Source organism: Streptomyces sp. NPDC025793, from assembly GCF_055558375.1.
Map to the genome: position 1 here is coordinate 1 of NZ_JBVHMR010000020.1, position 57,671 is coordinate 57,671.

General features: G+C 72.5%; 43 protein-coding genes and 1 pseudogene (1 of these 44 running past the window's edge). 23 read left to right on the forward strand and 21 right to left on the reverse strand.

The features are described 5' to 3' along the window. A partial coding sequence (locus ACZ4MF_RS31060; RefSeq protein WP_467495324.1) for a type I polyketide synthase occupies window positions 1-3,629 on the reverse strand: 3,629 nt, incomplete at its 3' end. A gap of 309 nt (window positions 3,630-3,938) precedes the next feature. Between ACZ4MF_RS31060 and ACZ4MF_RS31065 the strand changes: the two genes are divergently transcribed. Next, on the forward strand, window positions 3,939-7,040 hold the full coding sequence (locus ACZ4MF_RS31065) for a non-ribosomal peptide synthetase (RefSeq protein ID WP_467495326.1): 3,102 nt from the start codon (window positions 3,939-3,941) through the stop codon (window positions 7,038-7,040). Window positions 7,041-7,069: 29 nt separating this feature from the next. Here ACZ4MF_RS31065 and ACZ4MF_RS31070 read toward each other — a convergent pair whose 3' ends face one another. Further along, on the reverse strand, window positions 7,070-9,031 hold the full coding sequence (locus tag ACZ4MF_RS31070) for an ABC transporter ATP-binding protein (protein ID WP_467495328.1): 1,962 nt from the start codon (window positions 9,029-9,031) through the stop codon (window positions 7,070-7,072). A gap of 228 nt (window positions 9,032-9,259) precedes the next feature. Here ACZ4MF_RS31070 and ACZ4MF_RS31075 point away from each other — a divergent pair, with 228 nt between their 5' ends. From ACZ4MF_RS31075 to ACZ4MF_RS31085, 3 genes are all read left to right on the forward strand, one after another. Continuing rightward, window positions 9,260-10,297 carry a C40 family peptidase gene (locus ACZ4MF_RS31075; RefSeq protein ID WP_467495330.1) on the forward strand — a complete coding sequence of 346 codons (1,038 nt, stop codon included), beginning with the start codon at window positions 9,260-9,262 and terminating at the stop codon, window positions 10,295-10,297. A gap of 114 nt (window positions 10,298-10,411) precedes the next feature. Continuing rightward, window positions 10,412-11,629 carry a glycosyltransferase gene (locus ACZ4MF_RS31080; RefSeq protein WP_467495332.1) on the forward strand — a complete coding sequence of 406 codons (1,218 nt, stop codon included), beginning with the start codon at window positions 10,412-10,414 and terminating at the stop codon, window positions 11,627-11,629. Between the two features lie 118 nt (window positions 11,630-11,747). Continuing rightward, window positions 11,748-13,124 (forward strand): glycoside hydrolase family 43 protein, encoded by a 1,377-nt coding sequence (locus ACZ4MF_RS31085; RefSeq protein ID WP_467495334.1) that lies wholly within the window; start codon window positions 11,748-11,750, stop codon window positions 13,122-13,124. Window positions 13,125-13,151: 27 nt separating this feature from the next. Here the strand turns inward: ACZ4MF_RS31085 and ACZ4MF_RS31090 are convergent, their stop codons facing one another. Continuing rightward, window positions 13,152-14,057, reverse strand: a complete 906-nt coding sequence (locus ACZ4MF_RS31090) for a GNAT family N-acetyltransferase (RefSeq protein WP_467495336.1) — start codon at window positions 14,055-14,057, stop codon at window positions 13,152-13,154. A gap of 625 nt (window positions 14,058-14,682) precedes the next feature. Here ACZ4MF_RS31090 and ACZ4MF_RS31095 point away from each other — a divergent pair. Further along, a complete protein-coding gene (locus ACZ4MF_RS31095; RefSeq protein WP_467495338.1) occupies window positions 14,683-15,339 on the forward strand; it encodes a transglycosylase family protein in 657 nt (218 codons plus the stop codon). Window positions 15,340-15,433: 94 nt separating this feature from the next. On the opposite strand, the gene ACZ4MF_RS31100 is transcribed toward ACZ4MF_RS31095, so the two are convergent. The 4 genes from ACZ4MF_RS31100 to ACZ4MF_RS31115 all read right to left on the reverse strand — a co-directional run bounded on the left by ACZ4MF_RS31100 (window position 15,434) and on the right by ACZ4MF_RS31115 (window position 18,866). Beyond that, the gene (locus ACZ4MF_RS31100) at window positions 15,434-16,180 is read right to left on the reverse strand and encodes a sulfite exporter TauE/SafE family protein (protein WP_467495340.1); all 747 of its coding nucleotides are present in this window, start codon (window positions 16,178-16,180) and stop codon (window positions 15,434-15,436) included. Next, a complete protein-coding gene (locus ACZ4MF_RS31105; RefSeq protein ID WP_467495342.1) occupies window positions 16,177-16,566 on the reverse strand; it encodes a rhodanese-like domain-containing protein in 390 nt (129 codons plus the stop codon). Before ACZ4MF_RS31105 ends, ACZ4MF_RS31100 begins: the two co-directional genes overlap by 4 nt. A gap of 45 nt (window positions 16,567-16,611) precedes the next feature. Next, window positions 16,612-17,973: a rhodanese-like domain-containing protein gene (locus ACZ4MF_RS31110; protein ID WP_467495344.1), complete on the reverse strand. Its 1,362-nt coding sequence runs from the start codon at window positions 17,971-17,973 to the stop codon at window positions 16,612-16,614. Window positions 17,974-18,050: 77 nt separating this feature from the next. Beyond that, window positions 18,051-18,866, reverse strand: coding sequence for a GntR family transcriptional regulator (locus tag ACZ4MF_RS31115; protein ID WP_467495346.1), 816 nt, complete (start codon window positions 18,864-18,866; stop codon window positions 18,051-18,053). Between the two features lie 109 nt (window positions 18,867-18,975). On the opposite strand from ACZ4MF_RS31115, the gene ACZ4MF_RS31120 reads away from it, so the two are divergent. Beyond that, window positions 18,976-20,181 carry an NAD(P)/FAD-dependent oxidoreductase gene (locus ACZ4MF_RS31120; protein WP_467495348.1) on the forward strand — a complete coding sequence of 402 codons (1,206 nt, stop codon included), beginning with the start codon at window positions 18,976-18,978 and terminating at the stop codon, window positions 20,179-20,181. Between the two features lie 22 nt (window positions 20,182-20,203). Here ACZ4MF_RS31120 and ACZ4MF_RS31125 read toward each other — a convergent pair. Together ACZ4MF_RS31125 and ACZ4MF_RS31130 are read right to left on the reverse strand one after the other, a co-directional pair. After that, a pseudogene (locus ACZ4MF_RS31125) lies at window positions 20,204-21,086 on the reverse strand (LLM class flavin-dependent oxidoreductase). Between the two features lie 27 nt (window positions 21,087-21,113). Then, window positions 21,114-22,136, reverse strand: coding sequence for an aldo/keto reductase (locus ACZ4MF_RS31130; protein ID WP_467495350.1), 1,023 nt, complete (start codon window positions 22,134-22,136; stop codon window positions 21,114-21,116). 170 nt (window positions 22,137-22,306) lie between these two features. Between ACZ4MF_RS31130 and ACZ4MF_RS31135 the strand changes: the two genes are divergently transcribed. Further along, window positions 22,307-22,945 carry a TetR/AcrR family transcriptional regulator gene (locus ACZ4MF_RS31135; RefSeq protein ID WP_467495352.1) on the forward strand — a complete coding sequence of 213 codons (639 nt, stop codon included), beginning with the start codon at window positions 22,307-22,309 and terminating at the stop codon, window positions 22,943-22,945. On the opposite strand, the gene ACZ4MF_RS31140 is transcribed toward ACZ4MF_RS31135, so the two are convergent. From ACZ4MF_RS31140 to ACZ4MF_RS31155, 4 genes are read right to left on the reverse strand one after another with little or no spacing between them, the layout of a single operon-like run. After that, window positions 22,936-23,394, reverse strand: a complete 459-nt coding sequence (locus tag ACZ4MF_RS31140; RefSeq protein WP_467495354.1) for a MaoC family dehydratase — start codon at window positions 23,392-23,394, stop codon at window positions 22,936-22,938. The two genes, ACZ4MF_RS31135 and ACZ4MF_RS31140, sit on opposite strands and share 10 nt — an antisense overlap. A gap of 32 nt (window positions 23,395-23,426) precedes the next feature. Then, window positions 23,427-24,950 carry an acyl-CoA synthetase gene (locus tag ACZ4MF_RS31145; RefSeq protein ID WP_467495356.1) on the reverse strand — a complete coding sequence of 508 codons (1,524 nt, stop codon included), beginning with the start codon at window positions 24,948-24,950 and terminating at the stop codon, window positions 23,427-23,429. A gap of 10 nt (window positions 24,951-24,960) precedes the next feature. Next, complete coding sequence (locus ACZ4MF_RS31150) at window positions 24,961-25,857, reverse strand: amidohydrolase family protein (protein WP_467495358.1); 897 nt, start codon at window positions 25,855-25,857, stop codon at window positions 24,961-24,963. Between the two features lies 1 nt (window position 25,858). Further along, window positions 25,859-26,770: an SDR family oxidoreductase gene (locus ACZ4MF_RS31155; protein WP_467495360.1), complete on the reverse strand. Its 912-nt coding sequence runs from the start codon at window positions 26,768-26,770 to the stop codon at window positions 25,859-25,861. Between the two features lie 170 nt (window positions 26,771-26,940). On the opposite strand from ACZ4MF_RS31155, the gene ACZ4MF_RS31160 reads away from it, so the two are divergent. The 3 genes from ACZ4MF_RS31160 (at window position 26,941) to ACZ4MF_RS31170 (ending at window position 30,357) form a co-directional block, all read left to right on the forward strand. Then, window positions 26,941-27,429, forward strand: coding sequence for a MarR family winged helix-turn-helix transcriptional regulator (locus ACZ4MF_RS31160; RefSeq protein WP_467495362.1), 489 nt, complete (start codon window positions 26,941-26,943; stop codon window positions 27,427-27,429). A 192-nt stretch (window positions 27,430-27,621) separates the two neighbouring features. Further along, window positions 27,622-28,611 (forward strand): trypsin-like serine peptidase, encoded by a 990-nt coding sequence (locus tag ACZ4MF_RS31165; RefSeq protein ID WP_467495364.1) that lies wholly within the window; start codon window positions 27,622-27,624, stop codon window positions 28,609-28,611. Window positions 28,612-28,710: 99 nt separating this feature from the next. After that, window positions 28,711-30,357 carry an APC family permease gene (locus ACZ4MF_RS31170; RefSeq protein ID WP_467495366.1) on the forward strand — a complete coding sequence of 549 codons (1,647 nt, stop codon included), beginning with the start codon at window positions 28,711-28,713 and terminating at the stop codon, window positions 30,355-30,357. Window positions 30,358-30,370: 13 nt separating this feature from the next. On the opposite strand, the gene ACZ4MF_RS31175 is transcribed toward ACZ4MF_RS31170, so the two are convergent. Beyond that, window positions 30,371-32,218, reverse strand: coding sequence for an arabinofuranosidase catalytic domain-containing protein (locus tag ACZ4MF_RS31175; protein WP_467495368.1), 1,848 nt, complete (start codon window positions 32,216-32,218; stop codon window positions 30,371-30,373). Window positions 32,219-32,431: 213 nt separating this feature from the next. Between ACZ4MF_RS31175 and ACZ4MF_RS31180 the strand changes: the two genes are divergently transcribed. Beyond that, the gene (locus ACZ4MF_RS31180) at window positions 32,432-35,371 is read left to right on the forward strand and encodes a lectin (protein WP_467495370.1); all 2,940 of its coding nucleotides are present in this window, start codon (window positions 32,432-32,434) and stop codon (window positions 35,369-35,371) included. A 201-nt stretch (window positions 35,372-35,572) separates the two neighbouring features. Further along, window positions 35,573-36,751 (forward strand): PP2C family protein-serine/threonine phosphatase, encoded by a 1,179-nt coding sequence (locus ACZ4MF_RS31185; RefSeq protein ID WP_467495372.1) that lies wholly within the window; start codon window positions 35,573-35,575, stop codon window positions 36,749-36,751. 3 nt (window positions 36,752-36,754) lie between these two features. Here ACZ4MF_RS31185 and ACZ4MF_RS31190 read toward each other — a convergent pair whose 3' ends face one another. The 4 genes from ACZ4MF_RS31190 to pip form a co-directional block, all read right to left on the reverse strand. Next, complete coding sequence (locus ACZ4MF_RS31190; RefSeq protein WP_467495374.1) at window positions 36,755-37,552, reverse strand: maleylpyruvate isomerase N-terminal domain-containing protein; 798 nt, start codon at window positions 37,550-37,552, stop codon at window positions 36,755-36,757. A 108-nt stretch (window positions 37,553-37,660) separates the two neighbouring features. Beyond that, a complete protein-coding gene (locus tag ACZ4MF_RS31195; protein WP_467495376.1) occupies window positions 37,661-40,153 on the reverse strand; it encodes a SpoIIE family protein phosphatase in 2,493 nt (830 codons plus the stop codon). Window positions 40,154-40,596: 443 nt separating this feature from the next. Then, a complete protein-coding gene (locus ACZ4MF_RS31200) occupies window positions 40,597-41,226 on the reverse strand; it encodes a DinB family protein (RefSeq protein WP_467495378.1) in 630 nt (209 codons plus the stop codon). Continuing rightward, window positions 41,223-42,227 (reverse strand): prolyl aminopeptidase, encoded by a 1,005-nt coding sequence (gene pip, locus ACZ4MF_RS31205; RefSeq protein WP_467495380.1) that lies wholly within the window; start codon window positions 42,225-42,227, stop codon window positions 41,223-41,225. Before pip ends, ACZ4MF_RS31200 begins: the two co-directional genes overlap by 4 nt. Before the next feature lie 182 nt (window positions 42,228-42,409). On the opposite strand from pip, the gene ACZ4MF_RS31210 reads away from it, so the two are divergent. The 7 genes from ACZ4MF_RS31210 to ACZ4MF_RS31240 all read left to right on the forward strand — a co-directional run bounded on the left by ACZ4MF_RS31210 (window position 42,410) and on the right by ACZ4MF_RS31240 (window position 51,818). Continuing rightward, window positions 42,410-43,189 (forward strand): polysaccharide deacetylase family protein, encoded by a 780-nt coding sequence (locus tag ACZ4MF_RS31210; protein ID WP_467495382.1) that lies wholly within the window; start codon window positions 42,410-42,412, stop codon window positions 43,187-43,189. A gap of 193 nt (window positions 43,190-43,382) precedes the next feature. Next, the gene (locus ACZ4MF_RS31215; protein WP_467495384.1) at window positions 43,383-44,594 is read left to right on the forward strand and encodes an EfeM/EfeO family lipoprotein; all 1,212 of its coding nucleotides are present in this window, start codon (window positions 43,383-43,385) and stop codon (window positions 44,592-44,594) included. Beyond that, window positions 44,591-45,817 carry an iron uptake transporter deferrochelatase/peroxidase subunit gene (gene efeB / locus ACZ4MF_RS31220; protein ID WP_467495386.1) on the forward strand — a complete coding sequence of 409 codons (1,227 nt, stop codon included), beginning with the start codon at window positions 44,591-44,593 and terminating at the stop codon, window positions 45,815-45,817. Before ACZ4MF_RS31215 ends, efeB begins: the two co-directional genes overlap by 4 nt. Window positions 45,818-46,044: 227 nt before the next feature. Beyond that, the gene (locus ACZ4MF_RS31225; RefSeq protein WP_467495388.1) at window positions 46,045-47,844 is read left to right on the forward strand and encodes a phospholipase C; all 1,800 of its coding nucleotides are present in this window, start codon (window positions 46,045-46,047) and stop codon (window positions 47,842-47,844) included. A 117-nt stretch (window positions 47,845-47,961) separates the two neighbouring features. Then, on the forward strand, window positions 47,962-48,972 hold the full coding sequence (locus ACZ4MF_RS31230; protein ID WP_467495390.1) for an aminoglycoside phosphotransferase family protein: 1,011 nt from the start codon (window positions 47,962-47,964) through the stop codon (window positions 48,970-48,972). A 103-nt stretch (window positions 48,973-49,075) separates the two neighbouring features. Then, complete coding sequence (locus ACZ4MF_RS31235; RefSeq protein WP_467495392.1) at window positions 49,076-50,107, forward strand: hypothetical protein; 1,032 nt, start codon at window positions 49,076-49,078, stop codon at window positions 50,105-50,107. A 106-nt stretch (window positions 50,108-50,213) separates the two neighbouring features. After that, the gene (locus tag ACZ4MF_RS31240; RefSeq protein ID WP_467495394.1) at window positions 50,214-51,818 is read left to right on the forward strand and encodes a N,N-dimethylformamidase beta subunit family domain-containing protein; all 1,605 of its coding nucleotides are present in this window, start codon (window positions 50,214-50,216) and stop codon (window positions 51,816-51,818) included. Window positions 51,819-51,839: 21 nt separating this feature from the next. On the opposite strand, the gene ACZ4MF_RS31245 is transcribed toward ACZ4MF_RS31240, so the two are convergent. Together ACZ4MF_RS31245 and ACZ4MF_RS31250 are read right to left on the reverse strand one after the other, a co-directional pair. Next, window positions 51,840-52,022 carry a hypothetical protein gene (locus tag ACZ4MF_RS31245; protein WP_467495396.1) on the reverse strand — a complete coding sequence of 61 codons (183 nt, stop codon included), beginning with the start codon at window positions 52,020-52,022 and terminating at the stop codon, window positions 51,840-51,842. A 129-nt stretch (window positions 52,023-52,151) separates the two neighbouring features. Beyond that, entirely contained in the window at window positions 52,152-52,760 is a 609-nt protein-coding gene (locus ACZ4MF_RS31250; RefSeq protein WP_467495398.1) for a TetR/AcrR family transcriptional regulator, read from the reverse strand. A 232-nt stretch (window positions 52,761-52,992) separates the two neighbouring features. Between ACZ4MF_RS31250 and ACZ4MF_RS31255 the strand changes: the two genes are divergently transcribed. The 3 genes from ACZ4MF_RS31255 to ACZ4MF_RS31265 all read left to right on the forward strand — a co-directional run bounded on the left by ACZ4MF_RS31255 (window position 52,993) and on the right by ACZ4MF_RS31265 (window position 56,611). After that, complete coding sequence (locus tag ACZ4MF_RS31255; protein WP_467495400.1) at window positions 52,993-54,465, forward strand: APC family permease; 1,473 nt, start codon at window positions 52,993-52,995, stop codon at window positions 54,463-54,465. A gap of 45 nt (window positions 54,466-54,510) precedes the next feature. Continuing rightward, entirely contained in the window at window positions 54,511-56,082 is a 1,572-nt protein-coding gene (locus ACZ4MF_RS31260; protein ID WP_467495402.1) for an amidohydrolase, read from the forward strand. Between the two features lie 136 nt (window positions 56,083-56,218). Continuing rightward, window positions 56,219-56,611: a VOC family protein gene (locus ACZ4MF_RS31265; RefSeq protein ID WP_467495528.1), complete on the forward strand. Its 393-nt coding sequence runs from the start codon at window positions 56,219-56,221 to the stop codon at window positions 56,609-56,611. Between the two features lie 12 nt (window positions 56,612-56,623). On the opposite strand, the gene ACZ4MF_RS31270 is transcribed toward ACZ4MF_RS31265, so the two are convergent. Then, window positions 56,624-57,316: an NAD(P)-dependent oxidoreductase gene (locus ACZ4MF_RS31270; protein WP_467495404.1), complete on the reverse strand. Its 693-nt coding sequence runs from the start codon at window positions 57,314-57,316 to the stop codon at window positions 56,624-56,626. 195 nt (window positions 57,317-57,511) lie between these two features. Here ACZ4MF_RS31270 and sigJ point away from each other — a divergent pair, with 195 nt between their 5' ends. Further along, on the forward strand, window positions 57,512-57,671 hold the start of the coding sequence (gene sigJ / locus ACZ4MF_RS31275; RefSeq protein ID WP_467495406.1) for an RNA polymerase sigma factor SigJ. It continues 818 nt past the right edge of the window; the window shows 160 of its 978 coding nt (coding positions 1-160); it begins with the start codon at window positions 57,512-57,514; its stop codon lies off the right edge, out of view.

Consider the following 57,671-nt stretch of genomic DNA (forward strand, 5'->3'; position numbering starts at 1 on the left):
TCCGCGAACCGAGCCGCGAACACCGGCGAGGAGTCAAGGAGTTCCACCGCCATCCCCACCCACTGCGCACCCTGACCCGGAAACACGAACACCGGATCCCCCAACACCGGCCCCCCACCGGACAACACCCCCGACCCACCCGCCCGCAGCCCCGCCACCAGCTCATCCCGCGAACCACCCACCACCACCGCACGACGCTCGAACACCGAACGCCCCGCCAGAGCACTCGCCACGTCCCGCACCGGCACTTCGGGATACCGCTCCAAGAACTCCACCAACCGCTCCGACAGCAACCGCACACCCCCCTCACCCCGCGCGGACACCATCAACGGCACCACACCAGCCCCACCCACACCACCCACAGCACCCGACCCCGAACCCCCCGGCGCCTCCTCCACGATCACATGCGCATTCGTCCCGCTGGCGCCGAAGGAGGACACGCCCGCCCGACGGGGACGTCCGGTGTCCGGCCAGGAGCGCGTCTCCGTCAGCAGTCGTATCTCTCCCGTGGTCCAGTCGACGTGCGGGGACGGCGCGTCGACGTGGAGGGTGCGCGGCAGCACGCCGTGGCGCATCGCCTGCACCATCTTGATCACACCCGCCACACCCGCGGCGGCCTGCGTATGACCGATGTTCGACTTCACCGACCCCAGCCACAACGGCCGGTCGGCCGAACGTCCTTGCCCGTACGTGGCCAGCAGCGCCCGTGCTTCGATGGGGTCGCCGAGCGTGGTGCCGGTGCCGTGGCCCTCGACGGCGTCGACGTCGTCGGGGCTCAGGCCCGCGTTGCCGAGGGCCGTGCGAATGACGCGCTGCTGCGCCAGGCCGTTCGGCGCCGTCAGACCGTTGGACGCACCGTCCTGGTTGATCGCCGAACCGCGGATCACCGCCAGCACCGGATGGCCGTTGCGTCGCGCGTCCGACAGCCGCTCCAGCAGCAGAAGTCCCACGCCCTCCGAGAACCCGGTGCCGTTGGCGGCGGCCGCGTACGCCTTGCAGCGGCCGTCGGCGGACAGGGCGCCCTGCCTGCTGAACTCGACGAGTGCGGCGGGCGTCGACATGACCGTCGCCCCGCCGGCCAGGGCCAGCGTGCACTCGCCCAGGCGCAGCGACTGCGCGGCCAGGTGCAGGGCGACCAGGGAGGACGAGCACGCCGTGTCCAGCGTGATGGCCGGTCCTTCGAGGCCCAGCGCGTACGCGATGCGCCCGGAGGCGATGCTGGCGGCGGCTCCGTTGCCGAGGTATCCCTCCAGGTTCTCGGGCGCGCGCTCGTAGAGTCCGGGCCCGTAGCCGCCGTGCATGACTCCGGCGAAGACGCCGGTCCGGCTGCCCTTGAGGGAGGGCGGCGCGATGCCCGCGCGTTCGATGGTCTCCCAGGCGGTCTCCAGCAGCAGCCGCTGCTGCGGATCCATCGCCAGCGCCTCACGCGGCGAGATCCCGAAGAACGCGGCGTCGAACCGGCTCACGTCCTCCAGGAACGCCCCCTGACGCGCGGACGACGTGCCGGCGCCGCCGGATTCCTGGTCCAGGAGCCGGTCGAGGTCCCAGCCGCGCTCCGTCGGCAGCGGGCCGACGGCGTCCGTCTCGGCCATGAGCAGGTCCCACAGCTGCCCGGGTGAGTGCGCGCCCGCGGGGTATCGGCAGCCCATCGCGACGATGGCCACCGGCTCGTCCGGGTCGTGGGGCAGCGGCGCCGCGTCGTCCACCGGGGGTGCGGTGTCGAGCAGTTCGTCCGCCAGATGGGCGGCCAGCGCGCTCACCGTCGGGTGGTCGTAGGCGAGGGCGGCCGACAGGGTGCGGCCGGTCGCGGCGGACAGGCGGTCGCGCAGGGCCACCGCGGCCAGCGAGGTGAAGCCGAGTTCGTGCAGGGCCCGGTCGGGGTCCACCTCCTGGGCGGAGCCGAATCCGAGGACCTCGGCCACGGCGGACCGCACCAGGTCGAGCAGCGCCCTGCTCCCGGTGGGCAGCGCGATGTCCACGAGCGGCGCGGCCGTACCGGATGTCGTCGTGTCGGCGTCGGCGGGCGCCTGGGCGTCCGGCCTCAGGCCGACCGAGGGGTTCACGGTGAGCAGCGTGGCGGGCAGCTCGGCCAGTCGTGCGCGGGCGGTCTTCCCCGCCGCGTTGCGGGGGATCTCCGCGACCGTGTGGAACGTGTCGGGCACCTTGAAGTAGGAGAGCTCCCGGCGGCAGGTCTCCAGGAGGGTGCGCGGGTCGATGCCTTCGGGGCCCTCGGGGCCCGGTACGAGATAGGCGACCGGGACCTCGCCGAGCACGTCGTGCGCCTGACCGGCCACGGCGGCGTCGGCCACGCCGGGCACCCGGACCAGGACCTCCTCGACCTCCCGGGGGTGGATGTTCTCCCCGCCTCGGATGATGAGTTCCTTGACCCGCCCGGTGATGGTGAGGTAGCCGGCCGGGTCCCGGCGGCCGAGATCACCGGTGCGGTACCAGCCGTCCTGGAGCACCTCCGCGGTCTCCTCGGGCTGGTTGTGGTAGCCGAGCATGACGGCCGGGCTGTTGACCCACACCTCGCCCTCCTCGGCGCCGACGGCCTCTTCGCCCGTGCGGGGGTGCGTCAGGCGCAGGCCGAGTCCGGGCAGCGGCAGTCCGCAGGAGCCCGGGACATGAGGTCCGCCGGGCGCGTGCGTGGTGATCGCTCCGCCGGTCTCGGTGCTGCCGTAGCTGTCCAGGAGCCGGATGCCGAAGGTGGTCTCGAAGGCCTCGTGGAGCGACGCCGGGCAGGCGGAGCCGGCCACCATGCACACGCGGAGGTCCGGCAGACGGCCCGTGCCGCTCTCCCCGGCCACGTCCACCATGCGGTGGAACAGCGTCGGTACGGCGACCAGGAAGGTGGAGCGGTCCTCGCGTGCGGCGTTCAGGATCTCGTCGGGTGCCGCGCCCTGCATGATGTGTGCCGTGGCGCCGACGGCCAGTACGCCCAGCACGCCGATGTTGTGCGACACCGCGTGGAACAGCGGCATGGGCCACAGCACCCGGCTGTCGGCGGTCATGCCGAGAATGGGCGCGTTGCACACCGCGGTCGCCCACAGCGAGGCCCGCTGGGTCGACACCACTCCCTTGGGACGGCCCGTGGTGCCCGAGGTGTAGAGCATCCAGGCCGGTTCGTCGAGACCGAGGTCGTCGCGCGCCGCGCCGTCCGGCTCGGTGGTGGCGAGGGTGTCGAAGTCCGGGAGCCCGCCGGGCGTCCGGCCGGTTCCGGCCACGACGACGCCGACCGCCTCGCCGCGCCGGGCGATCCTGAGAACCTGCTCCGCTCCGGCGGCCGCGGTGACGACCAGGACGGCGCCGCTGTCGTCGATGTGGTGGGCGAGTTCGGCGTCCGTGGACTGCGGGTTGACGGGGACGCCGACGGCACCGGCGCGGGCGACGGCGACGTAACCCTCCACCATCTCGACGTTGTTGTGCATGCGCAGCAGTACCCGGTCGCCGCGCCGGACGCCCAGGTCCGCCAGGTGTCCGGCGAGTCGGCGCGTGCGTCGTTCCAGTTCCCCGTACGTCACGGAGCGCCGTGCGTCCCGGAACGCGGTCTTCTCCGGGGAGCGACGGGCATGGTCGGTGAGCAGCTCATGCAGCGGCCGGATCAGGTCAGTACGCAACGTGACGCTCACGCCTCTCGGTTTCCAATCGCGTGGGGAACGGAAGTGTGGTGCCGCCGACAAGCCGAACGGTCGTGCCGCGCACGGGCCTTCAACACGCCGCAGCATGGAATCGCAGCGTCAGTATCGCCACGACCTCGTTAGGGGTTTGCCTAGTACTGCGGCGCCGCGTACGGGCGTTTTCGGCCCGGCCCCGTTCCCGGACGAAGCGACGGTGAAACCGGTGTGTCGGTTCCCGTCAACTCCTAGGAGGACCCCCAGTGCCCGGCGGCCGAAAATACGCGGGCCCGGCTCCACGGTGGACCCGGTCCGGAGGCCAAAATGAGTCCTATCTCTCGACAACAGCACGGCTACCGCAGGGCGATGTCCGCCGGCGAGTGGCTCTACGCGGGCATGGCGCCCCGTCACTCCAACATGGTCCAGTTCGTGGTGGAGGGCGCGGGGACGATGGACGAGCGGCGGCTGGCCGACGCCGTGGCCCGTGCCTCGGAGGCCAGTCCCGGTACCAGACTGGTGCGCGACGGCCGCCACCTCGTCGACAGCGGTGTTCCGCCGCGTGTCCGGGTCACGGAGGCGGGCTCGTTCGACGCACGGCTGCTGGACGCGCCCGCGCTGCGGGACGTACTGCGCAGTCCGGGGTCCACGTTCGAGGTGCTCGTCTTCCCGGGCGGCACGCAGGGTCCGGACTGCGCGGAGGCGTCCGTCACCGTCGTCTTCCGGGCGTCGCACGGCGTCACGGACGCCCGTGGGCTGATGCTGTGGATCGAGGACGTGTTCCGGGTCCTGCGGGGCTCGGAGCCGTTGGGTGCGCCGTCCACGCTGAGCAGGGACGAGTTCCTCGAAGACCTGGAGCTGCCCGGCGGGCCGCCGCCGGTCCCCCGGAACGTCGGTGAACTGCTCTGGTCCTCGCCGCTGGGCCCGTTGCCGCGCAGGCCGTCCGGAATCATCTGGCGTCGGCGGTCGGTCGACGGAAGCCACCCGGCGGCGACGGCGAAGGTGGCCGCGGCGGTGGCCGCGGCGTACGGCCCCGACGGCAACGGCCGCTTCATGGTCCCCGTCGACCTGCGCCGGCACGCACCCGGGATCCGCTCGACGGCCTGGCTGTCGCAGGCGTTCGTGCTGGGCGTCGATGCCGGGGACAGCTGGCAGGAGGTGCACGGACGCGCCCTCAAGGCGCTCGCCGACGGCGCGGAGCTGGCGGTGCGCACGGACCCGAAGATGCTGAAGACCCCGCTGCCGCTGATCCGGATGTTCACCTCGGCGGTCGACCGGACCGCCGTGCGGAAGAACCGGTACTCCGCGCTGTCCCACGTCACGCATCTGGGCACCTACGACCTCGCCTCCTTCGACGCGGACGACTTCACGGCGACGGCCCTGTACGCGCTGGGCGGTACGGGCCCCGGGGCACCGCCCTCGATCGACATGGTCGAGAGCGGTGGCCGGACCGAGGTGACCGTGACATGGCAGGACGGACCCGGTATCGCGGAGCGCGCGCAGGCGCTGCTGGACGTGGTCGAGGAGGCCCTGTCGCCCCGGGCGAACCGGGTGTGGACGGGTAACGACACCGCGCGCGAGCTGGTGTCGAGCGCTTCGGTGGTGCGGCGCTTCCGCGAGCAGGTGCGGCGCACGCCGGACCGTGTCGCGCTGAGCGGTCCCGAAGGGCCGGTGACCTACCGCGAGTTGAGCCGACGGGCCGACGCGGTGGCCAGGGCGCTGCGGGACCGGGGCGTGGGTCCCGGGACGGTGGTGGGACTGCTCGCGGATCGTTCGGCGGCACTGGTGGCGGGCGTGTGGGGAGTCCTGCGGGCGGGTGCCTGCTATCTGCCGTTGGACGCGCAGCATCCGGACGCCCGGTTGGCCGGCCTGTTGTCGGATGCGGGGGCGGCGTACTGCCTGGTACAGGAGGCCCACGGGCAACGGGCGGTCGTACCGGAGGGCTGTGAGCGGCTGGCGCTCGGCGAGCTGGCGGCGCCTGCCGGTCCGGAGGACGGCGACGAACCGCCGTTCGTGGACGTCGAGGTGTCCCCGGACGACCTGGCCTACGTGATCTACACCTCCGGCTCCACCGGCCGGCCCAAGGGTGTGCAGATCGAGCACCGCAGCCTGACGCACTATGTCGAGTGGGCCACACGGGAGTTCGGGGTGGCCGCGGACACCCGGTTGCCGCTGGTCACCTCTCCGTCGTTCGACGTCACGGGCACCTCGGTCTTCCTGCCGCTGCTGGCGGGCGGAGAGGTCGTCCTGATGCCGCAGGAGCCGAGCCATCTGTCGCTGCGGCAGTTGCTGCAGAACTCCGGCGCCACCATGCTCAATCTGACACCGTCCCATCTGGACCTCATCGGGCAGCTCGGCATCGCGCCGACCGGGTACCGCAGCGTGGTCGTGGTCGGTGAGCAACTGCGGGTGGAAGTCGCCGCGCGGGCCCAGGAGATGTTCGGGCCGCAGTGCCGGATCATCAATCTCTACGGTCCCACCGAGGCGACGATCGGCTGCACCACCCACACCTTCAGGGCCGGCGACGACACCGGCATCGCCGTACCGATCGGGCTGCCGGGCGACAACACCCGTGTGCATCTGCTGGACGCGGGGCGCCGTTTCGTGGCACCGGGGGAGGTCGGGGAGATGTACCTGGGCGGCGTGCAACTGGCCCGTGGATACCTGGGCCGTCCCGATCTGGACCGTGAACGCTTCGTCCGTCTCGCCGACGGCAGCCGGGTCTACCGGACCGGTGACCTCGCCCGCGTGACGCCCTCGGGCAGCCTGGAGTTCGTCGGGCGCATCGACGACCAGGTGAAGGTGCGAGGCCACCGGGTCGAGCCGGCCGAGGTGGCGCGGACACTGGAGGACCATCCAGAGGTGACACGGGCGGTGGTGATCGCCAAGGCCCGGCCGGGGAGTACGTCGAAGGCGTTGTACGCGTACGTGGTCACCGGCCTCGCAGCGGAGGAGCGGGACTCTCTCACGAAGGAGTTGACGGCGTACGTCACGGAGCGTCTGCCCCGGTACATGGTTCCCGCGGCGATCACGGCGTTGTCCGAACTCCCCTACACGGTGAGCGGCAAGGTCGACACGAAGGCCCTTCCGGACGCCTTCGGGGAGGCTCCAGGGGCCGATGCGGACGCGGTCGCGGCTCCGCAGGGGCCCCTCGACCCGATGGAGGAGGCGGTGGCCGAGGTGTGGGCACGCACCCTCGGGGTGGAGCGCTCCCGGCTGGAGGGCCGCTCGGACTTCCACCGGCTGGGCGGGGACTCGCTGTCCCTGCTCACCATGATCGCCGGGGTGTGCCGGTCCGTGCTGGACGCCGAGGGAGAGGAAGCCTTCATGGCGGAGCTGGCGCAGATCGTGGGAGAGCCCACGCTGGATCAGGTGGTCGCCCTGTGCCGGAAGGTGACGTCATCGCCGAACGCGGCTGAGCGCCCCTGATCCGCAACGGCGGGGCAGGGCCGTCGCGGTCACGCCGACTGCTCCTTCTCCGTGTCCTTCCCTGCGTCCTTCTCCGTGTCGGCGCGTTGGGCGGGGATGGCGCGGTCGTTCTGAAGGAGCCAGAGTTCGCGGAACAGGCCCGGTGTGGTGGTGAGTTCTTCGAAGGTTCCGGTCTGGATGATCCGGCCGTGGTCCAGGACGACGATCCTGTCGGCGATGGCCACGTTGGCGAGCCGGTGTGTCACGAGGACGACGGCGCGGTCCTCGGCGACTTCGCGCAGGCCGGTGAAGATCCGGTGTTCGGCGCGGGCGTCGAGGGCGCTGGTCGGTTCGTCCATGACCAGGAGTCCGGCTCGGCGGTGGAAGGCGCGGGCGATGGCGATGCGCTGCCACTGTCCGCCGGAGAGCTCGACGCCGCCGAACCATTCACGCGCGAGCAGGGTGTCCAGGCCGCTGCGGAGGTTGTCGACGACTTCGTGGGCTCCGGCGCGTTCCGCGGCCCGGTGGACGGTCCGGTCGCCGCCGTGGGGCTGCCCGAGGGTGATGTTCTCACGGGCCGTGAGCGGCCAGTGGGCGAAGTCCTGGGGGACGACCGCGGTCTGCTGCCACAGGGCGTGGGGGTCGAACTCGCCGGTGTCGCGGCCGTCCCAGGTGACGCGGCCGCGGGTGGGCAGGTACAGGCCGGACAGGAGCTTGGACAGGGTGGTCTTGCCGGATCCGTTCTCGCCGACCAGGGCGAGGACTTCGCCGCGGCGGACCTCCAGGGTGACGCCGTCCAGTGCGGGCTTGTCGGCACCGGGGTAGACGTAGGTGAGGTTCTCCGTCCTGACGGTGTCCGGGGAGGCGGGAGAGCGGGTTCCGCGGTTCATGCGGTGGCCGCCGGCTTCCTCGATGAAGTCGACCCAGTCGTCGAAGTACAGGCCGGTGCGGAAGAGCTGGGTGCCGTAGCCGACGAGGCCGCGCAGGGACGAGCCGACGGTGCGCAGGGCGAACACCGCGGTTCCGGCGGAGGCCACGGACATGTGGCCGGTCGCCAGGAGTGCCGCGAGCGCGCTCCAGACGACGAGGGAGCCGACGCCGCCCGCGAGGGCGCCGAGGAGTTGGAAGCGGCCTCCCCGGTTGATGGCGTGGTCGGTGATGGTGTCCACGCGGGCGCCGATCTTCCGGTACAGGCCGAGGAGGAAGGGGGCCATGGTGCCGGCCCGGACCTGGTCGGCGGTCTCCTTGTCCACGATGTACCAGCGCAGCAGGGCGAGGATGCGCCGCTCGGACGACATGGCACGGCTGGCCTCGTAGGTGACCTGGGCGCTCTTCATGCTGGCGAGCCCTTGCGGGAGGACGGCCAGGAGGAGCAGCGGGAGGAGGACCGGGTGCAAGGCGGTCAGGACGCCGGCGGCGGCGATGATGGAGGCGAGGCAGGCCATGAGCTGCTGGGACTGGGTGATCAGGTCCTGGGCGAGTTCGGCGCCCCGGTCGGCGTTGTCCCACCTGTCGTTGAAGCCCGGCTGGTCGTAGGCGGTCAGCTCGGCCGCCACGGCCGCGTTCAGCATCTCCAGCTCGGCTTCGCGGGAGATCCGCGGGGACAGCCGCCAGGACAGGTTCGTGATGGCGATGGCGAGGAGCGCCCGGGCGCCGGCCGCGACGGCGAGGGCGGTGATGGCCGGGACGGCGCTGGTGAGCCGGTCCTGGATGTGCCCGGAGGCGACCAGCGCGGTGATGGTGCTGGTCGTGGCGACCAGGCCGAACGCTTCCAGACCGGCGGAGAGTCCCTGGCAGGTCAGCAGGGAGACGACGGCCCGCCGGTCGATCTTCCAGGCGAGAGCCAGGGCGCGGCGCATGAGGTACGGCAGCCGCCGGGCCATCCCCCACGTGGTGACGGGGTGGCGGCGCAGGACGGTGAGCCGAGGGGACTCGAACCGGAGTTCCTCGGCCGGTTTGCCGGAGGGGGGTTCGTCGGAGGCGGGTTCGTCAGGATCACTGCCTGTGCTCAAGTCGGTCCTTCCGCCGGGGAGTTGGGCACCCAGAGTGCGCCATATCGGACGTTCCCGGGAATGGCGCGGGCGTAAGATCCACTCGAACTCGTGAACCGCGCGGCGTGCCGACGTGCCCATCAGGCAAGATCCTTCATGCAAACATTTGATCTCTCCATGGGAAAGTCATTAAGGTCATGCTCCAGTCCTCGCTCAGGTGATCACTCAAGGCCGAAGGAGCTCACCCCTGTGGCGTCCCATCGTCGACCCAAGCAGCCGAGCCGCACCCGTGTGACCGTGCTGACCACCGCGGCCGCCGCTGCCGTCGCGCTCAGTGCGAACGCCGCCGATGCCGCGCCGCGCGAGAAGCCCGGCAAGGACGAGGTCAAGGCGAAGGTCGACGAGCTCTACGAGCAGGCGGAGCAGGCCACCGAGAAGTACAACGGGGCCAAGGAGAAGCAGCAGAAGCTGCAGAAGGAGATCTCCACCCTGCAGGACGGCGTCGCGCGGGGTCAGCAGGATCTCAACAGGCTGCGCGACGGCCTGGGTTCGCTGGCCACGGCCCAGTACCGCTCCGGCGGCATCGACCCCTCGGTCCAGCTCTTCCTGTCCTCCGACCCGGACGACTTCCTCGACAGGGCCTCCACGCTCGACCAGTTGAGCGCCCAGCAGGTCGAGGCCCTGAAGAAGATCCAGGACAGACAGCGCGAACTCACCCAGGAGCGCACCGAGGCCACCGAGAAGCTCAAGGACCTCGCCGCCACCCGCACCGAGCTGGGCGCCAGGAAGAAGGAAGTCCAGAGCAAGCTCGCGGCGGCACAGAAGCTGCTCAACACTCTGACCGCCAAGGAGAAGGCCGCGCTCGCCACCGAGCAGGCGCGGGCCGACCGCTCCGCCACCCAGCGCGTGGACCTCGGCGACGCCGGCTCCGCCTCCGGCCGCGCCTCCGCCGCCTTCGCCGCCGCCCAGAGCCAGCTCGGCAAGCCGTACGTCTACGGCGCCACCGGCACCGCCTCCTACGACTGCTCCGGCCTGACCTCGTGGGCCTACGCGCAGGCCGGCGTCTCCCTGCCGCGCACCTCCGAGGCCCAGACCGGCGCCGGCACCCGCCTCACCCGGAGCCAGCTCCAGGTCGGCGATCTGGTCTTCTTCTTCAACGACCTGCACCACGTCGGCCTGTACGCGGGCAACGGCCAGATCCTGCACGCCCCCCGGACCGGCACGGTCGTACGGTACGAGTCGATGGACACCATCGGCGGACCGTTCATGTTCGGCGTCCGCGTCTGAGCGGACTGCCCGCGCTCGCGGGCGGGCCGCGCGGCGGCGCGCTGAGTGTGCGTCACCTCCCTGCTGCCCGGCCTTCGTCGGCTTACCTTCTGTGCCAGCACAGAAAGGTTTGTCGTGCGGGTACTGTTCACCACGCTCGGTAGTCCCTCCCACGGCCGCGCCCAGTTGCCCCTGGCCCGGGCGCTCGCGGCGGCCGGCCACGACGTGCTCGTGGCCACCGCTCCGTCCCTCGTCCCGCTGTTCGCGCAGGACGACGTCCGGGTGAGCACCTGCGTCGGCGAGTTCTCCGTGGGGTCCTTCATCACGGCGGACGTGCTCGCGTCGGCGTCCCGGACCGGTCCGGAAGGAGAGGCGCGGCAGGGTCTGCTGGAGCGGGCCCTGCTCCTGGCGATGTCCGGGCCGATGGCCAGGAGTCTCCTGGAGCGGATCCTGCCGGTGGCACGGGAGTTCCGCCCCGAGCTGATCCTCCGTGACGGCATGGACCTCGGCTCCTGCCTGATCGCGGAACACCTCGGCATCCCGCAGCTGCCCACCCCGTCGGGCGCCGGGAACGCCGTCGATGCCGCCCAGGTGCTGCCCCGCCTCAACGCCGTACGGCGGGAACAGGGGCTGCCCGCCCAGGAGGACCCGCTGTCGCTCGTCCCCCACGGGCGCATCGACTACGTACCGGCGGCCTTCTCGTTCGCCCGGCACCTGCCCCCGTCGTGGGCGTACCGGCAGACCGTGGCCGTGGACCGCCGCTCGGTCCTGCCGCGGTGGATCGCGGAACTGCCCACCGACCGCCCCCTGGTGTTCGCCGCGCTCGGCACCGCGCTCCCCTTGATCCGGCAGCAGACGGCCGCGGCGCCCGCTCAGGAGCAGCCGCCGGTCCCGCTGCCCGACCCGGTGGTGACGCTGCGGTCGATGATCGGGGCGGCCGAGCGGCTGGAGGAGTGCACCGTCGTCGTCGCCACCTCGGGCCTCCCGGCGGACACCGAGGGTCTGCCCGCGCATGTGCGCGTCACCGACCGGGTACCCCAGCCCCTGCTGCTGGAGTCCGTCGACGCGTTCCTCACCCACGGCGGCTTCAACAGCATCCGCGAGTCGCTGCGCACGGCCACCCCCATGGCGGTACTGCCGCAGTTCGGCGACCAGTTGGCCAACGCGCGCCGCGTGCAGGAGCTCGGGCTCGGCCGCGCGGCCGACGACAGCACGCCGGACGGCATCGCCGCGACCGTACGCGAGACGCTGACCGACGCACACATCCGCGCCCGGACCCGCGAGGCCCGGCTGGCCATGCTGGCCCTGCCGGAGATCGAGAGCGCCGTCGACGACCTGAGGAAACTCGTCTGACCTTATTGACGCGAACATGGCCACGCCTTACGTTCTGAGCGACCCACCGAACTACGTTCGATATATCGAGCATGACTGTTGTTCGTCCTCAAGGGCCCGCACCCCTCCTGGAGCACGCATGGCCACCTCCCGCCGTCAGTTCCTCGGCCTCACGGCCGCCACGCCCCTGGCCGTGACCGGCGCGCTGGGCCTCGGCGCCACAGCCGCGCAGGCGGCCGACCCGGCGTACGTGATGTGCTACTTCACCGAGTCGACCAGCCTCGGCGACGGCACGGACTACGGCCTCCACCTGGCCGTCAGCCAGGACGCGCTGGAATGGACACCGCTGAACCAGAACAACCCCGTCGTCACGCCCACCGAAGGCGACCTCGGCCTGCGCGACCCGTTCGTCCTGCGCAGGCAGGACGGCACGTTCGTCGTCCTCGCCACCGACCTGAAGGGCACCGACTGGAACTACGTCAGCCAGTACATCCACGTCTGGTACTCGACCGACCTGTGCACCTTCACCGGCTACCACCGGCTGAAGCTGCACGACATGAACACCCACGCCTGGGCGCCGGAGGCGTTCTGGGACGCGAGCCGGGGCCAGTACGCGGTGATCTACTCGGCCGTCGACGCCGGCGGCCACAACGTCATCATGGTGAACTACACCACCGACTTCCTGACCGCCTCCGCACCCCAGGTCTTCTTCGACCCGGGCTACGACGTCATCGACGGCGACATGGCGGTAGGCGTGGGCGGCGTCAACTACCTCTACTTCAAGAAGAACCAGACACTGGTGGGCGCCCGCTCCACGTCGCTCGCCCCGGGGAGCTTCACGGAGTTCGGCACGGCCGTCGCGCACGGCGGCACCGAGGCGCCGGAACTGGTCGAGTCCCCGACTTCCAGCACCTGGTACCTCTACGGCGACACCTACACCCCCAACGGCGTCTTCTACGTCTGGCAGTCCGGTGACCTGTCCACGGGTACCTGGATCGCACGCGACCAGAAGACCTACACCCAGCCGGTCAACTCCAAGCACTGCGGCATCCACGCGATCACCTCGGCGGAGTACGCCAAGCTCCTGGCCTACTGGGGCACTCCGCAGTGGAACCGCCTCAAGTCGTACAACCACCCGGACCGTTACGTCCGTCACTCCGACTTCGTGGGCCGCATCGACGCCTACCCCATCGACCCGTATCTCGACTCGGAGTGGAAGCTGGTCCCCGGTCTCGCGGACCCGGCAGGCGTCTCCTTCCAGTCGGTCAACTACCCGACGCGCTACCTGCGTCACTACGACTACCGGCTCCGACTCGACGCCGGCGACGGCACGTCCACGTTCGCCGGGGACGCGACCTTCTACCGCACACCGGGCCTGGCGGACGCGAGCTGGGCCTCGTTCCGGTCGTACAACAACCCGGCGCGCCACATCCGCCACTCCGACTACGTCCTGCGCATCGACCCGATCTCCACGGCCACGGACCAGCAGGACGCGACCTTCCGGGTCGGGTACTGAGCCCGCACTCGCACGCGGGCGGCGGTGTCACTCCGGAAAATCGATGGAGCGGATCTCCTCGATGACGTGGTAGCCGGCGCTGGTGTACAGGTTCATCGCCACCTCGTTGCCACCCCACACGGTGAACATCAGCGCCGAGTCGCCCCCCGCGACCGTCGCCCGCTCGCCGACCGCCATCGCGGCCCGGCCGTATCCCTTGCCGCGATGCTCCTCCTGGACGTGCAGCGAGTATCCATAGGTGACTCCCGGCAGATGACCGTGCCTCAGCCAGCCGGTGCCGATCGCCTCGCCTTCCGCTTCGAGCACCAGGAACGTGTTGTCGGGCGTCGCCAGTCCCTCGGGAATCAGCTTGGCGAAGTCGCGGTCGGACTTCCGCTCGGCCTCTTTCGCGCCCAGGGTCCCCGAGCGGACGATGTCACCGGCGTAGGAGGCCTTCTCGGCGGCGAGCCAGCCGGGATACTCGTCCTGTGTCATCGATCGCGCGCCGACGCCGTCGAGGAGTTCCGGCGGGGTGTCGATGCGGCGCACCCTGAGCTGGCCGCGCAGGCCGTAACCGCCGAACAGGTCGCCCGCGGGTTCGGCGAGCGGGACGTCCAGCCGGCGCGCGCCGCGCTGTGCGCACCACCCTTCGGCCCAGTCCCGGGCCGCCTGCTCGTACCCCCGGCCGGCATGGTGCGGGTCCACGCGCAGGTCGCAGACGCGGCCCGCGAGCTCGCCCCTGCTGTCGGCCACGAGCACGGCGACGTGCCCCACCCGGATCCCGGCGTCCGTGATCTCGGCGACGGTCCAGTCGCCGATGTCGGCACATACGCCGTCGAGCATCCGCTCCCCCGCGGCCGCGTCGAGCCCGACCGCCGTGTAGGAGGCGCGTCGCCGTCGTTCGAAGTCCTGTCGCCAATGCGTGGTGTCGCCGAGCACGCCGAATTCCGTCACGTGAGCACAGTAGTCAGGTTGTCATGGACCTGTGTGGGCATTTTTCGGTGCCGGGCCGTGGGCGTGCTGCCGCTCGGCCACCGACGCGGCATGCTCGCGCACATGGTCGAGGAACCGCGCGCAACTCGGTGCGGGAGGGCCCGCTGTTCGCCGTGTGCCCGCGGGACGCCGGTGTGCCGGCAGCGGTGACGCCGTCGCCGCGGCGGTGCGGACGGCCGCGCTCCGCGCGATGTCCAAACTGCGGCTCATCGCGCGGCCGGAGGCCGTGTGCGCCTCCTGGCCCGATCGCCGCAGTGCCCGGTACCGCGGCGGCTGCATCCCGGCCGTCGTGTCCGGGCCGAGCGCTCCCCCACCCGTCGTAGGCGTGCGCCGCCCTACGACCCGTCCCGCATCGGGGCGACACCGCGCCACGACGGCCGGTCCGACTTCCGTGCTCCCATGCCTCCTCGTGTGCGCACTTGCCAGCCAAGCTGATGGGTCGTCAGGAAATCGGGCGGTGGCACGCGGCGGCGCACTGGATCGCGTGAGCTCTGCGCGCCTTGTGAGCGCCCGGGCGGCACTGCCGTACTGCCTACAGCCCGTCGGACCGACCGGCGGGCGGGAACCGCAGTGGAGAGGAAGGCCCATGACCGCACGACGGCCCCACCGCCGCACCGTGCCCCCACGGCTCCTGCCGTCGCTCCGCACCGCCCTCGCCCTCGGCGGCTTCGGCATCGTCCTGCCGCTCCTCGCACCGGCCGCCGGCCACGCGGCCTCCGGCACCGCGTGGGACCGGGTCGCCGGCTGCGAGAGCGGCGGCAACTGGAGCATCAACACCGGCAACGGGTTCTACGGCGGGTTGCAGTTCACCCGGTCGACCTGGGCGGCATACGGCGGGACCGCGTACGCGCCGCGGGCCGATCTGGCGAGCCGGGCGGAGCAGATCAACGTGGCGGAAGCGGTCCTCGCCCAGCAGGGGCCGGGGGCCTGGCCGGTCTGCTCGGTACGGGCGAACCTCACGCGGAGCAGCGGGCGGAGTGCGCCGGTCGCACGCCCCGCCACTCCCCTGCGCACCGCCACTCCCCCGCGCATCGCCCCCGAGTCCCGCCCGCACACCACGACCGGCCACCGCTCCGGCGCCTCCTACACCGTGCACGAGGGCGACACCCTGTCCGCAGTCGCGCAGCAGGCGGCCGTCCCCGGCGGCTGGCACCGGCTGTACGACACCAACCGGAACGTCATCGGCCCGGACCCGGACATGATCCGGCCGGGACAGCGACTCGCGCTGCCCGCCGCCGGCTAGCGGGTTTGTCCGCCGACCGGCGAGCCCGTGCGGTCGGGCGAGGAGCGGCACCCCTCGCCCGGCCGGCCGGGCCCGCGGGTTCGGCGCCGTCGCGTCAGATCACCGCGTCGGCGAACATGAAGGCGGCCACCGCCAGCAGCACCACAGCGAAGATCCGCCGCAGAGTCCCGCCCTTCACCTTCGCCCCCAGGCGTCTGCCGTCCCACGCCCCGAGGATCGCGGCGCCCGCGAAGGGGCCGACGACCGCCCAGTCGAGGCGGTCCACGGTGCCGCCGCGCAGGCCCAGCGCCGCCAGGGAGTTGACGGTGATGACCAACAGGCTTGTGCCCACCGCCTCGCGCATGCGCAGGCCGAGCACTCCCACGAGGGCCGGCACGGCGAGGAAGCCGCCGCCGACCCCGAGGACGCCGGTCACCGTGCCGAGTCCGGCGCCGGCCGCCGCCGCGCGCCCGGCCCTGACCTCCCGTACGGCGCCGTCCTGCGCCCCGGGTCGCAGCATGCGGACCGCCGCGACGGCCGCGACCAGCGCGAAACCGGCCGACAACACACCCGCCGGGAGGTGCCCGGCGAGCACGGAGCCCAGCATCGCCGGGCCGATGCCCGCCGCCGCGAAGAGCAGCCCCGTGCCCCAGCGGACATGACCGTCCCGGGCGTGCGCGGTCAGTGCGGTGCCCGAGGTGAGGGCCACGATCACGAGTCCGGCGGTGGTGGCCGCCACCGGGGTGAAGCCGAGCAGGTAGATCAGGGCGGGTACGGCCAGGACGCTGCCACCGCCGCCGAGCGCGCCCAGCGCCAGCCCGATCACCGCGCCGGCCACGACGGCGAGGATCAGGGCACTCACGCGACCGTGCCGCGCAGGCCCCGCGCGTCCACCACCGGAAGCCCGGCCTCCGCCCAGTCCCGCATGCCGCCGATCACGTCGACAGCCTCGACGCCGTGGGTGCCCAGCAGTTCGGCGGCCTGCCGCGAGCGGTTGCCCGAGCGGCAGATGACGATCAGGCACCGCCCCCGGACCTCGTACGGCAGCGGCCTGCCCTCGTAGAGCGCGGTGAGCGACAGGTGGACGGCTCCGGGGACATGGCCCGCGTTCCATTCGTCCGGTTCCCGGACGTCCAGCAGGACGGGCGTGCCGGCGTCGTCGCACGCCGTGTCCCGCACGGCGTGTCCGGTGCGTTCGGCCGCTTCCTGCACGGTGATCCGGCCTGTGCCGGAAGGGGGTGACTCCATGGGGGCGCTCCTCGCCTCTCGTGCGGATCGGGATGTCGGGCGGGCTCAGGCGGTGCGGAGGGGGAGCCCGCTCGCCCCGGCCGTGTCGAAGGTGTCGTCGACGGCGACGACGGCACGGCCTGCCGCGTCGAGCAGCGAGGCGGCGATGGCGGCGCGCACGCCGCCCGCGCAGTGCACCCAGACCTCGCCGGCCGGCACCTCGCCGAGGCGGCGGTGCAGGGTGTGCAGCGGGATGTGCACCGAGCCCTCGATGAATCCGGCGGCCCGCTCCCGGGCACGGCGGACATCCAGTACGAGCGTGCCCTCGGCCGGGTGCCGTGCGGCGAGGTCCGCGAAGCGGGCGCGGGGGAAGGCGGCCAGGGCCTCGCCGTCGGTCGTCCAGGCGGACGGGTCTCCGGTGGCGGCGGCGGCCGGGCGGTCGATGCCGACGCGCACCAACTCGCGCTGGGCGCCAGCCAGTTGCTCGGGCGACTCCGCCAGGAGTGTGACCGGCCTGCCCCAGGGGATCAACCAGGCCAGATAGGTGGCCAGTTGGCCCTCGGCCTCGAAGTTGTAGGCGCCGGCGACATGCCCTTCGGCGAACGCGACGCGGTTGCGCAGGTCGACCACCCACTCCCCGGCGGCCAGCCGTGCCGCGATCTCCCCGGCGTCGGCGACGGCGGGCGGGGTGAGGTCGACGGGTGCCGGTCCGGCGGAGTTGGCGGGGCCCATGTGCGCGTAGTACGCGGGGACGTCGTCGAGTCCCGCGAGCATGCGGGGGACGAAGGTGTCGGCGTCCTCGGTGAGTGCCTCGTTGGACGCCTTCTCCTTGCCGATGGTGGTCTCGCTCCCGTCGGCCCGTCCGGCGGAGCAGAAGCTGCCGAATCCGTGCGTCGGCAACACGGCGGTGGTGTCGGGCAGTTCGGCGGCGAGGCGGTGGGCGGAGGCGTGCTGGGCGCGGGCCAGGTGTTCGGTGAGGCGGGGTTCGACCAGGTCGGGGCGGCCGACGGTGCCGATCAGCAGCGAGCCTCCCGTGAACACCGCGACCGCCGTGCCGCGTTCCTCCAGGACGTAGGCGGTGTGGTGCGGGGTGTGTCCGGGGGTCGCGAGGGCACGCAGAGCGAGGTCCGCGTCGAGGACCGTGCGGTCGCCGTCGTGCACGGGTACGCGCGCGAAGGACACACCGGCCCCGGCGGGTACGAGGTAGGCGGCGCCGGTGAGCCGGGCGAGTGCCAGGCCCCCGGTGACGTAGTCGTTGTGGAGGTGGGTCTCGACCACATGGGAGATCCGCACGCCCCTGCGGGCCGCGGCCTCCAGCACCCGGTCGGCGTCGCGCGGCGGGTCGACGGCCACGGCCGTGCGCCGGCCGCCCGCCAGATAGCTGCGGTTGCCGAGCCCGGCCACCTCGATCGTGTCGACGAAGAACATGTCAGGCATTCCCTCCACGCGGACCCACCGTCAACTGGTGTGCGGCGACGGCTGATTCGCCGCGCGGCTCCGTTCCGTCACCGCACGGCATCGAGTCGCCGTCCGCTCCGGGCCGGACGGGTGAACCGGGATCCCGCGGGGTCGAGGCGGTAGCCGGCCCGGGCGTCGAACTGCGCGAGGACGCTGAAGCGGTCGGCGCGGATCAGCGTGGTGCGCCACTCGACGGTGCGTCCCTGGGTGCGGCCGAGCCGCTGGATGGAGAACGCGGCCACGCCCTCGGGAAGGCCGAGCAGCCGTCGCTCGGCGGGAGTCGGGACGAGCGCGTGGATGCGCTCCTCGCCGCCGACGAGCCTGATGCCGCACCGCTCGGCGAGCTCGTCGTAGAGCCCCGTGTGACCGAAGTCGGCGTCGAGCAGCGCGCGGGCGTCCGCGGCGAGCAGCCACACCTTGTCGTGGGCCAGTGGTTCCCCGTCGGCGAGGCGGATGCGCTCCAGATACAGCAGAGGCGTGGACTCCTCCATGCCCAGCCGTACCGCCACATGGGCGTCGGCGCGGACGTCGAGGGTGCGGACGATGCTGCGCTGTTCGAGCCCGGCCGCCTCCACGGAGGCGAACAGGCTGTAGAGGGCGCCGAGGGGCTGCTCGATGCCGGCCTCGCCCACCGGTCGCTGCCGTCGCCCTCGCGCGGCGGTGACCAGGCCTTCCTCCCGCAGCTCGCGCAGCGCCGCGCGAATGGTGTGCCGGCTCACCCCGTACCGCGCGGCCAGTTCGTTCTCACCGGGGAAGGAGTCGACGAACTCCCCCTGCGCCAGACGGCCCCGCAGGTCGTCCCGCACATGCCGCCACAGCGGAGTCCCGCCCCGGCCCGCCGAGGCAGTGGGGTCCTCACCCATGCCGCTCACCACCCATGCCCTTCACCCTCGATCACCGTTCTTGTGTACGTATATTTGGAAAGTTAATGTACGTACATTAACTCGAACGGACGCACGAGGGAAGGCGCACATGACGATCGACGCTCACCACAGGGTCCTGATCGTGGGCGGCGGAAGCGCCGGCATCAGCGTCGCTGCCCGTTTGCGGCGCGGCGGTGTCGACGGCATCGGTCTGGTCGAGCCGTCGGCGACGCACTACTACCAGCCGCTGTGGACGCTGGTCGGCGGAGGCCGGGCCGGCGCCCGGACCAGCGCCCGCCCGCAGCGGTCCGTGCTGCCGCGAAACGTCTCCTGGATCCGCGGCCGCGTGGAGAGCGTCGACCCCGGGCAGCGGACGGTCGGTACCTCCGACGGCAGGACCCTCGGCTACGACCGGCTCGTCGTCTGCCCCGGCATCCAGCTCGACTGGGACCGGGTGCCCGGGATGGCCGAGGCCGTCACCACACCGCACACCTCCAGCAACTACACATACGAACTGGCTCCCAAGACCTGGGAGTTGATTCGCTCGATGCGCTCGGGCACCGCCGTGTTCACCATGCCGGCGGGCCCGATCAAGTGCGGCGGAGCCCCACAGAAGATCGCCTACCTCGCCGCGGACCACTGGCGCGAGCAGGGGGTCCTGAAGGACATACGGGTGGTGCTCGTGCTGCCCACGCCGGGCATGTTCGGGGTTCCCGTGTTCGCGAGGGAACTGGAACGGGTCGCGGCCCGCTACGGCATCGAGGTGCGCACGAACAGCGAACTGACCGAGGTGGATCCGGACGGCCGCGCCGCCGTCGTCGTCGACCACGCGTCCGGCGCCAAGGACTCGATCCGCTTCGACATGTTGCACCTGGTGCCGCCGCAGTCGGCGCCCGACTGGCTCAAGGCGACGCCGCTGGCCGATCCGGCCGATCCCGCCGGGTACGTGGAGATCGACAGGCACACCCTGCGCCATGTGCGCCACCCCGAGATCTTCGCCCTCGGTGACGCCGGCTCCTCGCCCAACTCCAAGACCGGGGCCGCGATCCGCAAGCAGGCGCCGGTCGTCGCGCGCAACGTCGCCGCGAGCCTGGCGGGCGCGGGCGCGCTGCCCGCGTCGTACGACGGATACTCGTCCTGCCCGATCACCACGTCACGGCACAGCATGCTGCTCGCCGAGTTCGACTACACGCTGCGGCCCCGTCGCACCTTCCCCCTCCTCGACACGACCCGCGAGCGCCGGGACATGTGGTACCTCAAGCGGTACGGCCTGCCGTTCCTCTACTGGAACCTGATGCTGCGCGGCCTCGCCTGACTTTCGGTCCGCCTGCCCTGCCCTACGCGAGCGTCTCGGCGCCGATGACCTCGTGGGTGACCCACCGGGCGACACCCGCCGGGTACGGCGCCGGCAGGCCGAGGACGATGTGCCGGAAGCCGGCGTCGAGGGCCTCGGCGACGGCGTCGCGGGTGGTGTCGGGGCGGTCGTAGGAGACGGGCAGGTGCATCGAGCGGGTGATCGTGGCCGGGTCGCGGCCGATCTCGGCGCACGCGCGGTCCAGCAGGGCGCTGCGCCGGACGGCGTCGGCGATGTCTCCACCGGGGATGTTCCAGGCGTCGGCGTGCTCGGCGACCACGCGGAGGGTCGCGGCCGAGCGGCCGCCGACGAGGATCGGCGGATGGGGGCGCTGGACCGGCTTGGGGTTGGCGAAGGCTCCGGTGAGCCGGTGGTGGGTGCCGTGGAAGTACGAAGGGTGCGGGCTCGGTCCACAGGCGGCGGATCACCGCACAGGCCTCGGCGAGGCTTTCGACGGCGTCCGCCGTGTCCTGGAAGGGCAGGCCGTGTGCCGGATACTCGCGCCGGGCCTCGGGCGGGTTCGGCCGTGAGCCGACGCCGATGCCGAAGTCGAGCCGTCCGCCGGAGACGACGTCGACCGTCGTGGCGATCTTGGCCAGCATCGCGGGCGGCCGGAAGCGGTTGCTGGTCACCAGGAGGCCGAGCCGCAGCCGCCGCGTCTGCGCGGCCAGGGCGGCGAGCAGGGTCCAGCCTTCGAGGACCGGGCCGTCCGGGTCGCCGGCGATCGGCATGAGGTGGTCGAACAGCCAGGCGTGCTCGATCTCGGGGATGGCGTCCGCCTCGCGCCAGACCCGCAGGACGTCGTCGTACGTCACCTGCATCGGCGCGGTCATGATCCCGAAGCGGGGTCGGGGGGTGGGTGTCATGAGTGTGCCTCTTCGGTCGTCTGCGGGTCAGCGGCGCCGGCGCAGGGCCGGGTCGAGCAGCGCGGGCGGGGTGTCGGACTTCTCGTCCGGGGCCAGGTCGGTACCGGGGGCGACGATCGCGTCGACGGCGTCGAGCACGTCGGGCGGCAACACGGTGTCGGCGGCGACGAGTTGGGCGTGCAGGTGGTCCAGGGTGCGGGGGCCGACGAGGGCGCTGGTCACGGCGGGGTGCGCGGTGACGAAGCCGAGGGCGAGCTGGATCAGGGTCAGACCGGCCTCGTCGGCGACCTTCACCAGCTTCTCGACGGCCTCCAGCCTGGCCCGGTTGGCGGGGATCGTGGTGTCGAAGCGCCGGGGCAGGAAGGTCGCGCGGTGGGTGCTGACGTCCCGGCCCGCGCGGACGGCGCCCGACAGCCAGCCCGAGGCCAGCGGGCTCCAGACCAGCACCCCGAGCCCGTACTCCGCGGCCGCCGGCAGCACATGGGCCTCGATGCCGCGCTGGAGGACGGAATAGCTGGGCTGTTCGGTGACGTAACGGCTCAGGTGATGGTCGCGGGCGGCCCACTGGGCCTGCACGATGCGGTACGCCGGGAAGGTCGAGGAGCCGAAGTAGCGGATCTTTCCCGCCCGTTGCAGGTCGGTCAGGGCCGACAGCGTCTCCTCGTCGCTGGTGTCCGGGTCCCAGCGGTGGATCTGGTAGAGGTCGACGTGGTCCACGCCGAGCCGGCGCAGGCTGTTGTCCAGCGCGGTGACCAGCCAGCGGCGCGAGCCGCCCCGGTGGTTGCGCTCGTCGCCCATCGGCAGGGCCGCCTTCGTGGCCAGCACGATGTCGTCACGGCGGCCGGCGAGGGCCTTGCCGACCATCTCCTCCGACTCTCCGGCGCTGTACACGTCGGCGGTGTCGATGACGTTGATCCCGGCATCGAGGGCGGCGTCGACGAGGGCGGTGGCCTCGTCCTGGGTGGTGCGCCCCATCGTGCCGAAGTTCATCGCGCCGAGTGCGAGGGTGCTGACCTGTACGCCGGTGCGGCCCAGGGTGCGGTACTGCATGACCGTTCTCCTCAACAGGGAGGGTGCCGGGCGGCAGGGCACGACTTGGCTGCCGGCCGCCGCTCTGACACCATGAGCAAACGGAACCGTGTTCCGGTAATGACGATACGGAACACGGTTCCGCTTAGCAAGGCGAGCAGGCGCACAGGCCGCAGCGGAGGAGCGACGCGATGAATGACGGCAGCCACGAGGACGCGGAACGCGGGACGCCGTCCCCGCGCGCGGAGGACGCCCGGCGCACGGGCACCCAGCGCAAGGACGCCCGGCGCAACAAGGAGACGTTGCTCGACGCGGCGGCGCAGGTGTTCGTCACCTCGGGCGTGGACGCGCCGGTCCGTGACATCGCGGCGCGGGCCGGGGTCGGGCTCGGCACGATCTACCGGCACTTCCCGACCCGCGCGGAGCTCATCATCGCCGTCTACCGGCACCAGGTGGAGAGCCTCGCCGAGGCCGGTCCGCGCCTGCTGGCGGCCGCCGGGAGTCCGCATGCCGCGCTCGGCCGCTGGATCGACCTCTTCGTGGACTTCCTGGTCACCAAGCACGGCCTCGCCGCCGTCCTTCAGTCCGACAACACCGGCTTCGAGGCGCTGCACTCCTACTTCCTCGACCGCCTCCTGCCGGTCTGCGCCGAACTGCTCGACGCCGCGGCCGCGGCCGGCGAGATCCGGCCGGGCCTGACGGCCTACCAACTCATGCGCGGCGTCGGCAACCTCTGCGTCGGCGCGGAGAGCGACACGCGCTACGACGCCCGCCGTCTGGTCGCACTCCTGGTCGCGGGCCTGCGCGGCGACGCCGCGCGTCAGGCGTAGTGCCGGTAGACCGCCTGCGCCACGCACACCGGCTTGGGGCTGCCCTCGGCCTCGACGGTGAAGGTCAGCAGCATCTGGACGCCGTCGCCCTTGACCTCCGCCACGGAGTCGACGACGCCGTGCAGCCGGATCTTCGCGCCGACCGGCACCGGGCCGGGGAAACGGACCTTCTCCAGGCCGTAGTTGACGCTCATCGAGATGCCGGTGATGCGCAGCAGGTCACCGAAGAGCGGGATGATCAGGGAGAGGGTGAGATAGCCGTGGGCGATGGGTCCGCCGAAGGGGCCCGTCTTGGCCCGCTCCGGGTCGGTGTGGATCCACTGGTGGTCGCCGGTCGCGTCGGCGAAGGTGTCGACGCGCTCCTGGGTGATCTCCAGCCAGTCGGTACGGCCGAGGTCATGGCCGGCGAGGGCGAGGAGTTCTTCGAGACCGCGTGCTTCGGTGGGCATGGGGGTGCTGCCTTTCCTGGGTACTGGTCGGATCAGGACTGGGCGTAGGACGCCCGGACGGCGGCCTTGACGATCTTTCCCGAGGCCGTACGGGGCAGAGCCTCGGCGAGGGTCACCGTCTGCGGGATCTTGTACTTGGCCAGCAGGGTCCGTGCGTGGGCGAGGATCTCGTCGGCGTCGGCGCGGGCTCCGGGGTCCAGGACCAGGACCGCGTGACCGACCTCGCCCCAGACCTCGTGCGGCACACCGATGACCGCGCACTCGCGGACGGCGGGGTGCGTCAGCAGGGCGGCCTCCACCTCGGCCGGGTACACGTTCTCGCCGCCCGAGACGAACATGTCCTTGACCCGGTCGACGATGTAGGCATATCCGTCGTCGTCGGTGCGTGCCACGTCACCGGTGCGCAGCCAGCCGTCGTCGGTGAGGGCGGCCGCGGTGTCCTGCGGGCGGTTCCAGTAACCGGCCATGACGTTCGGGCCGTTGACGAGGATCTCGCCCCGCTCCCCCGGCCGCGCCGCACGGCCGTCGGGGAGCACCACGCGCGCGTCGGTGAAGAAGTGCGGCACACCCGCGGAGCCCGCCTTCGCCGAGGTCTGCTCACGGTCCAGGAAGAGGACTCCGGGGGACGCCTCGGTCATCCCGTAGCCCTGGCTGAAGGCCAGCCCGCGCGCGAGGTAGGTGTCGATGGTGCGGGCGGGCACCGGCGCGCCGCCGCAGCTGAGGGTGCGCAGGCTGGACAGGTCCGTCGTCGTCCACCGGGGGCGTGCGGCCAGGGCGTCGTACATCGTGGGCACCCCGAACAGGTATGTCACGCGCCGGCGCTCGACCACCTCCAGCACCCGCTCGGGGTCGAAGGCGCCCATCAGGACGACCCGGCCGCCCTTGAGGAGGGTGGGCAGACACGTCATGTTCAGCGCGGCGGTGTGGAACAGCGGGGCGACGACCAGGGTGACCTCGTCGCCGGCCAGGTCGCAGTCGACAAGGACGTTGACGCTGTTCCAGGTGATGTTGGCGTGGGTCAGGACGGCGCCCTTGGGACGGCCGGTGGTCCCCGAGGTGTACATGATCATGCAGGGGTCGTCCGGGGCCACGGCCTCGTCCAGCGGGTCGGCCGCGGCGCCGGCGAGCAGGTCGTCGTACCCGAGGGCGCCGGGAGCGGCCGGGCCGAGGGTGATGCGGTGGCGTACCCCGGTGTCCGCGGCCGCCGTGGCGGCCGTGTCGCCGAGCTCGGGGTCGTGCACCAGGACCGTGCTTCCGGAGTCGGTGAGCTGGTACGCCAACTCCGCTGCCGCGAGGCGGGTGTTGAGAGGGACGAAGACCGCGCCGAGCACGCCTGCCGCGAACAGTGTCTCCAGGTGGGCGGGGCGGTTGCGGCCCAGGTGGGCGACGCGGTCGCCGCGCGCGACCCCGAGGGAGCGCAGCGCGTGGGCGAGGCGCAGGACCCGTTGGTGCAGCGCCTGGTAGGTGATCTCGTCGTCCTCGTGGACGATCGCGATCCGGTCCGGGGTCTTGCGGGCCCGGCGGGCGGGCCAGGAGCCGATGCCTCGGTTCAACACGGCGTCTCCCTCAGTCCTTGAGCAGGCCGAGCAGGCGGGCGGCGTTCTCCTTGAGGATCCTGGGCCTGACCTCGGGCCTGATGTCAAGGGCGGCGAAGTCGGCGAGCCACCGGTCGGGCGTGATCACGGGGTAGTCGGAGCCGAAGAGCACCTTGTCCTTCAGCAGGGTGTTCGCGTAGCGCACCAGCTGCGGCGGGAAGTACTTCGGCGACCAGCCCGACAGGTCGATGTAGACGTACGGTTTGTGCGTGGCGACCGCCAGTGCCTCGTCCTGCCAGGGGAACGACGGGTGCGCGAGGATGATCCGCAGCTCGGGGAAGTCCACGGCGACGTCGTCGACGAGCATCGGGTCGGAGTGCTTCAGCCGGATGCCGCCGCCACCGGGGACGCCGGCGCCGATGCCGGTCTGGCCGGTGTGGAACAGGGCCGGTACGCCGAGTTCCTCGATGGCCTCGTACAGCGGGTAGGCCATCCGGTCGTCGGGCGAGAAGCCCTGGAGGCTGGGGTGGAACTTGAAGCCGCGCACCCCGTACTCCGTCACCAGGCGCCGGGCCTCCCGTACTCCGGCGCGGCCCTTGTGCGGGTCGACGCTCGCGAACGGGACGAGGACGTCGGCGTGGGCGGCGCAGCTCTCGGCGACCTCCTCGTTGGCGATGCGGGGACGGCCGGTGGCGTGCTCGGCGTCGACGGTGAACACCACGGCGGCCATGCGGCGTTCACGGTAGTGGGCGGCCATCTCCTCGATGGTGGGCTGCCGGTGGCCGTGCGCCTTGAAGTACGCGGCCGAGGCACCGAGGAGTTCGGGGCTGAGCGAGGCGTGACCGTCCTTGGACACCTCGGCGTGGGTGTGGACGTCGATGGCGGTCAGCGCACCGACATCGATCGTCGCACGGTGCCTGTCACCCATGTCATGCCTCCGGTACCTGGGGAGCGGGGATGCCGTAGGTCTCGGGCTCGGCGCCCACGCCGGCGTGCCAGCGCTCGGCGATGGCGTCGGCGCTCCAGCCGCCGTCGGCGAAGTCGACGGACTTCTCCCGGGGGTGGGCCCACAGGGCCAGCCGGTCGCCGCCGATGCCGATGGCCTGCCCGGTGACGTCCTCGGCGGCGTCCGACGCGAGGTAGGTGATCAGGCTCGCGACGTCCTCGACGGTGCCGAGGCCCTCGTCCCGGCGCAGCCAGGCGGGCAGGGGGGCGCCGGTGCGCTCGGACTCCTCGATGAGCGGTGCGAAGGCGGGGATGGTCTTGGTCATCTCGGTGGCCGCGACGGGGACGACGGCGTTGACGGTGATCCGGGAACGGGCCAGCTCCAGGGCCCAGGTGCGGGCCATCGCGACGATGCCGGCCTTGGCGGCGGCGTAGTTGGTCTGGCCGAAGTTGCCGCGCTGGCCGGCCGGGGAGGAGATGAGGACGATACGGCCGCCGGTGCCCTGCTCGCGCATGCGCACCGCGGCGGCGCGCGCGCAGGTGAAGGTGCCGCGCAGATGCACCGTGACGACGGCGTCGAAGTCGTCGTCCGTCATCTTCCACAGCACCCGGTCGCGGAGGATGCCGGCGTTGGTGACGAGGACGTCGAGCCGCCCGAACTCCGTCACGGCGGTCTCGACGAGCCGCTCGGCCGCCTCACTGTCCCCCACCGCCGCTACGACGCCAACGGCGGTGCCGCCCGCGGCGGTGATGCCGTCCACGGCGGCGTCGACGGCGCCGGGGTCGAGGTCGTTGACGACGACGCGGGCTCCGGCCGCGGCGAGGGCCCGGGCGTAGGCCAGACCGAGCCCGCGGCCGCTGCCGGTGACGACGGCGACCTTGCCGTGCAGATCCATGAATGCGCCTCTTCCTTGGGAACGGTCGGCCTTCCCGGAGTCCGGCCGAATGATCGACAGGAATCCTGTTGGTTGCACCAGTGTTCTCTTCCGACAGGAATCCTGTCAATGGCTTAGGCTGGCCGCTGCGACTCGGATCGGCATCGGGGAAGGCACCGGAAAGGCACGGCATGACGCGACCGACGAAACCCGCGACGGCACAAGGCACGGGGCAGGCGGGCCCCCGGGAGGCGGGCCCTGCCGAGGCGAGCCCGTCCCTCCTCTACCTGCTCAAGCGCACCGAACTCGTGGTCCGTGCCCGGCTGGAGGAACTGGTCAGGCCGGCAGGCATCACCGCGCTGCAGTACACCGCCCTCACCGTGCTGGAGCGGCACGACGGAGTCTCCGCCGCCCGGTTGGCCCGGGACTCCTTCGTCACGGCCCAGTCCATGGCCGACATGGTCCGCGCCCTGGAGGCCCGCGATCTGATCCGCCGTGAGCCGAATCCCCGCAATCGCCGGGAGAAGGTCATCCTCCTCACCGAGTCGGGCCGCGACCTCCTGAGCGGCTACGCCGAACCGGCCCGCGAACTCGAACACCGCATGCTCCAGGACCTGACGCCGCAGGAGGTCACCCACTTCCGCGAGGCCCTCAAGAGCGCACACCGGGCGCTGTCGTGACCGTCCGAGCCCGGCCCGTCGCCGGACGAGCCTGAGCGGCTTCACGCCCCGTACACCCGGACGGTCGACGGAAGTTGACGGCCCGCCGGCCGGTCGACACCCGGCCTAGCCGGATTCGGCCGTGCACGCTGTGACGCGCGGGGCCGCGGGCTTATGGTGAGCCGTCACCTGCGGCCGCCCTGAGGGGAACTGATGTTGCTCGGGACCAGATTCGTCCGTTACGCCACCGGCTGCGCGGCAGCCCTGCTGATCAGTGCCGGACTCACCACGACGGCATCCGCCGACAGCACCACGGCCGGTCCCAACCCGGTCGCCGAACAGCTCGACGCCTACTGGACCCCGGCCCGGATGGCCGCCGCCCTGCCCGCCGACGTCCTCAAGGGCGCCGAGGGCGGTGCGGCGGCGCACACCGCGTCCCCCGCGGTGGACGGGCCGCAGCCGGGCGAGTACATCCCGCCGAGCCGGAGCTTCGACGGCATCCCGCAGGCGGGCACCTTCTTCTGGACCGACGCCACCGGGACCGGCCGCACCTGCAGCGGCTCGGTCGTGCGCAGTCCCGGGCGCGACCTCGTGCTGAGCGCCGGACACTGTCTGAAGGGGTACGCCGGCACCTCGCCGAAGCGGCACCTGGCCTTCGTCCCGCAGTACCACGACACACAAAAACCCTTCGGGGTCTTCCCGGTGCGCACCAACGGCGTCTATGTGTCGCAGGAGTACTACGACCTGGGCGAGCACGCCGGGGCCGCGTACGACTTCGCCTTCGCCGTCACCGAGCCCAACGAGGACGGAACCCTGCTCCAGGACGCGGTCGGCGGCGTACGGCTGCTCACCGGGACCGGCTACTACCACGCCCCGGTGCGGATGATCGGCTACCCGGCGGGAGCCGAGAAGCCGCTGCAGTGCTGGAGCTGGACGACCCGGTGGGACAGCGACGATCCGGCCGACCCGGGCACCTTCCCGCGCATCGCCTGCGACGCCTTCGTGGGCGGGACCAGCGGCGGCCCCATGCTGCTTCCCCTGCCGGACGGCTGGGCCGTCATCGGCGTGATCGGCGGCTATCACACGGGCGGCAACACGCCCCAGGTCTCCTACAGCGCCTACTTCGGCACCGCCACCCGGGCCCTGTACGACGCGGCGGTCAGCGGTGCCGCGCCGGCGGGCCCGCGACCCACCACCGGCTGAGCCCCGCCTCCCCGGAAAGTGCCTGCGCGGCCACGGCCAAAAGCCCGTCACCGTGGCACGATGGTGATGATATTCACCCTATATGAGGGGGTGCGCGCCATGGCCGTGTCCGATGCGACGCCTGGTCCGAAGAACCAGCGGCCCGGGCTGCGGCGCGAGATCGGGTTCGTCGGGCTGATCTGGGCCTCGGAGGGCTCGATCATCGGATCGGGCTGGCTGTTCGGCGCACAGGGGGCGTTGGCGGCGGCCGGACCGGCGGCGATCATCTCGTGGGCCATCGGCGGTGTCGCGATCCTGATCCTGGCGCTGGTGCACGCGGAGCTGGGCGGCATGTACCCGGTGTCGGGCGGCACCGCCCGCTTCCCGCACTACGCGTTCGGCGGCGCCGCCGGGGCCTCCTTCGGCTGGTTCTCCTGGCTCCAGGCGGCCACGGTGGCGCCGATCGAGGTGCTGGCGATGATCACCTACGCCCAGCACTACTCCTGGGCGAGCGGCTGGGAGAAGGTCAGCAGCGGCGAGCACGTCCTCACCCCGCCCGGTATCGCCATCGCGGTCGGGCTGATGGCCGTCATCACGGCGATCAACTTCCTCAGCATCCGGCTGCTGGCCCGCACCAACAGCGCGGCGACGTGGTGGAAGGTCGGCATCCCTCTGCTGACCATCTTCGTGTTCGCCGTCGCCCAGTTCCACACCGCCAACTTCACCGCGGCCGACGGCTTCGACCCGTACGGCGCCAAGGGCATCCTGTCCGCCGTCTCCACCAGCGGCATCATCTTCGCGCTGCTGGGTTTCGAGCAGGCCGACCAGCTCGCCGGCGAGAGCGCCAACCCCAAGCGGGACATCCCGCGTGCCGTGATCGGCTCGATCATCCTCGGCATCCTCATCTACGTCGGACTCCAGGTCGTGTTCCTCGCCGCGCTGCCCGCCTCCCAGATCGGCGGCCACTGGGCCACTTCGGCGTTCACCGCCCTGAGCGGGCCGTTCGCCCAGGTCGCCACGCTCATCAGCCTCGGCTGGCTGGCCGCGGTCCTGTATCTGGACGCCGTGATCTCCCCCGCCGGCACGGGTCTGATCTACATCACCGGCTCCTCCCGGGTCTCCTACGGCCTGAGCCGCAACGGCTACGTGCCCTCCGCCTTCGAGGCCACCGACCGGCGCGGTGTCCCCTGGGTCGGACTGATCGCCGCGTTCGTGACCGGCTGCGTCTGCTTCCTGCCGTTCCCCAGCTGGCGTTCCCTCGTCGGACTCATCACCAGCGCGAGCGTGCTGATGTACGCCGGCGCGCCGCTGTCCTTCGGGGTGTTCCGCAACCGGCTGCCGCAGGCCCACCGCCCGTACCGGCTGGCGGGCGGCAGCTGGATGTCACCTCTGGCGTTCATCGTCGCCAACCTGCTGATCCTGTGGTCGGGTTGGACCACCGACTGGAAGCTGGGTGTCGCCATCCTCCTCGGCTACGTCATCCTGGTCGCCAACCGTGTGTTCAGGATGAACCCCATCACGCCCCAACTGGACCTGCGCGCCGCCCAGTGGCTGCCGGTCTACCTGGTCGGGATGGGTCTCATCGTCTACCTCAGCGACTTCGGACCGCTCAAGCACCCCTGGTTCCCGCTGTGGTGGGACATCGGTGTGACCGCCGCCTTCAGCCTCGTCGTCTACTACTGGGCGCTGGCGGTGGCCCTGCCGGCCGAGCAGATCCAGCACATGATCGACCAGGTCGTTGTCCCGGAGGAAGAGGAGATCCGCTGACCCCGGCCCGGCCTCACCCCAACCGGAACTTCTGGGCCGCCGAGCCGTTGCAGTCCCAGATCCGCAGCCGGGTGCCGTTCGCCGTCGCCCCGTCCGGCGCGTCCAGACACCGCCCCGACTGAGGGTTCAGCAACGAACCGTCCGCCTGCTGCACCCACTTCTGCCCACCCACCCCGTCACAGTCCCACAACTCCACCTGCGTCCCGGCAGCCGTCCCGTCGCCATTGATATCCAGGCAGCGGCCGATGGTGGCGAGGCTGCCGTCGGCGCGGTGGGTCCAGTGCTGGTCCTCGGCCCAGGACTGGCAGCCCCAGAGCTGAACGGCCGTGCCGTCGGTGCCGGTGTCGTCGCCGGCCACGTCGACGCAGGTGCCGCCCGGGCCCGCGACGGGGGCTCCCCCGTCGACCGAGAACTTCTGGGCCGCCGAGCCGTTGCAGTCCCAGATCCGCAGCCGGGTGCCGTTCGCCGTCGCCCCGTCCGGCGCGTCCAGACACCGCCCCGACTGAGGGTTCAGCAACGAACCGTCCGCCTGCTGCACCCACTTCTGCCCACCCACCCCGTCACAGTCCCACAACTCCACCTGCGTCCCGGCAGCCGTCCCGTCGCCATTGATATCCAGGCAGCGGCCGATGGTGGCGAGGCTGCCGTCGGCGCGGTGGGTCCAGTGCTGGTCCTCGGCCCAGGACTGGCAGCCCCAGAGCTGGACGGCCGTGCCGTCGGTGCCGGTGTCGTCGCCGGCCACGTCGACGCAGGTGCCGCCCGGGCCGGTGATGGTGCCCTGGGGGCCGTTGGGGACGTTCGTCTCGCCCGCGTAGCCGACGGAGACGATGTTCGCCTGGACCGCGTTCTCGGCGGCGTCGCTCGGGTAGCCGGCGACCATCACGCCCTCGAAGAAGGTGCCCATGTTCCAGTTGCTGTTGTCGCCGCCCGTGCCGAGGATGATCCCGCCCTCCTGGTGCATGGGCTGATAGCCGCCGCGGGTGGGCAGGGCGCCGTCCCACCACGTCGTCAGCCCGCCCGCCTGTGCGTCGCCGCCCTTGAGCGCGTACCGGGTCTGCCCGTCGTTCTTCAGCACCGCGGTGACGTAGGTGCTGCCGTTGCCCCGGTTGGCGGTGTCGGAGCCGTTGTCGCCCTGGAACATGCCGTTCTCCAGGTCGGCCTCGACCCAGGGGCCGGAGCCGGTGCACGGTGCGAAGTAGCAGGTGGTCGCGAGGCTCACCGCGTCCATGTGGCCGTTGCCGGTGTCGGCCGGGGTGCTCTCGGCGTTGCCGTAGTCGAAGCAGCACGCGGAGCCCACGTGGGTGCCGCTGGCCACCATGTAGGCGCCCTCCGGCCGGCCGTCGGCCGCGACGCCGGAGGCGGCCCCGGTGGAGCGGTAGCCGACTCCCGGTGAGATCCACACGCCGTACACCTTGTGGCCGCCGGCGGTGACGGCGATCTCGGCGGCGTCCGCGCCCCGGTCCGCGCCCATCCCTGAGGTGCCCGCCGGACCCGGCGTCAGGTCGTTGTGGCGTGCGGTCTGGTCGTAGATCCGCGTGACGGCACACGTGGTGTCGGCGCAGAACCGGTCCTGCTGCGCGGCGTCGGCATAACCGCCCGGCGCCAGCAGGCCGATGTCGGCGCCGGCGCCGTCGGAGGCGCGGGCGACCCGGTACAGCGGGCCGTCGTAGGCGGAGAAGAGGGCGCGCACGGTACTGTGCGCGGCGACGCAGGGCGTACCGGCGCCGCCGTAGATGTCGCACGGCAGTTGGGCGCCTGCTGCCCGCGAGGTGCCGGGCAGGCCGAGCACGGCGCCCAGGAGGAGCGCGACGACGGCCAGGAACGACGCGAGCGGTCTCGGTCCTCTGCGGTTTCCGCGCATGCTGGGCTCCTCCCTGCGACGGCCGTTGCGGAAGCTACGCACGCCGATGACCCGCGTCAAGATTTGTTGCCTTTTGCCTTATGAGAAGCTCTGGGATTGAGTCAATGTGTGTGCTGGCCACGCGACATGACGCCACGTCACTCGCGCGTCCTTGACAGCGGGGGCGGAAAGCGCCAGCTTTCGGGACAACGTTGTCGAAGGGACACGGTCACGATGACTCGATCCACCCGACTCAGAGCACACGGCAGAACTCGCCTGTTCCCGGCCCGCGTTCTGCCGCCCTTCCGACTCCCGTCCGTACTGGCCGTCGGCGCCCTCGTGGTCGGCGTCGCCGCAGCTCCCGCGCACGCCGCCGCGGGCGCGGCCCGGCTGGTCGCCGACCCCGCCTCCCTCGTGAACCCCTTCATCGGGACCTCGAACGCCGCGGACGACTTCCCCGGCGCCGACACCCCGTTCGGGATGGTCCAGTGGAGCCCCGACACCCCGCACAAGCCGGACGGCGGCGGCTACGAGTACAACGACTCGGCCATCACCGGCTTCGGCCTCACGCACATCGCCGGTCCCGGGTGCCGGGCGGGCGGCGACATCCCGGTCCTGCCGACCCTCGGCACGGTGGACGCCCGCGCCACGGACAGCTTCTCGCACAGCCACGAGTCCGCCTCCCCGGGCTCGTACACGGTGTCGCTGGACAACGGCGTCAAGACGGAGCTGACCGCGACCACCCGCAGCGGCATGGCGCGCTTCACCTTCCCGGCCACCAGCCAGGCGAACCTCCTGTTCAAACTGACGAACAGTCAAAATGGTGACACCGCAGCCCAGTTCCACGTGGCGAGCAGCAAGGAGGTGCGCGGCAGCGTCACCAGCGGCAACTTCTGCGGCGAGGGCAACTCCTACACCGTCTACTTCGACATGGTCTTCGACCAGCCGTTCAAGCACAGCGGCACCGCCCCGGCCGCCGCCACGCCCACCACGCCGCGCACCGACGTCCCGGCCGGCACTCCCGAGGCGCCGAACAAGCCCGTGCTGCACGGCGTCGTCCCCGGCCCGGCCCACTCCTTCGCCGAAGCCGCGAGCGGCACCGACGGCTACGTCACGTTCGACACCTCCGCCCACCGCACCGTTCAGGCCAAGGTCGGCATCTCGTACGTGTCGGCCGCCGGCGCGGTCGGCAACCGCACGGCGGAGAACCCCGGCTGGAACTTCGCCACGGTGCGCGACGCGGCGCACACCTCCTGGAAGTCGCTCCTCGGCCGGGTGCGGATCGCGGGCGGCACGGCGGCACAGCAGACCGTCTTCTACACGGCGCTCTACCACGCCCTGCTGCACCCGAACGTCATCAGCGACACCGACCGCCACTACCCCGGCTTCGACGGCAAGCCCCACACCGTCGACAAGGGACACACCGCCGCCTACGCCAACTACTCCGGCTGGGACGTCTACCGCTCGCAGGCCCAGCTCGAAGCCCTGATCGCGCCGAAGGCCGCCTCCGACACCGCGCAGTCGATGGTCGACGACTACCGCCAGACCGGGCTGTTCCCCAAGTGGTCGGAGAACAACGGCGAGACGTACGTGATGGTCGGCGACCCCGCGGACGAGATCATCGCCGACTACTACGCCTTCGGCGCCCGCGGCTTCGACACCGCCGCCGCCCTCAACGGTCTGATCGCGGAAGCCACCACGGCCAACAACAACCGCCCCGGCCTCAACTACCTGGAGCAGACCGGCCGGTTGCCCAGCAACGGCAAGTACGGCTGCTGCAACTTCTACGGCCCCGCGTCCACCACGCTGGAGTACGACTCGGCGGACTTCGCCCTGTCCGCGCTCGCCGGAGCCCTCGGCCACGGCGCCGACCAGCAGCGGTTCGCGAACCGGGCCCAGGACTGGCAGAACCTGTTCCACTACGGCAGCGGCTTCGTCCAGCCGCGCGACGCCTCGGGCACCTGGACCTCGGGCTTCTCACCGACCTCGGGCAAGAACTTCGTCGAGGGCGACTCCTGGCAGTACACGCCGATGGTGCCGTTCAACGTGCACGGCCTGGCCACCGCCATGGGCGGCGACGCGGCGCTGGCGAAGTTCCTGGACCAGGACCTGTCCTCGCTGACCGGGGCCGGCGGCTACACCAACCTGGGCAACGAGCCCAGCCTCAACATCCCCTGGGAGTACGACTACATCGGCCGGCCGTACCGGACGCAGGCGGTGGTCCGGCAGGTCCAGGACCAGATCTGGACCGACAGCCCGTCGGGCCTGGCCGGCAACGACGACCTGGGCGAGATGAGCTCGTGGTACGTGTGGTCCGCCCTCGGCATGTACCCGGAGACCCCGGGCACCGCCGATCTGGCCCTCGGCAGCCCGCTGTTCACCCAGGCCGTGATCACCCTGCCGTCCGGCCACACCCTCACGGTCAACGGGACCGGCGCCGCCGACGACGCCCCCTACGTCCAGTCGGCCACCTGGAACGGCACGGCGTGGAACGCGGCGCACGCACCCGACGGCGCCCTCACCGGCGGCGGCACCCTCAGCTATGTGCTGGGCACCTCCGCCAACACCGCCTGGGCGTCGGACGCCTCCGCCGCGCCGCGCTCCTACCCCGGCTCGCCGTCGTACACGGACGTGGGCACCTCCGGTGACGCCGCGGCCGGCTCGGCGAACTTCGACGGCGCGGGCTTCAGCTACTCGGCACGTGCCCTGGCCGGGCAGGGTGTCACCCCGGGCGCGAAGGTCGCGGCCGGCGGGGTCACCTTCACCTGGCCGAAGGCGGCGGCCGGCGCCGCGGACAACTACGTGGCGAACGGGCAGACGGTACGGGTGTCGGGCTCCGGCGCCATCTCCTTCCTCGGCGCCGCCAACAACGGCCCGGCCTCCGGCACCGCGACCGTGACGTACACGGACGGCACGACCCAGTCGGTGCCCCTGGCCTTCTCCGACTGGACGCTGGGGGCGGGCAGCGCCTCGCCGCTCGCGGACAACACCATCGCGGTCACCACGTCCTACCGCAACCAGACCGGTACCTCGTCCGACACCACCACGACCTATGTGTTCGCCACCAAGCCGGTGGCGCTGGCCGCGGGCAAGACCGTCGCCGGCGTGCGACTGCCGTCCGACGTCGCCTCCGGCGGGCTGCACGTCTTCACGATCGGCTTCGGCACCGGCTGAGCCGAACGGAACATGCCGCCCGGTGGAGCAATGACCGGGATTCCGGGGCACGACCCGCCAGGCTGGAGGGCTGTCGAGGTCGTGTGACACAGGAGTCCGGGTGCGAGAACCACGTAGGCCGAACCGTCAGGTGTGCCGTCCCGCCGAAGAGACGGCACACCGCGGGGCCGAAGCCGGATCGTCCGTGCCCTGGAGCGACGGATGAGCCGGGAAATCGCCGACCGGGAGTCGGACGGCTTCACCGACCAGCGGCCCCTGCCGCCGGCTCCGCTCTGGCTGCGCTGGCTGCCGGCCCTGTACGTGGCGGCTTTACTGGCCGTGGAGCCCCTGACGCCGGTGGACTGGCCGGTGAGCTTCGCGCTGATCGCCGTCCCCCTGCTGGCGGCCTTCGCCTACGGTCCCGTCGGCGTCGCCGCGGCCACGGTGTTCTCCGTGGTCTTCGAGGGCGTGCTGGCCGGCACCCCGTGCTGCGCGGGCCGGTCCGTCGGCTACCTGTGGGACCGGCACTACGTCGCCTCCTACATCTGTACGGCCCTGGTGGGCGCCCTCGGCACGGTCCTGGCCGCCCACCGGATCCGGCGCGAGCGCACCCTCGCCGACGTCCGGTTCGTGGCCGACATCGCGCAGCGCGTCCTGCTGCGGCCGGTGCCGCACCGGATCGGGCACCTCCAGCTGGAGAGCCTCTATCTCTCGGCCGCCGCGGAGGCGCGGATCGGCGGTGATCTCTTCGAGGCCGTCCCCACCGGCTACGGGGTCCGGCTGCTCATCGGTGACGTACGCGGCAAGGGACTGCTCGCGGTGGAGACCGCCGCCACCCTGCTCGGCGCGTTCCGCGAGGCGGCGTACGAGGAACCCGACCTGGCCACGCTCGCCGCCCGGATGGAGACGAGCATGGCCCGCAGGGCGGAGCGGCTCGGCGGGGACGAGACGGTCGAGCGGTTCATCACCGCGGTCTTCGCCGAGATCCCGGCCGACGGCGGGCTCGTCTACATCGTCAACTGCGGCCATCCGCCGCCGCTGTGTCTGCGGGCCGACGAGGTGAGCGAGCTGGACAGCGGGCGCTCGGCGCCGCCGCTGAACGTCGGCATGCTGGTCCCGGACCCGTACCACGTCGACGTCTACCCGTTCTGGCCCGGCGATCAGCTGCTGCTGTACACCGACGGCGTCACGGAGACCCGGGACGTGTCGGGCGCGTTCTATCCCCTGGCCGAGCGCGTCCGCTCCTGGGGCCCGCTCCCGCCCAAGGAGTTGCTTGCGCGCCTCCACGACGACCTGCTCGCCTACGGGCACCACGGCCTCCAGGACGACACCGCGGCCCTCGCGGTGTGCCTGCTGCCGGGCGAGCCGCCGCCCGCGGCCCCGCCGCCGACGGCCGAGTGAGCGTCAGAAGGCGGTGTGGGCGAACCAGTTGTCGAGGACCGCGGTCGGCCCCGAGACCTCGTAGCCCGGCTCCTGGTACGAGCGGCGACCGTAGAGGAGCAGCAGGAGGCCGGCAGCCGGGGCGCGCACGACCGCCGTCGCCTCGGCGTCCTCCCGCGGCACCGGGCGGAACCCGTCGGGGTCCAGGCGCACCCGCCACTCCTCGCCGGTGTCCGTGCTCACGAACGCGAGCGTCTCGCCGTCGCCGCGCAGCTTGGTCACACCGGGGGCGAAGAGGCCCGCGTAGGGCAGGTTGACGAGGAACTCGTCCACGCCGTCCGCCGCGAGGGCCGGCTCGATGTCCGCCTCCGCACCCGCCCGACCGTCCACGGCCTGCTCGGCGTCGACGCGGTGCACCAGCGTCTCGAAGAGCATCCGGCGCGCCCAGAACCCCGCGCGGCGGTCCTCGCCCCAGACCCACATCGGTGCCTCGGGGTCGGTGTCCCGCAGGACGACCGCGACGGCCGGCTCCCCGGCGGCCACCCAGTCGGGCCACTCCCGCTCGTCCTCGGGCAGCCCCAGCTCCACGTCGCGGCTGCGCGGCGGCTCCTGCACGCGATGGGTCAGCAGCGCGGCGAACCAGCGCTGGAGGGAGCCCACGTGCCGGGTGAGGTCGGCGAGCGTCCAGCCGGGGCAGGCCGGCACGGCGCTCGCGAGGTCGGCGTCCTCGACCGCCGCGGCGAAACGCAGGGTCTCGCGGGCGACGGCCTCGCGGTAGGTGTCGTACGGCAGGGGGTGTCCCTGCCCGCTGGTCGCTGCCATCGGCTGCCGCCGTCCTGTTCTGTTCTCGATACGGAAGTCCGGTACGGATGTCCGGTACGGATGTCGTGTCGGCGACAGTCTGGCGCCTGGAGTCCACTCCAAGGCAAATCACGGGCCAGGGGGCGGACCGGGGAGGGGATCCGGGATGTCCTGTTCGGCCCAGATGATCTTGCCCTGGTCCGTGTAGCGGGCGCCCCAGCGCAGGGCGAGCTGGGCGACCAGGAAGAGCCCGCGGCCGCCCTCGTCGGTGCTGCGGGCGTGCCGCAGCCGGGGCGCGGTGCTGCTGGCGTCGGAGACCTCGCAGGTGAGACGGGTGTCGCGGAGCAGCCGGAGCCGGATGGGCGGTGCGGCGTAGCGGATGGCGTTGGTGACGAGTTCGCTCACCACGAGCTCGGTCGTCAGGGCCAGCTCCTCCAGGCCCCAGTCGCGCATCTGCCGGGTGGCCCGGGCGCGCAGGTCGCCGACGGCGGCCGGGTCGGGCGACACCTCCCATGAGGCGACCTGGTCCGCGCCGAGGACGTGGGTGCGGGTGAGCAGGAGGGCGATGTCGTCGGGCTGGGGCACGGGCACGAGCTGCCGCACGGTGGATGCGCAGAGCGCGCCCAGGTCGTCCCCGGTGCGGGCGAGGACCGCGCACAGGCGGGCCATGCCCCGCTCCACGTCGTGGTCGGGGCCCTCGATGAGGCCGTCGGTGTAGAGGCCGAGCAGGCTGTTCTCGGCCAGTTCGATCTCGGTGGCCTCGAACGACATGCCGCCCAGCCCGAGCGGGGGCCCGGCGGGGATCTCCGGGAAGTCGGCCTCGCCGTCGGGGGTGACGACCACGGGCGGCGGGTGTCCGGCCCGGGCCATCGTGCAGCGCCGGCTGACCGGGTCGTAGACGGCGTAGAGGCAGGTCGCGCCGATGAAGGTGGTCGTGGAGCGGGCCGCCGCGCCGGCGGCGGTCTCCGCGTCGCTCAGCCGGAGCACCAGGTCGTCGAGATGGGCGAGCACTTCGTCGGGGGGCATCTCCATCTCGGCGAGGGTCTGCACCGCCGTCCGCAGCCGGCCCATGCTGGCCGCCGCGGTGATGCCGTGGCCGACCACGTCGCCGACGACGAGGCCCACCCGGGCGCCGGACAGCGGGATCACGTCGAACCAGTCGCCGCCGACGCCGCCGGACGGGTCCGCCGGCAGATAGGTGGAGGCCACGTCGAGTGCGGTGCCGCCGGTCAGCGTCGGGGGCAGCAGGCTGCGCTGGAGCGTGACGGCCGCGTTGTGTTCCCGGGTGTAGCGGCGGGCGTTGTCCACGCACACCGCCGCACGGGCCACCAGCTCACGGGCGACCAGGACGTCGTCGGGCCCGAAGGAGACCGGGTTGAGGGTGCGGGCGAAGGTGGTGAGGCCGAGGACGGTGTTGCGGGCCCGCATCGGCGCGGCGATGAGCGAGTGCAGGCCGTACTGCCGGATCCGCTCCGCCCGCAGGGGCTCCCGGGTGACCCACTGCTCGTCGGCGGGGTCGAGGACCGGGATGAGCAGCGGCTCGCCGTCGATCAGCAGGTTCGCGTCGTACGGCGGCGGGACGAAGTCGACGGTGTCCCCGACCTGGGCGACAGCCTCGGGGCAGCCCTCGCGCACCGAGCGCATCGCCGCGCGGCACATCAGCGGCCGGGCGGGCGCGGGGCCGGCGTCGGGCAGCCAGGCGCCGTGGCCCTCGGAGCTGAGCACGGGCTCCAGCAGGTCGACCACGACGAAGTCGGCAAAGCGGGGGACGGCGAAGTCGGCGAGTTCCTGGGCGGTGGCCACCACGTCGAGCGTCCGGCCGATGCTGGTGCCGGCCTCGTTGACCAGCGTCAGCAACTGCCGGGCGTGCCAGCGCTCGGTGACGTCCTGGACCATGTAGCAGACGCCGGTGATGGTGGCGTCGGCATCGACGACGGGGAAGAACGAGGTCGAATAGGCGTGCCGGCGGCGCGGGTCGGCCCAGCTCCAGCCCTCGTACTCGTAGTCGGTGACCGGCAGTCCCGTCGCGAACACCTTGCGCATCAGCCCCTCCAGGGCCTCTGCCTGAAGTCCCGGAAGCAGCTCGCTCAGGCGCCGTCCCAGCCGCTCCTCACGGGGCACCCCGCCGAAGTGCTCCAGGGTGTCGTTCAGCCACACGTAGCGCAGCTCACGGTCCATGACGGCCATGCCGACCGGGGAGCGGGTGAGGAAACCGTCGAGGACGGACTGGCCCATGGTCCACGGCCGGTGCCGTTCCCGCGCCGACACCAGGAAGCACGCGTCCGCGCCCACCCGGAAGGAGGCGGAGACGCGCAGCTCGACGTCGAAGGCGCGGCCGTCCCGGTGGCGTACGGTGATCCGCCCGCTCCAGCCGTTTCCGGCGAGGCACCGCTCCACGATGCCGGCGAGCCGGGCCGGGTCCTCGGGCATGGCCAGCAAGGGCGCGGCCGAGCGGCCGACGACCTCCCGTTCCGGGTAGCCGAGCAGTGCCGCCGCGCAGCGGGTCCAGCCGACCACGACGCCGTGTTCCGAGATCACCGCGGTCGCGTCGGTGGACGCGTCGAAGAGATCGCCCGGTCTCACCGCAGGCGATGCGGCGCCGTCCTGTCGCGCTGGTTCCATCGATTCCACCCTTACACCACTATGAGCGTGCTTGTCCGCCGGTGTGCAGGCAACCGGTGGACAGCGGGGGCCGGCTGCCCCGGCCGGCGTGGACGATCTCCACCGAGGCGCCGGGCAGGGCGACGCGTGTCCCGCACACGGCCCGTCTCGCTCGCGGAGGTCCGTACGGAGGCGTTGCACACCTGCCTGGTCTGTACGGATGCCACGCTGACCTCGCCACGCCAGGCCGGCCGAGGTGACACGGCTGCGGCGCACCGAGGAGGGCGGCGGTGACCCGCGCCGCGGCCGGCGGCTGTGCCGGCGGCGGTCTGCGCGCGGTCGGTGTGGCCGGAGTACTCGGGCGACGGCTCGCGCCGCGTGTACGGGAGGGTCGGCTTCCGGCCGGGGGGCGCCCGGCTGTACGCCTTGCTGGAGGCGTGCCCCCGAGCCCCCGCGTGCTGCGGTCAGGTCGCCGGCCGGCCCGCGCGGTAGAGGTCGCGCAGGAGCGCGATCTCGGCGCCGTGGTGCAGGACTTCCTGGTTGACCCACCACACGATGTCGAGGAACGGCTCCTCGGCGTCGCTGCCGTACGGGTAGCCGCAGTACCCCACCGTGTCCAGGGCCGCGTCATCCGCGCCCAGCAGGGCCTGCCGCCAGGCGGCGGCGCCGTCCGTGAAGGCCGCGACGGCCCCGGCGGCGTCCCCGTCGACGGGATGCTCCTCCCGGGTCGCCGAGCGGCTTCCGGCGGTGTGGTCGGCGCGCAGGGCCAGCATCTCGGTGAGATGGCTCAGGCGCCAGGCGAGGGTCGTGACCGGCGGCGGCCACGGATGCGGGTAGGCCGCGGCATCCCGCCCCCAGGTGCCGCCGCCCGCCAGGAGGGTCGCGCGGGGTCCGGGCCCGTCCGCGCGCCGGCGGACGGACCAGCAGCCGGGGACGGGTTCCCAGAAGTACTCCTCGTCGGTGAGGGGTTCGACCCGGGTGTCCGTGCCGTCGCCGCTGTCCATGACGGGTCCGGTCAGCCGGCGCAGGAGCCGCTCGCGGGCGAAGTCGAACTGGTCGAGCAGCGGCTGCAGTCGGGGCGGTGGTGTCGTCATCGGTGCCTCCTCGTGGGACGGACCGGCGCCGGGCCGCGGGCGTACCGGTCGGTGGCCGCCACCATCGCCTCGGCCACGCCCGCCGCCCCGGCGGTGTGCCCGGTGCCGCCCACGATCACCAACTCGCTGTCGGGCCAGGCGTGATGGAGTCGCCAGACGATGCCGAGGAGGTTGCCGAAGTCGAGTTCGCCCTGGACGAGGGTGCCGGGGACGCCCTTGAGCAGGTGCGCGTCGCGCAGGATCACACCGTCACCGCTCGCGCCCGCGCCCCCGCCGAGGAAGTGGCCGTTGCCCCAGTAGTGCGTGACGGTGCGGGCGAACCCCATGCAGAACACGGGGTCTTCGTAGCGGGTGACCGAGCGCGGCGGTGCGGGGATCACGGCCGTCTCCCAGTCGGTCCAGGCCCGCGCGGCGCGCTCCCGCACCTCGGGGTCGGGCGATTCGAGCAGCCGGTTGTAGGCGGCGGCGAGGTTGCCGTCGCGCTCGGCCTCGGGCACCGCGGACCGGAACCGCTCGAAGGCCTCGGGGAAGATCCGGCCGAGCCCCCGGGTCAACAGCTCGACCTCGGCGTCCGATCCGGTGGCGACCCCGGTCAGCACGAGTTCCGAGACGACGCCCGGGTGGGTCTGGGCGTAGCGCAGTCCGAGCACCGACCCGAAGGAGACACCCCACACGAGCCACCGGTCGATGCCCAGGTGACGGCGCAACTCCTCCAGATCGGTGATGAGTTGGTCCGTCGTGTTGACACTCATGTCGGTGTCGGGGCGGCTCGCGTGCGGGGTCGAGCGGCCGCTGCCGCGCTGGTCGAGCAGGACGATCCGGTAGGCGGCCGGGTCGAACAGCCGCCGGAAGTACGGGGTGCTGCCGGACCCGGGTCCGCCGTGCAGGACGACGGCGGGCTTGCCGTCGGGGTTGCCGCAGGTCTCCCAGTGGACGTGGTTGCCGTCACCCACGTCGAGCATGCCGTTCTCGTACGGTTCGAGCTCCGGATACAGAGGCATCCGGGCACCGTAGCGCAGGCGGGAGCGCGCCGCTGGGGGATATACGCTCGGTCCGCTCTGTCGCGGAAGCGCCCCGGAATTGTCCGTGATCGGTAACAGCGGGATCCCGTGATCGACCCGGCCCGTCCTGACAGGTGCACAGGAACTCGGCGGTACGACACGGAAACAGAACAGGGGCGGACATGGCGCGGCACAACGGGCGGGGTTGGTACGGCCGGATGATCGCAGCGGCGGTCGGCGTGACCGCCGTCGCCGCCGCCACCTCGGTGTGGACCGCGCAGGCCGGCCAGTCGTCGGGCGGCAGCGCGGCGGCGGCGCCGGGTGCCTCGGCGCGGCACACCGCGCCGACGTCGGTCACCGTGTCCCCCGACATCGCCCACGCCTCGGACGGCGGCGCGCACGCGGTCAACATCACCATCGACGACGGTCCGGACCCGGTGTGGACCCCGCAGGTGCTCCAAGTGCTGCGCGAGAACGGGGTGAAGGCGACGTTCTGCATGATCGGCCCGCAGGCGCAGGCGCACCCGGACCTGGTCCGTCAGGTGGTGGCGGCCGGGCACCGGCTGTGCGACCACACGGTGTCGCACGACACCACGATGGACAAGAAGTCCGAGGCCTACCAGTCGCAGCAGATCCTGGACGCCGAGCAGCAGATCACCAAGGCGTCCGGTGGCGTCCGGCCGATGTACTACCGGGCCCCGGGCGGTGCGTTCACGCCGTACAGCCGGGAGCTCGCCGCCTCGCACGGGATGCGGCCGCTCGGCTGGAACGTGGACTCCAAGGACTTCGAGCGGCCGGGTACCCGGACCATCGTGGCCACCGTCCGCGGCGAGCTGTCCAACGGGCCGACGATCCTGTTCCACGACGCGGGCGGCGAGCGCTCGCAGACCGTGGCCGCGCTGCGCATCCTGCTGCCCCAGCTGAAGCAGCAGGGCTACTCCTTCGGCTTCCCGGTCCGCTGAACGGGCCCCCGGACACGCCGCCGAACGGGCCGCCGTAGCGGGCGGACACGCCCGATGGCCTGCGATCACGTCCGGGAACGCCCTGGTGAACCCAGGGCGAAATCTTGGCCACCGATTCCTGGGTACGGCTGTTCGGATCCGGAGCGGCGCCTACCATGAGGCCACTGCACACGTCGTTCCGGAAAGGCTCGCCATGCCGTTGCCTCGCCTCGGCACGCGGTCCGTTCGTCTCCGGACGGCACCCGTCGTGTTCGTCGCCCTCTCCGTGGCCCTCGCGGGCACGGCCCTGGCGCTGTCCCCCGGGGACGGGCCCGGCGGCGGTCACACCGGCGCCGACGCGACCCGGCACACCGTGATCGACGTGTCGCAGAGCCACTGCGGCCAGGGCTGGACCCGGCCCGGGCCCGGGGTGCGCACCTTCGATCTGCACAACTCCTCCGACGGCGCCGCCGAGGTCTATCTCGAAGATCCGGCCAGCCAGGCGGTGTACGGCGAGGTGGAGGGCATCGGGCCCGGTACGACACGGCAGTTGACCGTGCGGCTGGGCAAGGGTGCGTACGCGTTCAAGTGCGTCCCGGACGACGCCGACGCGGTCACCGGGCCCACCGTGCACATCACCTCGGGGCAGCGCGGCCCGGGTGCGGCCCCGGTCACCGAACACGACCTCATCCCGCCCGCCCTCGCCTACCAGAAGTGGGTCGGCGGCGGCCTCGACGACGTCGTCCGGCTGACCACGCGGCTGCAGCGGGACATCGACGGCGGCGACCTCGCCACCGCCCGCACGGACTGGCTGCCCGCGCATCTGGAGTACGAGCGCCTCGGGGCCGCCTACGACGCCTTCGGGGACGCGGACGCGCAGATCAACGGCACGGACGCGGGGCTCGCCGACGGGGTGCACGACAAGGGATTCGCCGGGTTCCACCGGATCGAGTACGGGCTGTGGCACGGCGAGTCGGCCGGCGCGCTGCGCGCCCCGGCGGCGGCGCTGGTCAAGGCCGTGACGGGGCTGCGTGACAACTGGTCGCAGTCCCGGATGGACCCGGCCCAACTGGGGCTGCGCGCGCACGAGATCCTGGAGAACACCGTGCAGTTCGAGCTGACCGGCCGCACCGACTACGGCAGCGGCAGCAACCTCGCCACCGCCCGCGCCAACCTCGACGGCACCCGCGAGGTGCTGTCCCGGCTGCGCCCGCTGCTGACCACCCGGTACGCCGATCTGCCGGGCCTGGACAAGGAGTTGGACCGGGCCCAGCACACCCTCGACGGCTTCCGGAAGGCTGACGGCTGGACCTCGCTCGACGAACTGACCCGCGCCCAGCGGGAGCAGGGCGACGCGGTCCTCGGAGATCTGGTGGAGCGACTGGCGTCGGTGGCCACCCTGTGCGACCCGCGGAGGACCGTGTGAGCGGCGACGGACGACCCGACGGCCTGGCCCGGCGCGGCTTCCTGCGGGGTGCCGCCCTGGCGGGGGCCGGTCTCGCCACGAGCGCCGCGGCGGCACCGGAGACCACCGCCGCCACGCCGGACGCGATCGCTCCCTTCCACGGGGTCCACCAGGCGTCGGCGATCGCCGCCCCGCGCCGTACCAGCGTCTTCGCGTCCCTGGACGTGGCCGCCGGGTCGCGTGCCGAACTCGCCGACGTACTGCGCACGTTGACCGACCGGGCCCGCTTCCTCACCGCCGGCGGAACACCGGCGCCCGTCGGCATCACCGGTCCGCCCGCCGACTCGGGCGTCCTCGGTGACCGACTGCCCGCAGGCCGGCTGGCCGTCACCGTGGGCGTCGGCGCCTCGCTCTTCGACGACCGGTACGGGCTCGCGGCCCGCAGACCCCGGCGGCTGACCGCGATGCCCGCCTTCCCGGACGACGACCTCCGGGCGGACTGGTGCCACGGCGACCTCAGCCTGCACCTGCACGCCGACGACCCGGACACCACGCTGCACGCGCTGCGGGACATCGCCCGGCACACCCGGGGTGCGCTCCAAGTGCGCTGGCGGCTGGACGGGTTCAGCAGTCCGCCCCGCCCGTCGGGTACCCCGCGCAACCTGCTGGGCTTCAAGGACGGCACCGCCAACCCGGACGCGACGAGCGCCCGGGAGATGAACCGGCTGATCTGGGTCGGCACGGGCGCGGGCGAGCCGGAGTGGGCGGTCGGCGGCAGCTATCAGGTGGTGCGGCTGATCCGCATGCTGGTGGAGTTCTGGGACCGGGTCTCGCTCGGCGAGCAGGAGCGGATGTTCGGCCGCGCCCGGGTCTCCGGCGCGCCGCTGGACGGCGACCATGAGCACGACACACCGAAGTACGCGGACGACCCCAAGGGTGACGTCATCCCGCTGGACGCGCACATCCGCCTGGCCAACCCGCGCACACCCGCCACCGCCGACCAGCGCCTGCTGCGCCGTGCCTACAACTACGACCGGGGCATGGACGCCAACGGCAACCTCGACATGGGCCTGCTGTTCTGCTGCTACCAGCAGGACCTCAAGCGGCAGTTCGAGACCGTGCAACACCGGCTGGCGGGCGAGCCGTTGACGGACTACATCAAGCCGTTCGGCGGCGGCTACTTCTTCGCCCTGCCCGGCGTACGGGACGCGGCCGACTGGTACGGACGGGCCCTGCTCGGCTGAACCCGCCGCGCTCCGCCCGGCCGAACCTGTCCGGACAACTTGGCGGCCCGTAGGGTCAACACACAGTCAAGTTTTGCCCCAGCATCCATGACTCGGTGTTCACTCGCAGGCCATCATGGCTCCGCCGGCGCGCCGCGCGGCAGGCACAACATCCGTGCTCGTACGACGTACAAACGTTCTGTCCGGAGGGGTTGACCATCATGGCCAGCAGAGGAAGACGAGCCGCTATGCGGAGCCTGGGAGCGCTCGCGGGCGCCGCCGCGCTCACCGTGCTCGGCAGCAACGCGCCCGGTTGGGCCGCGGCGCCCGAGACGCACGGCGGGCATTCCTCGACCGCCACGCCGATCAAGCACGTGGTCGTGCTGTTCGACGAGAACATCTCGTTCGACCACTACTTCGCGACCTACCCGAAGGCCGCCAACACCGATGGCACGAAGTTCACGGCGTCGAAGAACACCCCCAAGGACATCGACACCCTCGCCCACGCGGGTCTGCTGACGAAGAACCCGAACCAGTACGCACCCAAGCGGCTCTCGCCGTCGCAGGCGATGACCTGCGACCAGAACCACTCCTACGGGGCCGAGCAGTACGCGTACAACGGCGGCAAGGCCGACCAGTTCGTGCAGAACACCGAGGTCGACAAGTGCAGCGGCGGCCTGTTCGGCGAGCCGGGCCTGGCGATGGACTACTACGACGGCAACACCGTCACCGGCCTGTGGAACTACGCCCAGCACTACGCGCTGAGCGACCGTGCCTACAGCTCGGTCTACGGCCCGTCCACGCCGGGTGCCCTGAACCTGATCTCGGGCAACACGCACGGCGCGGTCTCCATCGACCCCAAGACCGGGCAGCAGACCGCGAAGCCGGACGCGTACGCCATCCAGTCGCCCGACGCCAAGGGTGTCGGCACGGTCATCAACGACCCCGACCCGGCCTGGGACGACTGCTCCGGCAAGGACCACACGAGCACCAACGCGCTGGCGTCGCTGCAGGGCAAGAACATCGGTGACCTGCTCAACGGCAAGAAGGTGACCTGGGGCTGGTTCCAGGGCGGCTTCCGTCCCTCGGCCGCGTGGAACGGCGCGTCCGGCTCGTACGCGAAGTGCGACACCACGCACACCAACGTGGGCGGCGCGTCCGTGGTCGACTACAGCCCGCACCACAACCCGTTCTCGTACTACAAGTCGACGGCCAACCCGCACCACCTGGCGCCGAAGTCCGTCTCCGAGATCGGCCACAACGGTCGGGCCAACCACAACTACGACCTGACCGACTTCTCCGCCGCGCTCAAGGCGGGCAAGCTCCCGTCCGTCAGCTTCCTGAAGGCCGGCGCGTACCAGGACGGCCACGCCGGCTACTCGGACCCGACCGACGAGCAGCACTTCCTGGTCAACGAGATCAACGCGATCCAGAGCTCGCCGCAGTGGAAGTCCACCGCGATCGTGGTCGCCTACGACGACTCCGACGGCTGGTACGACCACGCCTACGTCACCCCGAAGAACGGCTCGACGGACTCCTCGACCGCCTCCAACGGCAAGGCGACCGACAGCCCCGCCTGCCAGAAGGGCCCGAAGGCGGCCGGTGGTTACGCCGACCGCTGCGGCCCCGGCACCCGGCAGCCGCTGCTCGTCGTCTCGCCGTACAGCAAGGTGAACAAGGTCGACCACACGCTGACCGACCAGGCGTCCATCACCCGCTTCATCGAGGACAACTGGAAGACCGGCCGCATCGGTGACCACTCCTTCGACGCCACGGCGGGTTCCCTGTCCGGCATGTTCGACTTCCGGCACCCGAACGACAAGCAGGTGCTGCTGAACTCCGACGGCTCGGTCAAGCACGTCGGCCCGGTCCGGTACGTCGCCCCGGTGAGCACCAGCATCACCCCGGGTCCGGCGATGCAGAACACCGCCGCCACGACGGACGCCTCCGGCTTCCCGACCCTCCCGGTCGGCCTCGGCGTGGGCGCCCTGCTGGCCGCGGGCGCGACCGGCACGTACCTGACGCTGCGCCGCAAGCAGCGCGCCTGATCCATCGCATGACGACGCGCCCCCGGTCGGTGACCGGGGGCGCGTCCGCATACCGGCGGCCGAGCGGGAAAATGGCTGGCCCTGGGGCGTTCGTGCTGGTGGGATGGTGTGGTGACGATGCGACGACGGCATTCGGTCACCGTCGACCGGGGCGCCTACGCGGACGCGGTGACCCCATGGGAGCAGGAGCCCTGGCGGGCCTCGGCGCTCGGCTGGGTGAAGGATCGGCTCGCCGAGCGAGGGCTGCGGGTGAGCGGTGACCTCGCGGTGCGGCTGCGGCCGTGGTCGGTGCTGGTGCGGGTGCCCGTCGACGGGCGTGGTGGGCCGGGCGCGGTCTGGTTCAAGGCCAATCCGCCGGCCAGTGCCTTCGAGGGCCCGCTGACGGCCGCGCTGGCCCGCTGGGTGCCGGAGCATGTGCTGGAGCCGCTGGCGGTCGACGCCGGGCGCGCGTGGGTGCTGCTGCCCGACGGGGGCGAGCTGCTGCGGACCGCGCTGTCCCGGGCTGCGGTCGAACCGCTCGTCTGGGAGCGGCTGTTGGGCCAGTACGCGCGCATGCAGTGGGCGCTGGTCCCGTACGCGGGCGAGATCGAGCGACTGGGAGTGCCCTGTGCCCGGACCGCCGCTCTGCCCGAGGTCTTCGACCGGCTGCTCGCCGGGGCGACGGCACTGGAATCACAGGCGCGCGCCCGGCTGGAGCGGCTGCGGCCCCGGCTCGCGCACTGGTGTGCCGAACTCGCGTCCCTCGGCATCGAGGACACCCTCGACCACGCGGACCTGCACGACGGCCAGCTCTTCCGGCCCGCGCCGGACCGGTTCACCTTCTTCGACTGGGGCGACGCGGCCGTCTCGCACCCGTTCTGCAGCCTGCGGATCCCCGCCGAGAAGGCGATGGCGCGGTACGGCCCGGACGTCCTGCCGCGGCTGCTCGACGCCTATCTGGAGCCGTGGGCGGGGCCCCGCCGCACCCCGGCGGACCTGCGGCGCGCGGCCCGGCTGGGGTGGCGGCTGAGCGCCCTGAGCCGTGCCGCGTCCTGGGGCCGGGTCTTCCCCGGCCCGCCCCCGGTCGCCGCGCAGGGAGCGCAGTCCTTGCTGGAACTCCTCAACGAGCCACCGTTCCCGGCACGTTGACCGGCCACCCGGTCAACGCGGGCCGGCCTGCTCCAGGGTCCCGCCGCGAGCCGGACCGCGCCTGCCCTCGCCCACACCCCGCCCACGGCGGACACTGGACCGTATGACCCGCACTCCCGTGCCCGCGGCTGCCCCGCCCGGCCGCCGGGCCGTGCTCGTGTCCCTGGCCGGCATCGCGCTCGCGGGCTGCTCCCGTCACACGCCGCAGCCTGCGTCCCGCACGGCGCGGCAGTCCGGCACACCCGCACCGTCGGCATCCCGGCCCGCGCCCGCCTCGTCCCCGTCACCCTCCTCGACCTCCTCCGCTCTGCCGCACACCACACCCTGGCGTCCGACCTCGGCCGAGGTGCAGCCGGCGGCCAAGCTGCGGGCCGTACAACTGGTGGAGGCCATCGGCGCCTGGGCCGCCGGGCGGGGCGGAGCGGCGGCGGCCCGGGCGCGGGTCGCGGCGCTCGGGCTGCCGACCGGACTCGTCGGGCAGGCCGGCCCGCTGCTGCCGACGGCCGACCAGGCGGCCCTTCAGGTCGTGGACGCCCAGTACGGCGGAATCCTCTCCCGGTCCGCCAGTGTGCTGGTGGTCTGCCGGCAGTGGACCCGGCACGGCGGCACGGTGCGGGCCGGCGGGACGACGGTCGACGTGCGGCTCTCCGCGTCCGGGGGTGCCTGGACGGTCGACGCGCTGCATCCGGCGCGGCCCGGACCTGCGGCCCGCTCACTGGCCTCGGACGTCCGCGCGGCGCTGGCCGACGACCGGATCGTGCTGCCGCCCGCCGCCGCGGCCGACCTGCGCAGCGGTCAGGTGCACAGCAGCGTGGCGCAGGCGATGCTCGCGCTGGCGCGGACGTACCGGCTGGAGGTGAGCGTGGTCCGCTCCGGGCATCCGCTGGACGTGTTCGGCACCAGCCGGCCCAGCGACCATCCGCGCGGGCGGGCCTTCGACGTGTGGCGCATCGACGGGCACACGGTCGTCGACCCGGCGACCTCGCGCTCCCTGATCGAGCGGTTCATGCGGGACGCGGCCGCCGCCGGGTCGTACAACGTGGGCGGCCCGGTGCCGCTGTCGGGCGGCGGCGCCGACCAGTTCTTCAGCGACGCCACCCACCACGACCACGTGCACGTCGGCTTCCGTACCTGACGGGACCTGCCGTCACCCGTACGGACGCACCCGGCCCCGGCGTTCCCGCGCCGGCGCCGCCCTGCGGTTGCGCTGGACGAGTGAGCTCCCGGACGCTGGAGCACGGATGTATCGGACGTATCCGGCACGGGCGCATCCGGGAGGTGACGTGGCCCTGGAACCCGACTTCACACCCACGCGCGACGGCTCCGGTCTCGGACGCCGGCGCTTCCTGACCGTGTGCGCGGGCCTCGGCCTCGGCACGGCCGCCGCGTGCACGGCCGCACCCCCGCACACGCGCCCCGGCGCCTCCCCCCGCGGACGGCTGCGCCCCGAGTCGGAGCGGGACGCGCCGGGTACGGCCGACTGGCGGCTGGCCTCGACGGGCCCGGCGGACGCGGTGGCCGGGTACGCGGACCGGGTGAGCGTGACCCCGGGCGAGACCTTCGCGCTGCATGTGTCGACCACCGCCGCGTCGTTCCGGGTGTCCGCGTTCCGGGTCGGCTGGTACGGCGGCCGGCAGGCCCGCCGGATCTGGGCGTCGCGGCGCATCCCCGGCCGTGCCCGGCCGGCCCCGCGCGTCCTGCCCGCCACCCGCACCGTGCGCGCGGACTGGCCGGCGGCACTGACCGTGGACACCACCGGCTGGCCGGAGGGCGCGTATCTGCTGCGGCTGGAGGCGGACACCGGCCACCAGCGGTACGTGCCGCTGATCGTCCGCTCCACCGAGGGTGCGGGCCGTACGATCCTGGTGCACGCCCCGGCGACCTGGCAGGCGTACAACCGCTGGGGCGGCAGCAGTCTGTACGCCGGTGCGTCCGGGGCGTACGCCACGCGGTCCCTCGCGGTGAGCTTCGACCGGCCCTACGACGCCGACGGCGCCGAGAAGTTCCTGGTGTACGAACGGGCGCTGGTGGTGCTGGCCGAGCGGCTGGGCATCCCCCTCGCCTACAGCACGGGCATCGACGTCCACCGGGATCCGGGCGTGCTGCGGGGCGCGCACGCGGTCGTCTGCCTGGGGCACGACGAGTACTGGACGCCCGAACAGCGGGCCCATGTCACCGCGGCCCGGGACGCGGGGACCAACATCGCCTTCCTCGGCGCCAACACGTGTTTCCGGCGGATCCGGCTCGCGGCGGGGGACGGGGCGGACGACCGTACGGTGGTCTGCTACAAGTCCGACTGCCGCGCCGATCCCCTCTACGGCTCGCGGCCGGCGCTGGTCACCACCGACTACCGCCTGCCGCCCGCGCCCGACCCCGAGTCCTCGCTGACCGGGGTGCTCTACGAGGGCTATCCGGTCGACGCGCCCTATGTGGTCCGGGCCGCCGACCACTGGCTGTACGAAGGCACCGGTGTGCGCTCCGGCGAGGGCTTCGCACATCTCGTCGGCGTCGAGTACGACCGGGTGACGCCCGGCGCACCGGCGCCCGGCCCGCTGGAGATCACCGCGCACTCGCCGCTGGTGTGCGGCGGGCGGCCCAGCCACAGCGACTCGGCCTACTACACGACCGCCGCCGGGTCGGGTGTGTTCGCGACCGGGACCATGCGCTGGGTGGAGGGTCTGGTGGCCGGGACCGGCGTGCTCGGCCGCGACCACGGGATGGACGGCCGCACCCGGGACTTCGTCACCCGCACCACGGAGAACCTCCTGCGCGCGTTCGCCCGCGGACCGGCGGCCCGTCACGCCCCGCCGCCGCAGGCCAACGTGCGTGCGGTGTACGGCACCTGATGTGACGTCAGGCAGAGCTGCTCAGCCGGTCGCGATGCCCCGTCCACCCGACCGCATGTGCTCCCTGCGGGCGTTGTTGTAGGCCCGCAGGTGAAGCTTGGCCACGGCACAGGCCGCACCGTCGGCCTGGCACTGACGGCACGTCCGCACGTGCTGCTCGTAGGTGAGGCGCGCGTTTTCCAGCGCTTCGTGGGAAGAGGACATGGAGATCTCCGGGCAGGGCGCGTCACGCGGGACGACGCCTGGTTGACTGACGAGTAACACCGGAGCCAAGGTGATCATGTTACTGGCGGTACTGGGAAACCCGCCGGTAACCACGCTCGCGAAGCGCCCTCAGCCGTCCTCGCGCAGCGCCCGCGCGTGGTTCAGGAACGCCGTCAGCCCCACCTCGAAGGCACGGTCGGCACGGCCCTCGCCCACCGCGGCGAGCGCCTGCGCGAGGCGCGGGGTCGGCGCGCGGTCCGTCAGCTCCCACATGGTCTCCGGCGCGGCGAGGTCGAGGGCGGAGCCCAGCACCAGGTTCTCCAGGGCGATGATCAGCGGCATGATCTGCCCGTGGCCGAAACCGGCCGCGAGCAGCAGGCTCACCGCACGCTCGTACTGCGCGAGGACCCCGGGCGCACGGACCGGCGAGGTCATGAGCAGCGGGATGGCCCGGGGGTGCGCGGCGAAGGCGGCGCGGTAGGAGCGGGCCCAGGCCTCCAGGGCCGCGTCCCACGGAGTCAGCTCCAGGGTGCCCGGATCGATCGCCGAAGCGACGCGCTCGCGCAGCAGTTCCACTATGCCGTCGCGGCCGTCCACATGGTGGTACACGGAGCCGGTCTGGGCGCCGAGCCGCCGGGCGATCTGCGGGACGCTGAAGTCGCCGCTCTCGTCGATCAGTTGGAGCGCCGTCGTGGTGATGCGCTCGCGGTCGAGGAGCGGTGTGCGCGGCCGTCCCATGGTCGTCGTCTCTCCCTGAGGTCCGCCCGGGGTCTTCCCGGATGCCCAACGGCAGGTTACATTGCGAAAACCGAAAGCCTTTAGGTTTATGGCTCCGGGCGCCCGCCATCCCTCCCGGGCACCCGGAGACGCCGGCGCGCCCCGCCACCCCGGCGCGCCCGCCGGCGCCCGCGAACCCGGACGCCCCGCCACCGGGACCCCCTCCCCTCCGCCGCCAGAAGGGCTCCCCCGCATGTCCGTGTCCACCTCGGAACTCCCGGAGGCCCTCCCCGAGGAGCGGGCGCCGTCCGGCGCGCCCGGCCTCCGGCCCGGTTCCCTCGGCACCGCCGACATCGCCTTCTTCGTCGTCTCCGCCGCCGCGCCCCTGACCGTCATGGCCGGGGTCGCCCCGCTCGCGATCCTGCTCGGCGGGATCGGCGCGCCCGTCGGCTATCTGCTCGCCGGGCTCACCCTCGGCGTCTTCGCCGTCGGCTTCACCACCATGAGCCGCCATGTGACCAGCGGCGGCGCCTTCTACGCCTACATCACCCGGGGCCTCGGCCGACCGGCAGGCATCGGCGCCGCCCTCCTCGCGCTGATCGGCTACAACGGCATGGAGATCGGCGTCTACGGCCTGCTCGCCACCACGGCCCGCGACACCCTGCACACCCTCACCGGCACCGACGTGCCCTGGCTGCCGGTCTCGCTGGCCGGGCTCCTGCTCATCGGCTACGGCGGCTACCGCTCGATCGACTTCGGGGCGAAGGTGCTCGGCGTGCTGCTCGTCGCCGAGACCGGCATACTCGTCCTGCTCGCGGGCGGGGTGCTGGTGAAGGGCGGCGCACACGGGCTGTCCCCGGCGTCGCTGGCGCCGTCGCACGTGCTGGTGCCCGGGATGGCGGCCGTACTCGCCTTCGCCTTCGCGGCGTTCACCGGCTTCGAGTCGACCGTGATCTACCGCCGCGAGGCCCGCGACCCCGGGCGCACCGTCCCGCGCGCCACCTACCTCGCCGTCGGATTCCTCGGCCTGTTCTACGCGTTCGTCGTCTGGATCGCCGTCCAGGCCTTCGGCGACGACCAGGTCGTACGGGCCGCCGGGAAGGACCCGGCCGGGCTGTTCTTCACCGCGATCACCACCTATGTGGGCCGCTGGGCCGCCGACCTGATGCACGTCTTCATCGTCACCAGCGTCATCGCCTCCCTGCTCGCCTTCCACAACGCCATCAACCGCTACGCCCTCGCCCTCGCCGAGGAGGGCGTCCTGCCGCGCCGGCTCGGCCGGATCCACCCCCGGCACCGCTCCCCCTACCTCGCCGGTCTCGCCCAGACCGTGCTCGGCGCGGTGGTCGTGCTCGCGTTCTGGGCGGCGCACGCCGACCCGTACCAGCAACTGCTGCTGTGGGTGAACACCCCGGGAATGATCGGCCTGTTGCTGCTCCAGCTGCTGGCGGCGCTCGCGGTGCCCTGCTATTTCCGGCGGGTGCGCCACACGGAGGGCAGGGTGCGCACGGTCGTGACCCCGGTGCTCGCCGCCGTGCTGCTGGCGACCGCGATCGCGCTGGTCGTGGCCCACATCGACCTGTTCACCGGCGCCTCCCCGGCGGTGAACACCCTCCTCGTCGTCCTGGCACCGGCCGTCTTCCTGCTCGGCCTGCCGCTGGCCCGGTGGCTGCGCCGGCACCGCCCGGACGTGTACGCGCGGTTCGCCGCCGAACCCGCCGACTGACCCCGATCACCGCCAACACCCGCCATTCATAATGGAGTTGTCACCATGCCCGCTGCCGACCTCGTCCTCACCGGCGCCCAGGTCCGCACCCTCGACCCCGCCCGCCCCACCGCCCGCGCGGTCGCCGTGCGCGACGGAGTGATCGCCGCGGTCGGCGAGGCGGCCGACGTACGGGACTGGCGCGGGCCCGGCACCGAGGTCGTCGACCTGCACGGCGCGCACCTCGTGCCCGGCCTGGTCGACGCGCACAGCCATCCGGTGTGGGGGCTGGACATGGCGACGGGCGTGGACCTGTCCGGTGTGACGGACCTGGCCGGACTGCGCGCGGCGCTGGCGCGGGCCGAGCGGATCGGGGGCTGGGTCCTCGGGTACGGCCTCGACCACAACGCGTTCGAGGGCCGCCCGGTCCATCACGACCTGATCGCGGACGTCCTCGACGGCGCCCCGGCCTTCGTCCGCCTCTACGACGGCCACTCGGCACTCGCCAGTGCCGCCGCGCTGGCCGCTGCCGGGGTGACCGGTCCACGCGCCTTCGCCCAGCACGCGGAGGTGGTGTGCGACGCGACGGGACGGCCCACCGGCCATCTGGTCGAGCATGCCGCGATGGACCTGGTGGCGGACCGCGCGCCCCGGCCGTCGCACGCCGAACGGCGGTCCAGGCTGCTGGAGTTGCTGTCCGCCATGGCCGCGACCGGGCTCACCGGCGCCCATGTGATGGACGGCGGCGACCTCGACCTGGTCGAGGCGGTGGCGCGCGAGACGGTGCTGCCGCTGCGGCTGCGGTTCGCGCCGTGGTGCATGCCGGGTGCCGACGCCGACGCGCTGCGGGAGCTGGTGCGGCTCCAGGGGCGGGGCGGGCGGCACTGGCGGGTCGGCGGGGTCAAGTTCTTCATGGACGGCACCGTCGAGGGCGGCACGGCGTGGCTGGAGCACCCCGACTGCCACGGGCAGGGCACCGCCGCGTTCTGGCCGGACCCGCGGGCCTACGCCGAGGCCGTCCGCACCCTGCACGCTGCCGGTGTGCGCACGGCCACGCACGCCATCGGGGACGCCGCCGTACGGCATGTCCTGGACACCGTCGCCTCCCTCGGGCCGGGCGGGTACGGCGCCCACCGGATCGAGCACGTCGAGACCGCTCCCGACGAACTCCTGCCCCGTTTCGCCGCGTTGGGGGTGGCGGCCTCGCTCCAGCCGCCGCACACCGGATACACGCGCGACGACGGCACCGACGAGTGGTCCCGCAGACTGGGCGGCGACCGGGCCGGGCGCGCCTGGCGGCTGCGGGACCTGCGCGAGGCGGGCGCCACGCTCGCCCTCGGCTCGGACTGGCCCATCGCGCACCACGACGTCCGTGCCGTCCTGGCCACTGCCCGCCGGCCGAAGGGCGCCGCGGCCCACCGGCCCGGCCTGACCCCGCTGCAGGCGCTGGAGGGCTGCACCAGCCACGCGGCAGCGGCGGCCGGGGAGTCGGACGTCGCCGGCCGGATCGCACCCGGCTGCCGGGCCGACCTCACCGCGCTGGCCGTGGACCCCGTACGGGCCCCCGGCGACGAGCTGGCCGCGGCCCCGGTCGCACTGACGGTGACCGGCGGTCACGTGGTGCACCGGGGCGGGTGAGGAAGGCGCCGGCCCGGTCGGCCCGTCCGGCATCGACGCACCTGCGACGGCCCGAATAAGATCGGAAGTGGCATCGCGTGCCGGTCACCGACCGGGTGAGGCATGGAGGTGTCAGGACATGCCCTGGAGGCATTCCTTGTCCGTCGAGTTGAACCACACCATCGTCCACGCCCGGGACAACCGGGAGTCCGCCGAGTTCTTCACCGAGCTGCTCGGTCTGGAGATCGCGGGAGAGTGGGGCCCGTTCGTCGCGGTGGCCCTGAGCAACGGCGTCACGCTGGACTTCGCCAGCGTCCCCGAGGGCCAGATCGCCACGCAGCACTACGCCTTCCTGGTCTCGGAGGAGGAGTTCGAGGCCGCGTACCAGAAGATCAGGGAACGCGGCATCGAGCACTACGCCGACCCGCACCGGCAGAAGCCGAACGCGATCAACCACAACGACGGCGGCCACGGCGTCTACTTCATGGATCCCGCCGGTCACGCCATGGAGCTGATCACGGTCCCCTACGGGGGCTGGCCGAAGGCGTGACCGGGCCCACCGTCACCCGCCGAACGCCTCCTTCCTGATCATGTCGAGGAGGCGCGGGGTGCCCTCGGTGGTGCGGACGTCGAGAAACGCCCGCACATGCTCCCCGGTGACGGCCTCGCGCACCAGCGCGTGCGCGAGGTCGGCCCGGGAGGTGAACCGTCCGGGCAGCCGGGCGGGCGCCAGCCGGTAGTCGCTCACCGCGTCGGTGTCGAAGAGACCGGCGGGCCGCAACACCGTCCAGTCGCGGTCGCTCGCCCCGACGATCTTCTCCATCCGGCGCATGTCGTCGTAGACCGTGCGCCCGACGACCCGGGCGAAGAAGGGCTCCAGCACCTTCCGGAAGAGGACTCCCTCACCGGGCGCCGGCACGTCGAACATGATGGTGGAGGAGACGCACACCAGACGGCGGACGCCGTGCAGGGTCATGGCCCGGGTGATGTGCGTGAGGCCCGCCGAGTACACGGTGACCGATGCCCGGCCGTACGGGACGCCGAGGGCGGAGATGACTCCCTCCTGCCCCGCGACGACCCGCTCCACCGCCGTCGCGTCCAGGACGTCGGCGGCCTCGATCCGCAGCCGGGGCCCGCCGGGCGGGAAGGCGTCGGGGTGCCGGGTCACGGCGGTGACGGTGTGACCTGCGGCGGTCGCCTGCGCGGTGACCTGCCTCCCGGTCGGCCCGTTCGCGCCGAAGACGACGAGTTTCATGGGCTTCTCCTCGCTGCGGGGTGCTGCTGCCGTGGACCGAGAGGGCCCGGACGGCGGCGGGTGTGACAGCCCCGGCGCGGGATGAGATCTACGGCACACGACCGCCCCGCGATGTCACACTCCGGGGACCGCGGCCCTCTGGGTGGGGAGAGTCGTCGCGAGGGCGACGTCAGGACGTGAGGAGAGGGGGACGCCATGGCCGACCGGGGGACGCCCGCGGGGACGGACACCGCCACACAGGCCTTCCTCGACCACCGTGAGCTGCTGTTCGCGGTGGCGTACAACATGCTGGGCACCGTCGCCGACGCCGAGGACGTGCTCCAGGAGACCTGGCTGTCCTGGGCGGACCGGACGG

What these genes read in the sequence shown, in the direction of transcription:
- ACZ4MF_RS31065 (WP_467495326.1), top strand. Translation starts at nt 3,939, where the DNA reads ATGAGTCCTATCTCTCGACAACAGCACGGCTACCGCAGGGCGATGTCC.
- ACZ4MF_RS31085 (WP_467495334.1), top strand. Translation starts at nt 11,748, where the DNA reads ATGGCCACCTCCCGCCGTCAGTTCCTCGGCCTCACGGCCGCCACGCCC.
- ACZ4MF_RS31095 (WP_467495338.1), top strand. Translation starts at nt 14,683, where the DNA reads ATGACCGCACGACGGCCCCACCGCCGCACCGTGCCCCCACGGCTCCTG.
- ACZ4MF_RS31105 (WP_467495342.1), bottom strand. Translation starts at nt 16,566, where the DNA reads ATGGAGTCACCCCCTTCCGGCACAGGCCGGATCACCGTGCAGGAAGCG.
- ACZ4MF_RS31110 (WP_467495344.1), bottom strand. Translation starts at nt 17,973, where the DNA reads ATGTTCTTCGTCGACACGATCGAGGTGGCCGGGCTCGGCAACCGCAGC.
- ACZ4MF_RS31115 (WP_467495346.1), bottom strand. Translation starts at nt 18,866, where the DNA reads ATGGGTGAGGACCCCACTGCCTCGGCGGGCCGGGGCGGGACTCCGCTG.
- ACZ4MF_RS31120 (WP_467495348.1), top strand. Translation starts at nt 18,976, where the DNA reads ATGACGATCGACGCTCACCACAGGGTCCTGATCGTGGGCGGCGGAAGC.
- ACZ4MF_RS31130 (WP_467495350.1), bottom strand. Translation starts at nt 22,136, where the DNA reads ATGCAGTACCGCACCCTGGGCCGCACCGGCGTACAGGTCAGCACCCTC.
- ACZ4MF_RS31135 (WP_467495352.1), top strand. Translation starts at nt 22,307, where the DNA reads ATGAATGACGGCAGCCACGAGGACGCGGAACGCGGGACGCCGTCCCCG.
- ACZ4MF_RS31140 (WP_467495354.1), bottom strand. Translation starts at nt 23,394, where the DNA reads ATGCCCACCGAAGCACGCGGTCTCGAAGAACTCCTCGCCCTCGCCGGC.
- ACZ4MF_RS31150 (WP_467495358.1), bottom strand. Translation starts at nt 25,857, where the DNA reads ATGGGTGACAGGCACCGTGCGACGATCGATGTCGGTGCGCTGACCGCC.
- ACZ4MF_RS31155 (WP_467495360.1), bottom strand. Translation starts at nt 26,770, where the DNA reads ATGGATCTGCACGGCAAGGTCGCCGTCGTCACCGGCAGCGGCCGCGGG.
- ACZ4MF_RS31160 (WP_467495362.1), top strand. Translation starts at nt 26,941, where the DNA reads ATGACGCGACCGACGAAACCCGCGACGGCACAAGGCACGGGGCAGGCG.
- ACZ4MF_RS31165 (WP_467495364.1), top strand. Translation starts at nt 27,622, where the DNA reads ATGTTGCTCGGGACCAGATTCGTCCGTTACGCCACCGGCTGCGCGGCA.
- ACZ4MF_RS31170 (WP_467495366.1), top strand. Translation starts at nt 28,711, where the DNA reads ATGGCCGTGTCCGATGCGACGCCTGGTCCGAAGAACCAGCGGCCCGGG.
- ACZ4MF_RS31175 (WP_467495368.1), bottom strand. Translation starts at nt 32,218, where the DNA reads ATGCGCGGAAACCGCAGAGGACCGAGACCGCTCGCGTCGTTCCTGGCC.
- ACZ4MF_RS31180 (WP_467495370.1), top strand. Translation starts at nt 32,432, where the DNA reads ATGACTCGATCCACCCGACTCAGAGCACACGGCAGAACTCGCCTGTTC.
- ACZ4MF_RS31185 (WP_467495372.1), top strand. Translation starts at nt 35,573, where the DNA reads ATGAGCCGGGAAATCGCCGACCGGGAGTCGGACGGCTTCACCGACCAG.
- ACZ4MF_RS31190 (WP_467495374.1), bottom strand. Translation starts at nt 37,552, where the DNA reads ATGGCAGCGACCAGCGGGCAGGGACACCCCCTGCCGTACGACACCTAC.
- ACZ4MF_RS31195 (WP_467495376.1), bottom strand. Translation starts at nt 40,153, where the DNA reads ATGGAACCAGCGCGACAGGACGGCGCCGCATCGCCTGCGGTGAGACCG.
- ACZ4MF_RS31200 (WP_467495378.1), bottom strand. Translation starts at nt 41,226, where the DNA reads ATGACGACACCACCGCCCCGACTGCAGCCGCTGCTCGACCAGTTCGAC.
- pip (WP_467495380.1), bottom strand. Translation starts at nt 42,227, where the DNA reads ATGCCTCTGTATCCGGAGCTCGAACCGTACGAGAACGGCATGCTCGAC.
- ACZ4MF_RS31210 (WP_467495382.1), top strand. Translation starts at nt 42,410, where the DNA reads ATGGCGCGGCACAACGGGCGGGGTTGGTACGGCCGGATGATCGCAGCG.
- ACZ4MF_RS31215 (WP_467495384.1), top strand. Translation starts at nt 43,383, where the DNA reads ATGCCGTTGCCTCGCCTCGGCACGCGGTCCGTTCGTCTCCGGACGGCA.
- ACZ4MF_RS31225 (WP_467495388.1), top strand. Translation starts at nt 46,045, where the DNA reads ATGCGGAGCCTGGGAGCGCTCGCGGGCGCCGCCGCGCTCACCGTGCTC.
- ACZ4MF_RS31230 (WP_467495390.1), top strand. Translation starts at nt 47,962, where the DNA reads ATGCGACGACGGCATTCGGTCACCGTCGACCGGGGCGCCTACGCGGAC.
- ACZ4MF_RS31235 (WP_467495392.1), top strand. Translation starts at nt 49,076, where the DNA reads ATGACCCGCACTCCCGTGCCCGCGGCTGCCCCGCCCGGCCGCCGGGCC.
- ACZ4MF_RS31240 (WP_467495394.1), top strand. Translation starts at nt 50,214, where the DNA reads ATGTATCGGACGTATCCGGCACGGGCGCATCCGGGAGGTGACGTGGCC.
- ACZ4MF_RS31245 (WP_467495396.1), bottom strand. Translation starts at nt 52,022, where the DNA reads ATGTCCTCTTCCCACGAAGCGCTGGAAAACGCGCGCCTCACCTACGAG.
- ACZ4MF_RS31250 (WP_467495398.1), bottom strand. Translation starts at nt 52,760, where the DNA reads ATGGGACGGCCGCGCACACCGCTCCTCGACCGCGAGCGCATCACCACG.
- ACZ4MF_RS31255 (WP_467495400.1), top strand. Translation starts at nt 52,993, where the DNA reads ATGTCCGTGTCCACCTCGGAACTCCCGGAGGCCCTCCCCGAGGAGCGG.
- ACZ4MF_RS31260 (WP_467495402.1), top strand. Translation starts at nt 54,511, where the DNA reads ATGCCCGCTGCCGACCTCGTCCTCACCGGCGCCCAGGTCCGCACCCTC.
- ACZ4MF_RS31270 (WP_467495404.1), bottom strand. Translation starts at nt 57,316, where the DNA reads ATGAAACTCGTCGTCTTCGGCGCGAACGGGCCGACCGGGAGGCAGGTC.